Source organism: Citrobacter sp. Cs237 (assembly GCF_030332325.1).
GTDB classification, from domain to species: Bacteria; Pseudomonadota; Gammaproteobacteria; order Enterobacterales; family Enterobacteriaceae; genus Citrobacter_A; species Citrobacter_A sedlakii.
The window spans coordinates 170,682-228,352 of the sequence record NZ_JAOWIB010000106.1 but is presented as its reverse complement, the minus strand read 5'-3'; the positions used below and the strand labels follow the sequence as shown (position 1 = coordinate 228,352).

Sequence of the window (57,671 nt, the reverse complement as noted above, 5' to 3'; positions counted from 1 at the left end):
GCGGCTGAAGGCGCTGGTCGACGAACTGGAGCTGGCGCAGCTTTCCGCCAATAACCGTCAGGAGCTGGCGCGGTTGCGCGCGGAACTGGCGCAAAAGCAGAGCCAGCAGCTTGATGCTTATCTGCAGGCATTACGAAATCAACTTAACAGCCAGCGCCAGCGTGAAGCAGAACGCGCGCTGGAGAGCACCGAACTGCTGGCGGAAAACAGCGCGGATCTGCCGCCGGATATCGTTGCGCAATTTAAGGTGAACCGTGAGCTGTCTGCGGCGCTGAACCAGCAGGCGCAGCGGATGGATCTGGTCGCCTCTCAGCAGCGTCAGGCCGCCAGTCAGACTCAACAGGTTCGCCAGGCGTTGACGACGCTACGGGAACAGTCGCAGTGGCTCGGCTCTTCCAACCTGCTGGGCGAAGCCCTGCGCGCGCAGGTGGCGCGGCTGCCGGAGATGCCAAAGCCGCAGCAGTTGGATACCGAAATGGCGCAGCTGCGCGTTCAGCGTCTGCGCTACGAAGATCAGCTCAATAAACAGCCCCAGCTTCGCCAACTGCATCAGGCAGACGGACAGCCGCTTACCGCCGAACAAAATCGCATTCTGGAAGCCCAACTGCGAACCCAGCGCGAGCTGCTGAATTCGCTGCTCCAGGGCGGCGACACGCTGATACTCGAACTGACCAAGCTGAAGGTGTCCAATAGCCAGCTTGAAGACGCCCTGAAAGAGGTCAACGAGGCGACCCACCGCTATCTTTTCTGGACCTCCGACGTGCGCCCTCTGTCGTTCTCCTGGCCAATCGATATTGTCCAGGATCTGCGCCGTCTGATATCGCTCGACACCGTCAGCCAACTGGGCAAAGCCAGCCTGATGATGTTAACCAGCCGGGAAACGCTGTTACCGCTGTTCGGCGCGCTGATTCTGGTGGGCTTTAGCATTTATTCTCGTCGCCACTTTACCCGGTTTCTCGAACGTTCCGCCGCCAAAGTCGGCAAAGTGACCCAGGACCACTTCTGGCTGACGCTGCGCACCGTGTTCTGGTCGATCCTGGTGGCCTCGCCGTTGCCGGTGCTGTGGATGACGCTAGGCTACGGTCTGCGCGAAGCCTGGCCGTATCCGCTGGCGGTCGCGATAGGCGACGGCGTCACGGCGACGGTGCCGCTGCTGTGGGTCGTGATGATCTGCGCGACCTTTGCCCGCCCGAATGGTCTGTTTATCGCCCACTTTGGCTGGCCACGCCAGCGCGTCACGCGGGCGATGCGGTATTACCTGATGAGTATCGGTCTGATTGTGCCGCTGATTATGGCGCTGATCATGTTTGATAACCTGAATGACCGGGAATTTTCCGGCTCGTTGGGGCGCCTGTGCTTTATATTGATTTGCGGCGCGCTGGCGCTGGTGACGTTAAGTCTGAAAAAGGCCGGGATCCCGCTTTATCTCGATAAAGAAGGCAACGGCGACAATATGGTTAACAGTATGCTGTGGAACATGATGATCGGCGCGCCGCTGCTGGCGATTCTGGCGGCGGCGGTGGGCTATCTCGCCACCGCACAGGCGCTGCTGGCGCGGCTGGAAACCTCCGTCGCTATCTGGTTCCTGCTGCTGGTGATTTATCACGTCATTCGCCGCTGGATGCTGATCCAGCGGCGGAGGCTGGCCTTTGACCGCGCGAAGCACCGTCGGGCGGAAATGCTGGCGCAGCGTGCCCGTGGCGAAGAAGAACCGGCCCATTCCACCAGCCTTGAAGGCACCGTTGACATCGATGAAAGCGAAGTCGATCTCGATGCCATCAGTACCCAGTCATTACGTCTTGTGCGTTCTATCCTGATGCTGATCGCCCTGCTGTCGGTGATTGTATTGTGGTCGGAGATCCATTCCGCGTTCGGTTTCCTGGAAAATATCTCGCTCTGGGATGTCACCTCCACGGTGCAGGGCGTCGAAAGCCTCGAGCCGATCACGCTGGGCGCGGTGCTGATTGCGATTCTGGTGTTTATCATCACCACGCAGCTGGTGCGTAATCTTCCCGCACTGCTGGAGCTGGCGCTGTTACAGCATCTCGATCTGACGCCAGGCACCGGCTACGCCATTACCACCATAACCAAATACCTGCTGATGCTGATCGGCGGGTTGGTTGGCTTCTCGATGATTGGTATCGAATGGTCAAAACTGCAATGGCTGGTCGCGGCGCTCGGTGTGGGTCTTGGCTTTGGTTTGCAGGAGATCTTCGCAAACTTTATCTCGGGTCTGATTATCCTGTTTGAAAAGCCGATTCGTATTGGCGATACGGTGACGATCCGCGATCTGACCGGCAGCGTGACGAAGATTAACACCCGCGCGACCACCATCAGCGACTGGGATCGTAAAGAGATTATCGTGCCGAACAAAGCGTTTATTACTGAGCAGTTTATCAACTGGTCGCTGTCCGACTCGGTAACCCGCGTGGTGCTCACCGTTCCGGCGCCCTCTGACGCTAACAGCGAAGAGGTCACCCAGATCCTCTACACGGCGGCGGAGCGTTGTTCGCTGGTGATTGATAACCCGCCGCCGGAAGTCTTTCTGGTTGACCTGCAACAGGGGATTCAGATCTTTGAATTGCGCATCTATGCTGCGGAAATGGGACACCGAATGCCGCTACGCCATGAAATCCACCAGTTGATTCTGGCGGGCTTCCAGGAGCACGGTATAGATTTGCCGTTCCCACCGTTCCAGATGCGTCTGGAAAGTCTTAACGGCAAGAAAACGGCCAGAACGTTAACCTCAGCCGGACGCGGTAGCCGCCCGGCAGGAAGTTTGTAAAGCAGGTGTAGGCCTGATAAGGCGAAGCCGCCATCAGGTCTACAGCCGTTCTGTTTATTCCAACGCCCACTGCGGCTGATTTGCCATCCGGCGGCTATAGTTCTGATAAATCGTTATTGCCAGCAGTGAAAAGAATACCGGGCCGCCGGTCATCCACAGCGCGCTGTTCCAGTCTCCGGCCTCGATCACTGGCTGGACGATCGTGAAAACGTTGGCAAACGTCACCACCAGCACCACCACACCCGTCGCGGCCAGCGTCGATGCTCTGGTTTTGAAAATCACAAACGGTCTTTCCAGCTCAGTTCGCGCCTTAAAGAACGGGAACGCCAGCGCGAGGAACAGGTACGGCAGGGTCATTGAGACATTCGCCATTAGCGTCAGCTTGTTATAAAACGCCGAGGCGGTGTCGCCGCCAAACGAGACCAACAGAATAAACAGGCACACCAGCAGACACTGCATCCACATCGCCGTTGCCGGCATCCCGACGGCGTTGAGTCTTGTCATTGGCGCAGGCCATAACGCTTTCGGCGTTCCCTGAATGATCGCTTTCAACGGTGAATAACTCAGCGTGAAGAACGCGCCGGTGTAGGCGAGGAACATCGACAGACCGGTAATGCGCGCAAACCAGACGCCCAGGGTTATCGCTGCTTCCGGCGACAGATGTAACGCATTGCCCAGCGTCATCCCAAGGCTTTTCATCAGGATATAGGTAATATTTCCGAGGTTCACGGCGCTATTACTGAGTACCTGCTGCCAGTTGGCGCTAACACCCCATAAAAATATCGCCAGCGAATAGCCGACGGAAATAACCATCGCCGCAAATACGATGCCTTTCGCAAAGTTCTTTTCCGGTTTTTCGGTTTTATCCACCAGCCCGCCGACCGCTTCAATACCGCCATAGGCAAATATCGCGAACACCACAAATGACAGCATTGCCAGGCCAGACTGATAGCCCGTGTTCGGCGAGGCGGTGAAATTAATCTCCTCGGCGAAATGTCCGCCGTTTAATAACAGAATGGCGATGCTCACCAGCAGCAGGACCGCATTCAGGCACATCACCGCAATGCCGCCAACCGCCGTAACGCGAGCAATTTTATTAATCCCCCGCGCGGCCACGCCGGTGACCATAATCATCCACGCCACGGCAAGCAGCCCTACGACCTGCGTGGGTTCAAGCCCGCCGATGCGCCAGTGTTGGGTCATATCCGCGCCGAACACAAAGGTGGAAAATGGCACCCACACCTTCGCCGCAGTACTCACCATCCAGATGACGTAAGATGAAAACCACATGAACGTGCCAATAAAAGCATAGCGCGGTCCAACGCTGTTATTCATCCAGGAATAGATTCCGCCCTCCTCTTTTCGGTAAGCGGAACCCATTTCAGCCATCATTAATGCAAATGGAATAAAGAATAATAATGCAGAAAATATATACCATGGGATTGCGCTATAACCCATTAAGTAAAAAGCGGAAGGGCTATTTGCAAATCCAAAAACGGAAGTAAAAATCATCAGGATGAGACCTGTCAGGCTCATCTTTTTTATTGTCTGGCTCATGAAACCATCCCTCACTCTGAGCGCGTTGAGTAAACCGCGCTCACTGAATCGTACCGCTCTCTATTGCGGAGAGCGGCAAGTGAAATCAACACAGGATTGATACCTGAATGGTAACAAATTACCAGCATTTAAATGTGGCTTTTAGAGGGAAATTGAAAATTTGTGCTACAAAATGGCGCGCATAACACCATTTTGTAGGGAAAACGAGAACACTATGCGCGGTCGACGGTAAAGGCAATCACTTCTGCAAGGCTTTCTGCCCCCAGCGCCAGCATCACCAGGCGATCCACACCCAACGCGACGCCGGAACAGTCCGGCATCCCAACTTTGAGCGCGTCGAGCAGGTTATTGTCGATCGGCTGCTGGGGTAAGCCACGGGCGGCACGCTTACGGTTATCCTGTTCAAAACGCTGCTGCTGTTCGCGCGCGTCCGTCAGTTCGTGGAAACCATTCGCCAGTTCAATACCTTTGTAGTAGACCTCAAAGCGTTCCGCCACGCGGTGATCTTCCGTGCTGATTTGCGCCAGCGATGCCTGGCTTGCCGGAAAATGGTACACAAACGTCGGCTTTTCCTTACCGATGTGCGGCTCGACGCCCATTGTGAACAACAGTTGCAACAGCGTATCGCGATCCTCTTCGGTATCGGCAATATTGCTCAGGTCCAGCTTCGCTGCGACTTCTCGCAGTTGCGTCTTATCCGCGGAGAGCGGATCGATCTCCAGATGACGCAGGAATGCCTGCTGATAAGAAAGGCTCTCCGCCGCCGGGCATTCCAGCACCTGTTGCAGCAGATCGTCCACTTCGTTCATCAGCCGGTACATGTCGTAATGGGGACGGTACCACTCCAGCATGGTGAATTCCGGGTTGTGATGGCGCCCCATCTCTTCATTACGGAAGCTACGACAAAGCTGGAAGACCGGACCACAACCTGCCACCAGCAGACGTTTCATGTGGTATTCCGGACTGGTCATTAAATAGAGGTTCATCCCCTGGGAGTGACCGGGGCCGACGAAACGCGTCTCGAACGGGAACAGATGAATGTCTGTGACCGTCGCCTGGCTCATGCAGGGCGTCTCTACCTCCAGCACGCCGCGATCGGCGAAAAAACGACGAATTTCCGTCATAATTGCCGCGCGTTTTAACAGGTTAGGTATGGACGCGCTCGGCTGCCAGGTTGCCGTTTCGCTCATGGTTCTTTCTCCAGTTTAAGACAAGGGCACGAAGTCTACTCGTAACGCGCCAATGAAACAAATTTTGCGCAGGAATAATAAAGCGGGGCTACCGGGTTAAAAAAGCGTACAACGATGGTTTAGTAATTAAATTAATCAAATTCAATGATAATTCCCCCCTCTGACGCGCTAAAAAAATCGAACACGTCAAATTTCGTGCACATCGCAATGACTATACTGTTGTACCTATAAAGGAGCAGTGGAAACGCATTCACGTCCCGTATGATTCAGGGTCTTTATCTGAAAATGCGAGGTCGTGAAATTACAACAATCTGGAGGAATGTCGTGCAAACCTTTCAAGCCGATCTTGCCATTATAGGCGCCGGTGGCGCGGGATTACGTGCTGCAATTGCTGCCGCGCAGGCAAATCCTAACGCAAAAATCGCACTGATCTCAAAAGTGTACCCCATGCGCAGCCACACCGTTGCTGCCGAAGGGGGCTCAGCCGCAGTCGCCCAGGATCATGACAGCTTCGACTATCATTTTCATGATACCGTAGCGGGCGGAGACTGGCTGTGTGAACAGGATGTCGTGGACTACTTTGTCCATCACTGTCCGACCGAAATGACCCAACTGGAGCAATGGGGCTGCCCATGGAGCCGTCGTCCGGACGGTAGCGTCAACGTCCGTCGCTTTGGCGGGATGAAAATCGAGCGTACCTGGTTTGCCGCGGATAAAACCGGCTTCCATATGCTGCACACCCTGTTCCAGACCTCCCTGCAGTTCCCACAAATCCAACGTTTTGACGAACATTTTGTTCTGGATATCCTGGTTGATGAGGGACACGCTCGCGGCCTGGTCGCGATGAACATGATGGAAGGCACATTAGTGCAGATCCGCGCAAACGCGGTGGTGATGGCGACCGGCGGCGCAGGCCGTGTGTATCGTTACAACACCAACGGCGGCATCGTGACCGGCGACGGCATGGGCATGGCGCTGAGCCACGGCGTTCCGCTGCGTGATATGGAATTCGTTCAGTATCACCCGACCGGTCTGCCAGGTTCCGGTATTCTGATGACCGAAGGTTGCCGTGGTGAAGGCGGTATCCTGGTCAACAAAAACGGCTACCGCTATCTGCAGGACTACGGTATGGGTCCGGAAACCCCGCTGGGCGAGCCGAAAAACAAATACATGGAACTGGGCCCGCGCGACAAAGTTTCTCAGGCCTTCTGGCACGAATGGCGTAAAGGCAACACCATTTCAACCCCGCGCGGCGATGTGGTTCACCTCGACCTGCGTCATCTGGGCGAGAAGAAACTGCTCGAACGTCTGCCGTTTATCTGCGAACTGGCGAAAGCCTACGTGGGCGTCGATCCAGTGAAAGAGCCGATTCCGGTTCGTCCAACCGCGCACTACACCATGGGCGGTATCGAAACCGATCAGAACTGCGAAACCCGCATTAAAGGTCTGTTTGCCGTCGGCGAATGTTCTTCCGTTGGTCTGCACGGCGCTAACCGCCTGGGCTCTAACTCGCTGGCTGAGCTGGTGGTCTTTGGTCGTCTGGCGGGCGAGCAGGCGATGGAGCGCGCGTCGACCGCAGACACCGCTAATGACGCCGCGCTGAACGCACAGGTTGCGGACGTTGAAAAACGCCTGAAAGACCTGGTTAACCAGGAAGGCAATGAAAACTGGGCGAAGATCCGCGACGAAATGGGTCTGTCTATGGAAGAAGGTTGCGGCATCTACCGTACGCCGGAACTGATGCAGAAAACCGTGGACAAGCTGGCCGAGTTGCAGGAACGCTTCAAACGCGTGCGCATTACCGACAACTCCAGCGTGTTCAACACCGACCTGCTTTACACGATCGAACTGGGTCACGGTCTGAACGTGGCAGAATGTATGGCGCACTCCGCGCTGGCACGTAAGGAATCACGCGGCGCGCACCAGCGTCTGGATGAAGGCTGCACCGAGCGTGACGACGTCAACTTCCTCAAACATACTCTCGCCTTCCGCGATGCTGATGGCACGACTCGCCTTGATTATAGCGACGTGAAAATCACCACGCTGCCGCCTGCGAAACGCGTTTACGGTGCGGAAGCGGAAGCAGCCGATAAGAAGGAGAAGGCGTAATGGCTGAGATGAAAAACCTGAAAGTTGAGGTGGTGCGCTACAACCCTGAAACCGACACCGCGCCGCACAGTGCTTTCTACGAAGTGCCCTATGATGAAACCACCTCACTGCTGGATGCGCTGGGCTATATCAAAGATAACCTGGCGCCGGACCTGAGCTACCGCTGGTCCTGCCGTATGGCGATCTGCGGTTCCTGCGGCATGATGGTGAACAACGTACCGAAACTGGCGTGCAAAACCTTCCTGCGTGATTACACCAACGGCATCAAGGTGGAAGCGCTGGGCAACTTCCCGATCGAACGCGATCTGGTCGTCGACATGACGCACTTTATTGAAAGTCTGGAGGCGATCAAGCCGTACATCATCGGCAATCCGCGCACCACGGATCAAGGACCGAACGTCCAGACCCCGGCACAGATGGCGAAGTATCACCAGTTCTCTGGTTGCATCAACTGTGGTCTGTGCTATGCCGCCTGCCCGCAGTTCGGCCTGAACCCTGAGTTCATCGGTCCGGCGGCGATTACGCTGGCGCATCGTTACAACGAAGACAGCCGCGACCACGGTAAGAAGGAGCGTATGGCGCAGTTGAACAGTCAGAATGGCGTATGGAGCTGTACTTTTGTGGGCTATTGCTCTGAAGTCTGCCCGAAACACGTCGATCCGGCTGCGGCCATTCAGCAGGGTAAAGTGGAAAGCTCGAAAGACTTTCTTATCGCCACCCTGAAACCACGCTAAGGAGTGCAACATGACGACTAAACGCAAACCCTATGTGCGGCCGATGACGTCCACCTGGTGGAAAAAACTGCCGTTTTATCGCTTTTACATGCTGCGCGAAGGCACCGCCGTTCCGGCAGTGTGGTTCAGTATTGAGCTGATTTTCGGTCTGTTCGCGCTCAAGCATGGCGTGGAATCCTGGGCAGGCTTCGTAGGCTTCCTGCAAAACCCGGTGGTGGTGATCCTCAACCTGATCGCCCTGGCGGCAGCGCTGCTGCACACCAAAACCTGGTTTGAGCTGGCGCCGAAAGCCGCCAACATTATCGTAAAAGATGAAAAAATGGGGCCAGAGCCGATCATTAAAGGTCTCTGGGTGGTTACTGCGGTCGTGACCGTAGTCATACTGTTTGTTGCCCTGTTCTGGTAAGGAGTCCGGGATGATTAATCCAAACCCAAAACGTTCTGACGAACCGGTATTCTGGGGTCTGTTTGGCGCAGGCGGTATGTGGAGCGCGATCATCGCGCCGGTAATGGTTCTGCTGGTGGGTATTTTGCTGCCGCTGGGTCTGTTCCCGGGCGATGCCCTGAGCTTTGAGCGCGTACTGGCGTTTGCCCAGAGCTTCATTGGTCGTGCGTTTCTGTTCCTGATGATCGTCCTGCCGCTGTGGTGTGGTTTACACCGCATGCACCATGCAATGCATGATCTGAAAATCCACGTGCCGGCTGGCAAGTGGGTCTTCTACGGTCTGGCGGCTATTCTGACGGTTGTCACCGCTATCGGGATTGTCAGCATCTAAATCCTCTGCCCTCTTGTCAGCCTGATAAGAGGGCAATTTTTTCTCCCTTCTGCCGCTATTTTCCCGCCAGGTTCTACACTTAAGTAAAAACCGCTTAAGGAAGACCTATGCGCCTGCTCCCCGTCGTTGCCGCTGTCACCGCGGCTTTCCTGGTCGTCTCCTGCAGTAATCCAACACCACCACGCGGCGTCACGGTGGTCACAAACTTCGACGCGAAACGTTACCTCGGCAGTTGGTATGAGATAGCTCGTTTCGATCACCGCTTTGAACGTGGGCTGGAAAAAGTGACGGCAACCTACAGTCAGCGCGACGACGGCGGTCTTAATGTCGTCAATAAAGGCTATAACCCGGACAGAGGCCGATGGCAGCAGACGGAAGGAAAAGCCTATTTTACTGGCGATCCCAGCCGTGCGGCGCTGAAAGTCTCTTTCTTCGGACCGTTCTACGGCGGGTATAACGTTATCGCGCTCGACAGAGAGTATCGCCACGCGCTGGTTTGCGGTCCGGATCGCGACTACCTGTGGATACTCTCACGCACCCCGACCATTTCCGATGAAATGAAGCAGCAGATGCTGGCCGTCGCGACCCGGCAAGGTTTTGATGTCAGTAAATTAATTTGGGTGAAGCAACCCGGCGCTTAATGGGTGCTCAGCTTCAGGCCAATAATCCCAACGACTATCAGCGCCAGGCTGGCGAGACGCATCGGGTTGGCTGACTCTCCCAGCAGCACAATACCGGTAATGGCGGCCCCGACGGCGCCGATTCCGGTCCACACGGCATAGGCGGTACCGACGGGCAGCGTTTTCATCGCCCAGGCGAGAAGCGCCATACTGACAATCATCGCGGCGATGGTGATGACGCTCGGCGTCAGGCGACTAAATCCGTGAGTGTATTTCAGGCCAACCGCCCAAACCACTTCAAGCAGACCCGCTATTAACAAGATTATCCAGGACATATCAGGCTCCGTAGAAATGGGGCCGTCCCCGATGAAAGACGCGTTTGCAGGTCGTCCTGCAACGCGATGAGTAGAAAAATAATTCTGCCTGAGCGGGGATAAATTTCAACTTTTTTCTCTTTTGCCCGCTAAAGCGTCGAATTAGGCGCATTTCGAAGCGCATTTTACGCATTCAGCACTGATCGGACTTCTCTATGATGGGACGCTTTCTGAAGTCAGGAAGCCACTAGCCTTACTTCTGAATGCGAAAACGTTATGTTGAAAATACTCGTGATTGACCGTTGCCACTTTACCCGTTCCGGGATCGAGGCGTGGCTTAATCGTTCTGAACTCTTTAATCATTCATTTCTGGTCTCCGGGCTTAACAACCTGCTGTTGGTGAAGGAGCATATCCAGCAGTGGAAACCGCACCTGGTGATCGCCGATCTTTATGGCTTTCTGAATGATGCGCGTTCTGTTCAGTACATTGCGCCGTTTGTTCTCGCCTGCGGTAGCAGCCCACTCATTTTGCTGGAGTCTGGCGGTCTGGCGGAAACCCAGCGCTACCCGGTTTATGCCGCGTTGTCGAAGCAGGTTGCTCTGCCGGAACTGGCGGAAAATATTCACAATGCGTTGCTCAGCGGTTCCGTCGCAGAAGCGCCTGGCAATGCTTCGCCCTTGCTGACGCCGCAGGAAGAAAAGGTACTGACGATGTGGATGGAAGGGGCAAGTAATAACGCCATCGCCTGTGCGCTCAGCATTCACGCAAAGACGGTCTATACCTATAAGCGCAATATCCGTATGAAGCTACACATGGACAATCGCTTTTCACCTTTTCTGGCGCTTTCCGAAATGAAAAGTTAACGGCACGACAGGGTTGCCGTACCGTTTATGCTGTTACTGCTGAGCTCTTGTCGCCGCGCCGGAAATAGCATCGCCGCCGTCAGAAATATCCTGACCAACGCCTCGCGTGGTATTACAGGCAGTCAACACGGAGGAAAGCACTAACACTGAAAAGATCGCTGCAATTGTTTTCTTAACCATAACGTCTTCCTTTTCTAGCCAATGTTATTTGAGTATTGCTACTTAATCATAGACAAGATCCGGAAAAATGACGGAACAGAGACAATTTTTAGGAAGACGAGAAAAAATTAGCTGGCGGCGTTCGAAATGGAGTTGCCGAGATGTTTCATGTCCTCACCAAAGCCCCGTGCGGTATTGCAGCCCGCCAGCAACGATGTGGTGAGAAGAATCAGTGTTACAAGACCGAGAAGACGTTTCATCATTCCTGCCCTGGAAAAACAGTGGTGCAGCGAAAGGGCTGCACCAAATTTATGCTGATCCACACCATCCGTCAGGATGAGATGGATTATTTAACGCGGGAAACGTATTCGCCTGAACGCGTATCCACTTTGATCACTTCGCCAATCTGAACGAACAGCGGAACTTTAACCACTGCGCCAGTGGACAGCGTTGCCGGCTTGCCGCCAGTCCCTGCGGTATCGCCTTTCAGACCCGGGTCGGTATCAACGATTTCCAGCTCAACGAAGTTCGGCGGCGTGACGGAGATCGGCTGGCCGTTCCACAGGGTTACGATGCACTCAGCCTGGTCCAGCAGCCATTTCGCGTTGTCGCCGATCGCTTTCGCATCAGCAGACAGTTGCTCAAAGGTTTCGTTGTTCATGAAGTGCCAGAACTCACCGTCGGTGTACAGGTAAGTCAGGTTCATATCGACTACGTCAGCGCCTTCTGCGGAGTCAGTAGATTTGAAGGTTTTCTCTACGCGAGTACCGGTCAGCAGGCGGCGCAGCTTAACGCGAGCAAAAGCCTGACCTTTACCTGGTTTAACGAATTCGCTGGCTTCAACCGCATAAGGTTCGCCGTCCAACATGATTTTAAGACCAGCGCGAAAATCGTTGCTATAGTACGTTGCCATAAGGCCCTCTGAAAATTGTTAACTGGTAGCTAAGCCACAAAATGGCGCATATTGTAACCCTAAATACCCCATCCAGAGAAGATTGGTTATCGCAACTTGCCGATGTTGTGACCGATCCCGATGAGCTCCTGCGTCTTTTAAACATAGAGGCAGACGAAAACCTGTTAGCCGGGCGTGACGCCAGACGTCTGTTCGCCCTGCGCGTGCCGCGGGCGTTTATCGCGCGCATGGAGAAAGGTAACCCTGACGATCCGCTTTTACGTCAGGTACTTACTTCGCAAGAGGAGTTTATCGCCGCGCCCGGTTTTTCCACCGATCCGCTCGATGAGCAGCACAGCGTGGTGCCCGGACTGCTGCATAAATACCACAACCGGGCGCTGCTTTTAGTGAAAGGCGGCTGCGCGGTAAATTGTCGTTATTGCTTCCGCCGTCACTTTCCTTATGCGGAAAATCAGGGCAATAAACGCAACTGGCAGGCCGCGCTGGACTATATCAGCGCCCATCCGGAGCTGGATGAGATCATTTTTTCCGGCGGCGATCCGCTGATGGCAAAAGACCACGAGCTGGACTGGCTGCTCACCCAACTGGAGGCCATCCGACACGTAAAGCGTCTGCGCATACACAGTCGCTTGCCGATTGTTATTCCAGCGCGCATCACGGAGGGATTGGTGGCCCGCTTCGCGCACTCTTCTCTCCAGATCCTGCTGGTGAACCATATCAACCACGCCAATGAAATCGACGCCAGTTTTCGGGACGCTATGGCGAAATTGCGCACGGCTGGCGTCACGCTGCTTAACCAGAGCGTCCTGCTGCGCGGCGTAAATGACAACGCCCGGACGCTTGCCGCTCTCAGCAACGCCCTGTTCGACGCGGGCGTGATGCCCTATTACCTGCACGTACTGGATAAAGTGCAGGGCGCAGCGCATTTCATGGTCACCGATGACGAAGCGCGCCAGATTATGCGCGAACTGTTAACGCTGGTGTCGGGTTATCTGGTGCCTAAACTGGCGCGGGAAATTGGCGGCGAGCCCAGTAAAACACCGCTCGACTTACAGCTACGTCAGCAATAAGCCACAAAAGGTGTCCGGTTCCGGACACCTCCATTTAAATTACCCGCTTTCCCGCTCTACATTATGTTACTTTAACGATAACTGTCGCATTATATATTTAAAAAACATATATATAGCTCGTAACTAATGATTTAATTAATAATTGGTTAGGGAGAACCTTGATGGCTATGAGTATCAAAGGCATTAATACAGGTGTTATTCGCAAATCGAATGAATTTATGGCGCTGGCGCTGAAAATAAAAGAGCCAAGAAATAAAGAATCACTGTTCTTTTTGACTGCGCTGGAGTTAAGGGATCTGCTGATCGCGCTGGAAAGCCGCCTCCATGAAAAGCAGCAATTAAATGCGGAACAGCGGCAGTACTATGAGAAAGCGCGCGATAAGGTCAGTAAAAAGCTGTTGGATAACACCCCGTCCATGGTGGAAGACGAACTTAAACACGCCGATGTCAACCGGCGCATTGTTTCTGTCACCTTATCCGAGGCAAATAGCGAGGACTTACTGTTCGTCTGCCAACTTCACGACGGCAGTCGCTGTGAATTGATAATTAACGAGCTGCAGATTGAAATGCTGGTCCAGGCGATAGTTCGGGCGTTGAGTAATGCCGGTATGCGTGAACTGGCGCTGCGGATTTCTTCTCTTCTCGACTTCCTGCCGTTATATGACGCCGACTGCAAGAGCAATGATAATCTGGAATATGACGCCTACGCGCAACCGGACTGGAAACACGCGCTTTTCAGCCACTATGTCGCGGTGCTTTACCGTTATACCGATGAAACCGGAAAAGAGCAGCACAGCGGCGTTGTGGTAAAAACCCGCTCGCCTTCCGGTAATAAAGAGGTGGAGTCGATTTCACGTCGGCTGCTCGAATTTAGTCCGAGACTGAAAAAGCTGGCAGGAAAGCCGTGTCAGGTATTCGCCAGAACGCTGGCCGCAGGGAAAACGCAGAAGCTCACTCAGGAACAGTGCCTGCGCGCGTTGCACCACTTACGCGTGCAGGCGGTTAAGGCCCCGCGGAATGCCTGATGGCGCTGCGTTTATCAGGCCTACAGGAGCCGTAGGCCGGATAAGTCGCGTCACGTCGCCATCCGGCAAGGAGAGTGCGATTAATTAGGGCACTTATAAACTTGTCCCGTCATTTCACTGGCGGTCGGGACAAAACTGGATAACATCCCCTGTGATGGGCTGCTTACGCCGTAAAGCACATTGCCGCCCATTGCCGCAGCCTGGTTACGCAGATCGTTTGCCGCGCCGCGCATAGAACCGCCTTCCTCGCCATGCTGACCAGAAAGCCAGTTGCTTTGCTTACCGGTTGCCGTACCAATCAGTTGGCACTCCGCGCCTGGCTTTTCTTCCATGAAGCGAACGCTTTGACCGGCAGCGCTCAGTTCGTTGCTGGAGCTACAACCCGCCATCAGTAGCGCGGCACCGACGATCCCTGCTAAATATTTCACGTGCATGTTATTCCCCATAATCAATGAGCTGGACTCGTTGTCCGTAGTTGAATCTTATACTAAAAAGATGACTAAAAGAAAAACCCCCGGACATTTCTGCCCGGGGGTTTCTCATTTTTCGCAATATGTTCGTTATGTGTATTTAATCGATATTTCACGTCGCAGGCAGGCGGCAAGTTCTTTTATCCCCAGAAGCTTACATCAGTAAGCTCCTGGGCAGAGAAACGCTACCAACGTACCTGCGGCGGGAAGTATGAGGATTAAATTACATCATGCCGCCCATACCACCCATGCCGCCCATGCCGCCAGCAGCACCTAAGTCAGGCGCATCGCTTTTCGGCAGGTCAGTCACCATGCACTCGGTGGTGATCATCAGGCCAGCCACAGAAGCCGCGTACTGCAGTGCAGAACGGGTTACTTTGGTCGGATCCAGGATACCCATGTCGATCATGTTGCCGTATTCTTCAGTTGCCGCGTTGTAACCGTAGTTGCCGTCGCCGCTCTTCACGGTGTTAGCCACAACAGACGGTTCTTCGCCGCAGTTCAGCACGATCTGACGCAGAGGCGCTTCCATTGCGCGCAGCGCAACTTTAATACCGACGTTCTGATCTTCGTTCTGACCTTTCAGCTCGGCGATTTTGCTTGCCACGCGAATCAGCGCAACACCACCACCGGCAACCACGCCTTCTTCTACCGCAGCACGGGTCGCGTGCAGGGCATCTTCAACGCGCGCTTTTTTCTCTTTCATTTCAACTTCGGTCGCCGCGCCAACTTTGATCACTGCCACGCCGCCTGCCAGTTTCGCTACGCGCTCCTGCAGTTTTTCACGATCGTAGTCAGAAGTGGCTTCTTCGATCTGCTGACGAATCTGCGTCACACGACCCTGAATTGCCGCTTCTTCACCCACGCCATCGATGATGGTGGTGGTGTCTTTATTGATCACAACGCGTTTTGCCTGGCCCAGGTCTTCCAGGGTGGCTTTTTCCAGTTCCATACCGATCTCTTCAGAGATAACGGTACCGCCGGTCAGGGTTGCGATATCCTGCAGCATCGCTTTACGACGGTCGCCGAAGCCAGGCGCTTTAACCGCAGCCACTTTCACGATGCCGCGCATGGTGTTAACCACCAGGGTCGCCAGCGCTTCGCCTTCCACATCTTCCGCAATGATCAGCAGCGGTTTGCCTGCTTTCGCAACGGCTTCCAGAACCGGCAGCATTTCACGGATGTTGGAGATTTTCTTGTCAGCCAGCAGGATGAACGGGCTTTCCAGTTCTACTGCGCCAGTTTCCGGCTTGTTGATGAAGTATGGAGACAGGTAGCCGCGGTCGAACTGCATACCTTCAACCACATCCAGTTCGTCCTGCAGACCGGTACCGTCTTCAACGGTGATCACGCCTTCTTTGCCGACTTTGTCCATCGCTTCCGCGATCAGTTTACCCACGGTTTCGTCGGAGTTCGCGGAGATGGTCCCTACCTGAGCAATCGCTTTGGAGTCAGAGCACGGTACGGACAGCGCTTTCAGTTCTTCAACCGCCGCAGCGACAGCTTTGTCGATACCACGTTTCAGATCCATCGGGTTCATGCCCGCAGCAACGGCTTTCAGACCTTCAGTAATGATGGACTGAGCCAGTACGGTTGCAGTGGTCGTACCGTCGCCCGCAGCGTCGTTCGCTTTAGAGGCCACTTCTTTTACCATCTGCGCGCCCATGTTTTCGAACTTGTCTTCCAGTTCGATTTCACGTGCTACGGATACGCCATCTTTAGTGATGGTCGGGGCACCGAAGGATTTGTCCAGGACAACGTTGCGGCCTTTCGGTCCGAGGGTCACTTTCACTGCGTCTGCCAGTACGTTTACGCCGCGCAGCATTTTCACACGAGCGTCGTTACCGAATTTTACGTCTTTAGCTGCCATGTTCTTATTTCCTCAAATTCGTACAGTTTCGTGCGTTAATTACGCTTCAACAATTGCCAGAATGTCGCTTTCAGACATGATCAACACTTCTTCATTGTCGATCTTCTCAGACTTCACACCGTAACCATCGTTGAAAATCACGATGTCGCCGACTTTCACGTCCAGCGGTTGAACGGTACCGTTATCCAGGATGCGGCCCTTACCGACAGCGATGATCTCGCCACGTGTTGATTTACCCGCTGCAGAACCGGTAAGTACGATGCCGCCAGCTGATTTGGATTCAACTTCTTTACGCTTGACGATCACACGATCATGTAACGGACGAATACTCATTGATAGCTCTCCTTTGAGAAGGTCTTTATCAGTTATGGGTGACGCCGGCCCGTAAAGGTTCCCCGGCTAGTGACCAGAGAGATGGGGATGGGGTTTTACCCCTTCAAGGGGTAACGCAAAAAAAAATTATCTTCAGCGAAAAATCCTGTAAAAACACGGCTTACCTCACATTTCTCGTCTATTTAATCGCCTGCGTCATAAGCAAATCCGATTGTGATACCATCGAAAATCTGCGCAGTTGCCTGACACCAGGCGCAACCGGATAACTTCTCATGAGTGGACTGAAACAAGAGCTGGGACTGGCTCAGGGCATCGGCCTGTTGTCGACATCGTTATTAGGCACCGGCGTCTTCGCCGTTCCGGCGCTGGCGGCGCTGGTTGCAGGCAACAATAGCCTGTGGGCCTGGCCAATTTTGATCGTTTTAGTGTTTCCCATCGCGATTGTCTTTGCACTGTTGGGCCGTCACTACCCCAGCGCGGGCGGCGTCGCTCATTTCGTCGGCATGGCGTTTGGTCCACATCTGGAACGCGTCACCGGTTGGCTGTTTTTATCCGTGATCCCCGTGGGGCTCCCCGCCGCCCTGCATATCGCCGCCGGATTTGGCCAGGCGATGTTTGGCTGGCACGGCTGGCAGCTTTTGCTCGCGGAACTGGGCACGCTGGCGCTGGTGTGGTACATCGGTTCGCGCGGCGCCAGCTCCAGCGCCAATCTGCAATCGGTAATTGCCGGGCTTATCGTCGCGCTGATTGTCGCTATCTGGTGGGCAGGCGACCTGAAACCGGCGGAAATCCCCTTCCCTGCCCCTGGCGAAATAGAGATGTCAGGATTGTTTTCCGCGCTGTCGGTGATGTTCTGGTGTTTTGTGGGTCTGGAAGCGTTCGCTCATCTCGCCTCTGAATTTAAAAAACCGGAACGCGATTTCCCCCGCGCGCTGATGATTGGCCTGCTGCTGGCGGGCTCCGTCTACTGGGGCTGCACCGTTGTGGTACTGCATTTTGGCGCCTATGGCGAGACGATGGCGGCCGCAGCATCGCTGCCTGACATCGTGGTGCGGCTGTTTGGCGTGCAGGCGCTGTGGGTGGCTTGCGTCATTGGATATCTGGCCTGCTTTGCCAGCCTCAATATTTATATCCAGAGCTTTGCCCGCCTGGTGTGGTCCCAGGCGCAATATAAACCCGATCATTATCTGGCCCGCCTCTCGCCACGCCATATTCCGCGTAATGCATTGAATGCCGTGTTGGGTTGTTGTGTAGTCAGCACACTGTGTATTTACGCGCTGGAGATCAATCTTGATGCGCTGATCGTCTACGCCAACGGCATCTTTATCATGATTTATCTGCTGTGCATGCTGGCCGGATGCCGTCTGCTGAAAGGTCGCTACCGCGCGCTGGCGGTGGTTGGCGGGGCATTGTGTTTGCTGTTGCTGGCGATGGTGGGCTGGAAAAGCCTGTACGCGCTGGTGATGCTGGCCGGACTATGGCTGTTTTTGCCGAAACGGAAAAAAGTGGAAAGTCGGTTGTAGTTCGAGTGGCCCGGCCGACGCGCAGCGTTCCGGGCCTGCGCAGTCACAAAGCAATCAATCGCGGCGATCGTCTTTATGTTCGATACGGTCACGCTCTTCATCTTTACGCTGAAACTCGCCGTCAAACGTCTCGCCGCCGCCCGTTCCGGCGCTAAATCCACCGCCCGGCATTCGGGAAAAACGCAAATGCGGCAGCAGCTTCATCGTCAGATGCTTTTGCACAGGGGGTAATAAAAGAAGCAGGCCGAGGAAGTCGGTAAAAAAGCCAGGCAACAACAGCAGCAGACCGGCAATGATCAGCGACACGCTCTTGATCATCTCCGCCGCCGGGCTCTCACCCGCCGCCATTTTCTGCTGCATCAGCATAAAATTCTTAAATCCCTGGTTACGCACCAGCGACATCCCAATCACCGACGTGAAGATGACGAGGATCAGGGTCATCAGCACGCCCAAAACATGGGCGACCTGAATAAAGATAGAAATCTCAATATAAACATAGAGAAAGACAGCAAGTAACGGTATCCAGCGCAAGGGGTTCTCCTGTGGCAGACCGCCGTTTCACCCACGTCGGCCTGAAATTGGTTGCGATTCGCATTAGTCAGTTGTTGGGGTAGTTCGCAAAATTTCAAGCTGTTTGTACACTTATTTTTGGAGTTAATCCTGAAGCGGTGACATATTTCACAAAATAATAATTAAGGGGTAATTAGTACCACTTAAAGTGATCCAGATTACGGCACAATTCCTGCAGCAGCATATGATCTCGTATACCAGACTGACGGAGGGGATAATCGTCGGTCAAGAAACAATCGAAACCACATATGTTCTGTGTGTTTAGTGCATTCATTGGCAGCTTTAAAAAAGAAGGTTCACATGTTAAACAACATTCGTATCGAAGAAGATCTGTTGGGTACCAGGGAAGTTCCAGCTGAAGCCTACTATGGTGTTCACACTCTGAGAGCGATTGAAAACTTCTACATTAGCAACAGCAAAATCAGCGATATCCCTGAGTTTGTGCGCGGAATGGTAATGGTGAAGAAGGCCGCGGCTCTGGCGAACAAAGAGCTGCAAACCATTCCTAAGAGTGTGGCGAATGCAATCATCGCCGCATGTGATGAAGTCCTGAATAACGGCAAATGCATGGACCAGTTCCCGGTAGATGTCTACCAGGGCGGTGCGGGCACTTCCGTTAACATGAACACCAACGAAGTGCTGGCCAATATCGGGCTGGAGCTGATGGGTCACCAGAAAGGTGAATATCAGTACCTGAACCCGAACGACCACGTGAACAAATGTCAGTCTACTAACGACGCCTACCCAACCGGTTTCCGCATCGCGGTTTACGCCTCTATCGTTAAACTGATCGACGCCATTAACCAGCTGCGTGAAGGCTTTGAACGTAAAGCTGTCGAATTCCAGGACATCCTGAAAATGGGTCGTACCCAGTTGCAGGATGCGGTGCCAATGACGCTGGGTCAGGAATTCCGCGCGTTCAGCGTCCTGCTGAAAGAAGAAGTGAAAAACATCGAGCGTACCGCCGAGCTGCTGCTGGAAGTTAACCTTGGCGCAACGGCTATCGGTACCGGTCTGAATACCCCGAAAGAATACTCCCCGCTGGCTGTCCAGAAACTGGCGGAAGTAACAGGTTTCGCCTGCGTTCCGGCTGAAGACCTGATCGAAGCGACCTCTGACTGCGGCGCTTATGTCATGGTGCACAGCGCGCTGAAACGCCTTGCCGTGAAGATGTCCAAAATCTGTAACGACCTGCGTCTGCTCTCCTCTGGCCCACGTGCCGGCCTGAACGAGATCAACCTGCCGGAACTGCAAGCGGGCTCTTCCATCATGCCAGCCAAAGTGAACCCGGTTGTGCCAGAAGTCGTAAACCAGGTGTGCTTCAAAGTTATTGGTAACGACACCACTGTTACCATGGCGTCTGAAGCGGGTCAGTTGCAGCTGAACGTGATGGAGCCCGTTATTGGTCAGGCGATGTTCGAATCTATCCACATTCTGAGCAACGCTTGCTATAACCTGCTGGAAAAATGCGTTAACGGTATCACCGCTAACAAAGACGTGTGCGAAGGGTACGTCTTCAACTCTATCGGTATCGTCACCTACCTCAACCCGTTCATCGGCCACCACAACGGCGACATCGTTGGTAAGATTTGCGCCGAAACCGGTAAGAGCGTCCGTGAAGTGGTGCTGGAGCGTGGTCTGTTGACTGAAGCAGAGCTAGACGATATTTTCTCCGCACAAAACCTGATGCACCCTGCTTACAAAGCAAAACGCTATACTGATGAAAGCGAACAGTAATCATACAGGGTAGTACCAAAGAGGGCACGTCAGATGACGTGCCCTTTTTCATATAAGAAGTTACCAAATAACAACAATTTAATATCAACTTGTTAAACAACAAGGAAGGCTAATATGATAGTTGTCGAACTTATCATTGTTTTGCTGGCAATCTTTTTGGGCGCCAGACTAGGGGGCATCGGTATTGGATTTGCAGGTGGGCTGGGTGTTCTGGTTCTTGCCGCTATCGGCGTGAAACCCGGTAATATCCCGTTCGATGTCATTTCCATCATCATGGCGGTTATCGCTGCCATCTCCGCAATGCAGGTCGCGGGCGGTCTTGACTATCTGGTTAACCAGACGGAAAAGCTGCTGCGCCGTAATCCAAAATACATCACGATCCTCGCACCGATCGTCACTTACTTTTTGACTATTTTCGCAGGCACCGGGAACATCTCTCTGGCAACGCTGCCGGTTATCGCTGAAGTGGCTAAGGAACAAGGCATCAAGCCTTGTCGTCCTCTGTCCACCGCAGTGGTTTCCGCACAGATTGCGATTACCGCATCGCCCATCTCAGCAGCGGTGGTGTATATGTCTTCTGTGATGGAAGGTCATGGCATTAGCTACATCCACCTGCTGTCCGTGGTCATTCCGTCCACGCTGCTGGCGGTTCTGGTGATGTCCTTCCTGGTCACCATGCTGTTCAACTCAAAACTCTCTGACGATCCGGTATACCGTAAACGTCTGGAAGAAGGTCTGATTGAACTGCGCGGTGAGAAGCAGATTGACATCAAACCAATGGCGAAAAGCTCCGTCTGGCTGTTCCTGCTGGGCGTGGTGTGCGTGGTGGTTTACGCGATTATCAACAGCCCAAGCCTCGGTCTGGTTGAGAAGCCGCTGATGAACACCACTAATGCTATCCTGATCATCATGCTGAGCGTCGCGACGCTGACCACCATTCTGTGCAAAGTGGAAACTGACGCTATCCTCAACTCCAGTACTTTCAAAGCCGGTATGAGCGCCTGTATTTGTATCCTGGGCGTGGCATGGCTGGGTGACACTTTCGTGTCTCACAACATCGACTGGATCAAAGATACTGCGGGTGAAGTGATTCAGGGCCATCCGTGGCTGCTGGCGGTGATCTTCTTCTTTGCTTCTGCGCTGCTTTACTCTCAGGCGGCAACCGCAAAAGCACTGATGCCGATGGCGCTGGCGCTGAACGTTTCTCCGCTGACGGCGGTCGCATCGTTTGCCGCGGTTTCTGGTCTGTTCATTCTGCCGACCTATCCGACGCTGGTCGCGGCGGTACAAATGGACGACACCGGCACCACGCGTATCGGTAAGTTTGTCTTCAACCACCCGTTCTTCATCCCTGGTACGCTGGGTGTGGTTCTGGCGGTCTGCTTCGGCTTCCTGCTGGGCAGCTTCATGCTGTAAGTATGACCCACGGGGCGTATTCACGCCCCGTTTTTCCCCTCCCTTTGTCTAACATCCTTCCGCCGTCCATTGTATAGTGACCCCTTCGTTGCAGGTCTTTCTCTCATTCGAGGTGTTTATGCTTGATGTTAGCCGTCAGGACGAGTCCATCCCCGATGCCGTTGTCGTGCTTTGCACCGCACCGGATGAAGCCACTGCTCAGGATCTGGCCGCTAAAGCGCTGGCTGAAAAGCTGGCCGCCTGCGCCACGCTGATCCCCGGCGCGACCTCTCTGTACTACTGGGAAGGGAAGCTGGAGCAGGAATATGAGGTGCAAATGATCCTGAAAACGTCGGTGGCGCGCCAGCAAGCCTTACTCGATTGCCTGAAGTCGCATCATCCTTATCAAACGCCCGAACTTCTGGTTTTACCCGTTACTCACGGAGACAGTGATTACCTCTCATGGCTCAACGCATCCTTACGCTGATCCTGCTACTTTGCAGCACATCGTCTTTCGCGGGACTGTTCGACGCGCCGGGACGCTCGAATTTTGTTCCTGCTGACCAGGCCTTTGCCTTTGACTTTCAGCAAAACCAGCACGACCTGAACCTCACCTGGCAGGTGAAAGACGGTTATTATCTGTACCGCAAGCAGATTAACATCACGTCTGCTCAGGCGAAGATTACCGACGTCACGCTCCCGGCGGGGGTCTGGCATGAAGATGAGTTCTACGGTAAAAGTGAAATCTACCGCAAGCGACTGACTGTTCCGGTCAATGTTCTACAGGCTGCGGCTGGCGCGACGCTGACGGTCACCTACCAGGGGTGCGCTGATGCTGGTTTCTGCTATCCGCCGGAAACAAAAACCGTCCCTCTAAGCGAAGTGGTTGCCAGCACAGCGCCCCAGCCTGCCGCGACGCCAGCCCCGCCGCAATCTGCTCAACCGCCAGAACCGCCGCCTGCGCAGCTTCCCTTCACGGCGCTGTGGGCGTTGCTGATTGGCATTGGCATCGCCTTTACGCCCTGCGTACTGCCGATGTATCCACTCATTTCCGGGATTGTGCTGGGCGGTAAACAACGTCTCTCTACCGGACGGGCGCTGCTGCTGACCTTTATCTACGTGCAGGGGATGGCGCTGACCTACACCGCGCTGGGCCTGGTGGTCGCTGCGGCAGGTTTGCAGTTCCAGGCCGCGCTTCAGCATCCCTACGTATTGGTGGGTCTCGCGATAGTCTTCACCCTTCTTGCGTTGTCGATGTTCGGTTTGTTTACGCTGCAATTACCGTCGTCACTGCAAACTCGCCTGACGCTGATGAGCAACCGCCAGCAGGGCGGCTCTGCGGGTGGCGTATTTGCAATGGGCGCTATCGCCGGGCTGATTTGCTCGCCATGTACCACCGCGCCGCTCAGCGCCATTCTGCTGTATATCGCGCAAAGCGGAAATATGTGGCTTGGCGGCGGCACGCTTTACCTGTACGCGCTCGGGATGGGGCTACCGCTGATGCTGGTCACCGTCTTCGGCAATCGCCTGCTGCCAAAAAGCGGACCGTGGATGGAGCAGGTCAAAACCGCGTTTGGCTTTGTGATCCTCGCGCTACCGGTCTTTTTGCTGGAGCGGATCGTTGGCGATACGTGGGGCTTACGCCTGTGGTCGCTGCTGGGCGTCGCCTTCTTTGGCTGGGCGTTTATCACCAGTTTGCAGGCAACGCGCGGCTGGATACGTCTCGTCCAGATAATGTTGCTGGCGGCCGCGCTGGTCAGCGTGCGTCCGTTACAGGACTGGGCGTTTGGCGCGTCCCCTGTGCAGACGCAATCGCATCTGAGCTTTAAACAGGTATCCAATATCGACGAACTTAATCAGGCGCTGGCGCAGGCCAAAGGCAAACCGGTGATGCTCGACCTGTACGCCGACTGGTGTGTCGCCTGTAAAGAGTTCGAGAAATACACCTTCAGCGCGCCGCAGGTGAAACAGGCGTTGGGCGACACGGTGCTGTTACAGGCTGACGTCACGGGCAATAACGCCCAGGACGTGGCGCTGTTGAAGCATTTACAGGTACTTGGGCTGCCGACCATTCTGTTCTTTGACGCAGAAGGTCAGGAGCACCCGCAGGCGCGAGTAACAGGCTTTATGGACGCCGCAACGTTTAGCGCGCATTTGCGCGATCGCCAACCGTGAGCGACACTTGCAACAGCAAAGTGGGAGGAATATACCGTGCAACGTGAAGATGTTCTGGCAGAAGCCCTAAAGTTATTAGAGATCCATGGGATTGCCAATACCACGCTGGAGATGGTGGCCGAGCGCGTTGATTATCCGCTCGAAGAGATGCTGCGTTTCTGGCCCGACGACGAGGCCCTGCTGTATGACGCCCTGCGTTATCTGAGTCAGCAGGTAGACATCTGGCGCCGCCAACTGATGCTGGACGACACTCAAACCGCTGAACAAAAGCTACTGGCGCGCTACGCGGCGCTAACCGAATGTGTCAGCAATAACCGTTATCCCGGCTGCCTGTTTATCGCCGCCTGCACCTTTTACCCCGATCCCGCGCATCCCATTCATCAACTTGCGGATCAACAAAAACGCGCAGCGCATGACTTTACCCACGAACTGCTCACCACGCTGGAAGTTGACGACCCGGCAATGGTTGCAAAACAGATGGAACTGGTGCTGGAAGGCTGCCTGAGTCGCATGCTGGTTAACCGCAGTCAGGCCGACGTGGAGACGGCGCACCGTCTGGCGGAGGACATTCTGCGCTTCGCCCAGTGCCGTCAGGGCGGCGCGCTGACCTGATTCTCATTTCGTTACCTCGTTGAATCGCATATAATTTCGCCAGCACCGACCCAATAAAAGGAATTATATGCGTCTCTTGTCCTGCGCCCTTCTGACGGGCCTTCTCTCTTCGTCCTTCTTCGCCGCACCGCTAAACGGCGTTGCATTTGCTCATAAAGACCGGGAAGTCGCCTGTAATAACACGGGTGCCTGCCGGGCGGCCGGGTATAGCGATAATGTCGCCCTGAAAACACTTCATCAGGCCTTAATTGATCAACAAAAAACCGATCCTGAACTCGATCTCAGCAACATCGCCAAACGGTTCCCGCTGACGGGCCAGCTCACCAGATTCACCCTTTCATACACGGAAGATTCATCGCAGCCGACGACAAAACCTTCACCGGAAATCTGTGACGATGAATGGCGGGCATTTTTGCATTCCAACATTCGCGCTTATGCAGAAAATGGTCAGGTGAATTTTACGCTGGTTGATCTGGACGGCGATGGCAAGCGCGATCTCATTATCGACAGTTATATTGGCGGGACGGGCCTCTTCAGCTATACCGGCGTGCTTAAACGGGGTGATAGCGCATTCTTTACCGTGAATGAAAACGCTAACGACGATGACTTTGGGGTACCCGGCGCGTTATTTTCGGAAAATGGCCGCGGTGCTAACCAGTGGAGCCAATGGGTACGTATCAACGGCCAGGTGTACGCGCTTTGGTTCAACGGCGTCTTTGGCGAAGATAACATTTATCTGCTGCGCCCGTTCAGCACAGACAATAAGGTGCCGGTAGTGACCCTCCGCTATCGCTATACGCTCAATGTCATCGACTCAGCAGAAGAAGGCCGCCCTTTGACCCCTGCGCTGAGCGACAAGGACAAGGCGGGGCTAGTCAGGACGCTGGATATCATGCAGGACCATCTGCTTAAAGACCTCCCGTCAGACCAGCCTGACACCGCTATCTGCCCGGTTCCTGAAGGCATCTCAGCAGAAGACGCGGAATGGTACAGCAGCGGCGTGGCTGGCCATTACACCATAGAAACCGTCGCCCTGATTCCCGTGTGGGTAAACGAGAAATGTTATATCGGCACCGTCTTCAGCCATCACGGATTTTATAACCATGGTGTGGATGCCGAGGTTGTCCTTAGCTCGCCCGCTGGGAAAGGTGATATTGTGGGCGGCTATGCGATCTCCGGCCTGCGCCAGGCAACGTCGATAAAAAGCGACTGGCAGTTTCGGGAAGGCGATAACGGCGCACTGTGATGGTGGGTTAACATCGCTGTATTGTCCCCGAATCGCCGCAAAGTTAAGCAGTTGAACTGCTTTTAAGGAAATTTGGTTGACTGGCGGGCGTGATTACGGTTTAATGCGCCCCGTTGCCCGGATAGCTCAGTCGGTAGAGCAGGGGATTGAAAATCCCCGTGTCCTTGGTTCGATTCCGAGTCCGGGCACCACTATTCAAAGAACCCGCCTAAAAGGCGGGTTTTTGCTTTTAGGGATTCAAGTAGATTTTTGGTTACTTTGACTGCTGATATCGCTGTCCTGCTTCTTCTTTCCAGTCAGAACAGATCGCTTAGACAGGAGCGACTAACCTCTCTGGACGCATTGGGTTGTCATTTAGTCGTCAATTTGTCAATAAATACTATCTTATCATGTAAAACTTGAGAACATTTTTCCAAACACCATTCACAGGACAGTAAACTGCTTAGTTAAATCAAAAAATTTTCGCCACCGAGATTACAAACATGGTAAACCGCTATCAGTAAATAATACTTTCATTTCATCTGCCGCCAATAATTTATGGCGACAGCCAGCGATACGAAAAACCCTGTCCTCTGAATCATATTTTCTTCCGAACCAGAAGCCATGCCAGTGTCCGCGCCGTAAATGGAAACGAACCTTTAAGCCATTCACAAAACTGCCCTCAGCGTCATCTAATAACGTTGCAAGCATGCCTCCGTATCCACTCCGATAATCCCGTACCGAAGACCTTATCCGTTCTGAATCCTTTTTTGGTTTTTACGGGTTTGGGCGAGCGGGTATGCAACAGGTTGACGCTCACTGTCAATTTCTTTAAAAACTCACTGCATCTTAAAGAATCCTAATTCATCCTCTTTTTCACCAGGGTCCTGAAGTCGTTGCAATATTCCTTCAACTTTTTCATCAACAAGTTCAAGATTTTGGCATAATGAAGATGAATAATTCTTACAGTCAGCCATATACCGGGTAACTTTTGCCAGTATTCTGGGTTGCATTTTATTATTATATCTTTGAAGAACGTAGATAATACACAAATACAACATATCAAAGATAGCATCTGTACGTTTCATTAATTCAATGATACGTATTATCATTCGTTGATCATAATAACGTAACGCACTACAGGTTTGCTTCTCTTCCAGAAACAGACAGACGCCCTTCGCTATCACCTATTTGCGTCAGCGTATCCATTAATTTTTCACCGAATCGGTCGCTGAAAGCACTAACCCCTTTCACTAGTGACAGGGCTAAAGCTTTGCTACATTGTACCTGTTAAAAATATGCCTTTACGTACAATGGTTGATTCACATACGGCTGACCGCTCATTTCCCTCTCCTTCAGAAAAGCCGTGCTTCCCACAGACTGTACGCACTCGTTCCGGCGATACAATGCTCCTGGGTGATACTTTCATAAGTCAGTGACACCGACTCTTCCGGCTGTCCCTGGCTGTTATTGATTGTATGCGGTACAACATGCTTAACGCTGGCGATACGGGCATTAATAAGTTTGACTTTATAATACAACTCATTAATGCCAAAACGGTTGGTGCGGTAATATTCAAAATCGCAGGTCAGGCATTCATTTTCGCTGATGGCTTTAGTCAGCAACGGGGAGGATTTATCCACCGGCTTCTGGATAACCAGCGTCTGATGATTAACATTTTGTGAGCGGGTCAGCCCGTGGGACAGCCCCAGCACCATTATCTGATCCATATGCGTAATCTGCGCTTTGTTGCCAATAGAGGCCATAGAAGCACAGCCTGCAGAAATCAGTCCCTGCAGATCACCGTTCAGTGTAAGATAAACCAGATTTGCCATAATAAACTCCTTCAATTTCGTTGTTATTTTCCGGATTTGGTTTCCGTTTTCGTCATTCCGCCGTTTTTCAGCAGCAACCAGCGGCTTAACACGCCGTCCAGCCGTTCATTGATTTTTTTTTCCAGCGCGTCGGTATTCTGTCGCTGATCGCGAGCGTCCTGGTACTGCGTCAATAGGGACTCCAGCGGCGTTTCCTGTCCCAGCCCCCGCTCTGCTTGCCAGATAACATTCTTAATATAAGAAAGCGTTAGTCCCTCTTTCTCGCGTTGCATCACCAGGTCAGCAAAGGCATGTAAATCCTGACGGGTCTGGAGCCAACCTCGAAGTTGCGGGCTGCCCTGTGCGCGGGTTTTCAGTGTTTCAATCCATTTGGCACTCGCCTGCTGCTGTAGCTGGCTCTCAGGCCAGCGGCTGTCGGCGGTACGGGTCATCTGCATACCTGTCTCCAGCAGTTGCAGTGGCGGGGTATCAGGAAGCTGTTGCAGTCGTTGTCCGTAGCTGTCCAGGTCAGGCGATGCCAGCCAGACCATCGCCGCACCCTGTGCCGTATCCCTGACCTGTGCCAGTTGCCGCTGTATCGGGTACACCTGCCACCACCAGAGCGCGACAGCGATAACCGCAGTCGCGACAACGCCTGCCATAAAACCTTTCACCTGGCTGCCCTGCCCGGCGATACCGTCATTATCAGCCAGACCACGGACTTCCACCCGCATCTCCGGCAGGTCGGGGAGCGGAGCGATAATCTCAGTGGCCGTGGGCGCGGTACTTTCCGGGGCATAGACCAGTGTTCTGACGGTGGTCTGGGTGACAGCATCTGCATTATTCCGGGGTCGCGGCTCCAGGCGTTTGCGCGTGTTCTGCACAAAATACAGCAGGTTCTCCACGCGCGGCTGGCGCTTCAGTTCCACCTGCTGGAGTTTGTCGCAGATAAGCTGTAAGGCCCGCTCGGTACGGTACAACAGCGGCAGGTCGTTTTCCGCAAAGGATGTCTGCTGGCGCAGGATATTTCCGGTACGGGTGTTGAGCCAGTCCAGCATCTCGGTGCGTGCAGATCCACCCTGCGGCCAGAATTTGTCCCATTCACGGGTAATCATTGCCGCCAGCAGCTCGGCTCCTTCACAAAAACCGGCCAGCCCCTGCGTGCGGGTACGCGCCAGGGTGTAGTAGGTGGCTGTATGCAGGTCCACACCATTGGCCTTAAAAATCGCCAGCGCCAGCGATTCCACCAGCCTCCAGTTCATTTCCGGCTGCGACGGATGGCTGGCCTTATTGATTTCTTCGCGGATAGCGACGAACTCCGGCAGATTGCGCGGATCGCTGCCGGTCACGATAGTTTGTGTCAGTACATCGTTGTTCATCCTGCCTCCTCAGTACAGCGTATCCGGCAGCCGGAAATGGCTGAACAGCCCGCCACTGAACGGATTGTCTTCGGTATCCGCGTGTATCCGGTAGACCATCGCGCCACCGTCCACGTTAAAGCGCACACTGAATGACCCCTCTTTCACGCTGGTTAGCTGTCCAGCCCCGAACAGGCGGAACTGCGCCCACGGCCCACTGAAGCTGATGCTGCGCGGTGCACCACCACTGACGCTAACCAGCGTCAGCTTGCTTTCATTGCCTTCGCGCATGTTATTCGGCCAGACCAGATGAGCGGTGTAGTTACGCCCTTGACTGTAATCGACTAACTGGCCGTCAAGGTTCAGCACGCTACGGCGCTTGTTACCGGAAAGCGAAACGGTCTCTACCGCGAACTGCGTTCCCAGGCCATTTTGTTTACTGAAGAAGATGTCGCGGATTTTCTGTGCGGTATCCAGTTGCCGGATGACATCCTCACGGATAATCACACCGTCATCCCCATCACGGCTCAGGTCATTTTCAATAAACAGTTTCAGGTTCTGCTGATAAAAGGTGTCCAGCACGCCATCCTGTTTAAAGAAACGTTCAAATGCATCCAGTGACGCATCCTGCGATGAACGCCGGTTGAATGGGTAGTTATTTGCCAGTTGCTCGTTAAACGGTTTCACTACGTTGTCGCGCCAGTCAATTTCCATATAGTGAACGGCTTCCACCATCACCACATGCCAGGCCTGATCTGCCAGTTTTCCCACCCAGCGATTAAGCGGCGCTGGCAGTGTTTTCGCCATCTGACGGGTAGTAAATATCGGGTCGCTGCTGTTCTGATCAAGACGTAACTGGACGGCTTTCAGGGCCGATTTTCCCGGCACCGGCGCATTCTGGATAGCCAGCAGGTAACGGTGCAGTTCGGTCAACTGTTGATACACCGCCTGTAGGGTATTTTCTTTATTATTCTGCACTGCCAGTACGCTGTTTTCTGATGCGAACTCGTGTCCGAGGCGCGTCAGCAAACGGTAATCCGGCTCTTCCTGTGCCTCTTCACGCTCTTTATCAGAGAGTTTTTCCGGGAGAACCGCGGGCCGCGTGTTGTCCCGCAACGCCGTCAGCGCCCGCTGTAAGGGCTGGTCGCCACTGATAATCTGCTCGAGTGCACGGGTCAATTGGACTATGGATTCATAGTCGCGCACGTTGAGATTATCCATCCCCGCCCGCCAAGTGGCGGTGTAGTCACTGATATACTGCTCTGTCAGTTGGCGCTGGATTTCAGCACGATCAGCCTCGCTGTATTTCACACTGTGAGTAACGTTCAGTACCCAAGAGTCCATTGCCGTCAGCGTAATCAACGCATCACGCTGTCTGACGAAATAGCTTTGCAGGCCATAGCGGGTAAGAAACTGTGGAACAATCAGTTTATTATCATCTGAGGAAATAAAGACCTGATCGAATGTCGGACCCACCTGATCGCGCAGGTTCAGATCGGCGGGCAGAACGCCCAGCGCCCGTGTTTTCAGACTCTGGTAGACGCGCTGGTAAACCGGCAACTTGCTTAACTCTTTCTGCGCTACCGCCACCGGACTGTCATACGGCGTCCAGCGGCTGATGGCGTCACCATCGCCTGCTGCCCGCTCTGCGTGCCAGTCGGTATGCTTCAGGGCATAGTCGAGGTGCGACATCAGCTGCGTCTGGATATCCCGCTGGCCGTGAAATTTTTCACTCCAGCGCTTTGCCATATACTGCTTTACTACCTCATTACTACGCCCGCTCTTATCTTCCAACATTCTCATGACACGCAACACGGCGAGTTTTTCTTCGCTCTCCGGCGGGGCGGCATTCATTTCTTTCACCAAACCGTTAAAAAGCGCCGGAAGGTAACGCTGTTCAAGCAGTTGCAGATAAGTTTTTTCCACATACGGTCCGATACGCCTGCCCTGATACAGCCCCATATCGGCCAGGCGACTGCGGTCATCCCAGTCGCCGTAGGCCAGCGTTGCGTCGCGCACCGGGTTAAGCAACGGCAATTGCAGATTACCGTATTCATCCATCCCCTGTGGCGGTTGTATAGACATAAAGGCTTCAGCCTGTTTCAGCACCTGGACGCCGGAGGCGTAGTTAACCCCGTAGTAATGATGCCAGCCGGTGATTAACAGTAATGCGGTCACCCCACCCACGGCGGAAAAGGCCGTCAGACGGCGGCGGCTGCTTATCAGCCAGGCACGGCTTTCTCCGGCCAGATTCGGCTCGGCCAGCAGTGCCTGTGGAAACAGATTGCGGGTAAAGTAAGATGCGGTGTCCACCAGCGGCCAGGCGCTCAGCGGACTGCCGTCCAGCCGGTACTGCCGGGCGGCAGACTGCGTAAAAAGATCATCCATCTGCCCCCGTTGCAGCGACGAAGTAAGGTATACGCCGCGCAGCATCACATACATATTTTCACCATCCAGCAGGCTGTCAAGCAGGGCCACCAGGAAGTCCCGGCTCCCCTGTATCTGGCGGGAAAAACTGAACAGGGAACTTCGCATATGCGTCTGTGTGAGCATCAGATCCAGCATGGCATGGTTCATTCGATCACACCATGTCAGCCAGAAAGCATCCAGCTCTGCGCGCCAGTCCTCGTTTTCATGGGCGCGGCGGGTGAAGGTCACGCCTAAAATCGTATCGCGATCTTTTTTATCCAGTGACTGAAACAGGGCGGCAAAGCCGTGTAATAAATCCAGTCGGGTCAGTACCACATAAACCGGCAACTGGCAGTGAAGGTGCTGGCGCACATCCTGTAAACGGCTGCGCAGCGTCTGCAACAGATGTTCGCGGCGGCGTTTGTCAGCCGTCAACAGGTCGGGTAAGTCAAGTGTGATAATGATCCCGTTCAGTGGCTGGCGGGCGCGTTTTTCCACCAGCCAGTCCAGAACGTGCTCCCATAACCGGCGGTGCAGGACATCAGCATCAGGCTGTTCACAGAGTACGCCGTCAATATCAAAAATCACCGCCTGTTTGCCAACATGCGGCGTCAGGTACACACGTTGTTCTGCGCCGCGCGCAGTTTCCGGCGTATAAATAACATCGGATGGAAAACCTTCCCGTAACAGTGCGGTTTTACCGCTTCCGGCAGGGCCGATGACCATATACCACGGCAGTTGCCACAGGTAACGACGGTTATCGAGATGGCGTTGCAGTCGCAGCAGCCACCGGTCGAGGTAACGCTGTTGCGCATTCAGCTCGACGCTCAGCGGGTCCTGCGCTTCCTCTCGCTGCTGTTTTTGTTGTTTCTCAAGCTGTTGCAGGCGTTTCATCACCCGGACGGTCAGCCATCCCAGGGCGATAATCCCCCAGGCCGCCGTCGCCAGCCAGCGGTTCGCCAGCGGTTTAAGCCACTGTTCGCCGTACAGCGACCATGACGGACCTTTCCACCAGATCCATACCAGCAGCACAATCCATGCCAGCATCATCAGCCAGAACGCAGAGACCTTAAACCGTGGCATCGCGGGTCGCAGGACAGATCTCATGCCACTAAACAGTCGGGGGGTCGGTAATCTCACAAAAACTCCTGTTATCTCTTACTGTTCTGCCGTGAACTTCTGTTCAAGCTGCTCAAGTAGCGATGGCTCCCAGTCTGCCAGCGCCATTCGCAAGCCAGTTTTGAACAGCATCCGGTACTGCTGCTGTGCCATTTTTGCCATTCCGGCATCGTCCATCAGTTGTGCGCCAAAATACTGGCGGTAGAACTGGTCACGGGGGGAGCCTTCGGGCAGCGTATCCAGATACCGTAATGCGGCCTCCAGCCCCTGTTCAGTAAAACAGGCTCTGGCGTTCTGCCATTCCTCGCCGGATTGCTGTGCTGATGCGGGCTGGCCGGTGGAAGGTGTGCCAGTAAGCCACTGTTTTGTCTGACTGCTCATAAAGGGCGTATGGTCGTTAAACAGCAGGGTGGAAAGCTGCGGCAAACGGGTGAGAAAACCCGCAGCCTCTTCACGAATAGCCTCTGCCACGGCGGTGTAGCCAAGTCGTTGCGCTGCCTGTGCTGAAAGGTAATGGCCGTCAAACCAGTAGGGCGCCAGGAGGACGCTTTTCTCTATCTGTTGCCATAGCGTCATATCAGCATTGTTCAGGCGCGCCTGGTAATCATCCATCATGTCGGCAGGGAACGCAGCCAGCGGTGTACGTCCGTTACTTTCAGCCTGCGGCGCGGAGGTAATTGCCAGCCACAGCGCATGGCGACGCAGACGGTAGCCCAGCGGCGCGTCCGGCTGGCGCTCGCATAAAATAGTGGCGACTTTCAACAATGTATCGCGCCAGGCTTTGTCGTCATGGCTGTCGATATTCACCACTGGCGCGGGCGCTACCGGAGACGACGCAGAGGCAGACGCGACCGGCGCGGCAGAAAGCGGTACAGACGTGACAGTAGCTTGTGCAGAAACGGGCGTCGTGGCAGGTTCGCTGTCGCGAAACGCCCGCTGGTACAGCGCAGCAACATCGTCCGTTGCCTGCGCCAGTTCTGTGGCGTTGCTGCCCTGCCACAGTAGCGCCAGTTTTGCCAGATCCCCCAACAGGGCATCGCGCTGCATCGCGGCGGCATTTTCTGCAAAAACGGGGATACCTGCCTCAAAACGCTTTATGACCTGGGCGGCAAAACGTTTTTTATGCGCCATTCCCGGTGCCGCCACCGTCCAGTAATGCTCCACATACAGCGCCAGCAAACGCAGCGCCAGCAGCGGATCACCGGCGTGTTGCAGGGTACGTAACAGATGAGCCAGCAGGCGAAAATCCTTGCTTTCCGATGCCAGGAGCGTCACCCCCCGGCGCTGAATTTCCGGGATATCTAACTGGCTGTGTGCCAGCGAGCCGAGTTTAAGCATTTCACCGTCGATATATTCCCAGTCAGGGTTATCGTCTTTCAGTGCGCAGGCCAGTTTGTCTTCCGGCAGATTTTCCAGCAGGTGCGAAATCCAGGTATCCGGGTTGCGTAAGTCCATTGCCATTTTATTATTCTCCCGCCCAGTGACAGGCATCGCGCAGCGGCGCAATGATTTTTGCCAGCCCGTCAATGTTAAATGTCAGTTTCCCGGCAGCACCGTCTGTACCGGTGTCGATGGTCAGGGTCTTTGCGCCGAAAAGCTGTTTAATTTCGTCGATGCCGGACAGCCCCCGGCTGGATTCCAGCAGCGTACCGTTCTCGCGGATAAACCAGTGAGACTGAAAGCGTCCGTGGTCAGTGGTCAGCGTCACGGCGATATCACTGGGCGTCATGGCGTGCGTCAGCGCCACCTGCATCCGGGTGATGTTGTCCACGCAACTGAACATCAGCACCGGACGCGGCGGCACGTTACCGATAGAAGGTGTGGTAATAATTACCGTGGGGCGTTCCCCATCGCTCTGCGTTATCAGCAGTGTGGTGGAATTGTCCAGGCGCTGCTTTTCCTGGGCGAAAGCCCGTTTCCAGGCTTCGCCTTCATAACGGGATTTCACTACCGCACCGTCAAAACCGGGCTGAACGGGTGCCAGAATGCGGTCATAGCAGTCCAGCCGCTCCAGCGCTGCAGGCTCCCGGCGACAGGCCATCATGGCGCTGAGCGTTGTCTGTGCGTTGGTTTCCGGCACGGCAACTAGCGACTGCGGCACAGTAATCCCCGGCAATACGACTGCCGCCAGTTTTGCAGGCGTCTCCGCCTGTACCAGGCTGGCGAATAGCATCATCAACGGTAGCCCGGTTTTCCGGAAAACCTGCATTTTGCTCATAACGCGGCGATATCCTCTGCTTCCTGCTCCGGCTGCATGTCGTCCGCCGCAGCGTCATCCGGCGCATCTTCGACGTCAGCGATAAACGCGCCGTCCGCCACGCCCAGTACGATGCGGGCAACCGCCATGTTCGCCGCCATTTTCTGCAACAGCAGCAGCGACAGCGGCGGCAACATCTCGCCGTCAATCACCGATTCCAGCATTCGCGCGCCGTTTTCGGCGCGGGTGACGCGCTGCATGATTTCGTCGGTCACGGCAGGTTCAATCACCACTTCCGCGTTAAAGCGGGTACGGAGCACGTTGTCCAGCCGGGCCAGTTTTCCGGCGATAATAACGGACAGGGTTTCACGCGACAGCGGCAGATACGGCACCACTTCCATCCGCGCCAGCAGCGCCGGTTTGAAGAAATCCGCCAGTACTGGGTACAGCGCCTCGTGCATGGTTTCCGGGCTGTCGGCATGTTCGACGATCACTTGGTAGCCGAGATTGGATGTGAGGAAAAAGACGATGTTTTTACAGTCGATCAGACGACCTTCGCCATCGGCCATTTCGCCTTTATCAAACGCCTGGTAGAACAGGTTAAGCACGTCGGGGTGGGCTTTTTCCACTTCATCGAGCAGCACCACAGAATACGGTTTCTGGCGAATTGCTTCGGTCAGCACACCACCTTCCCCGTAGCCAACATAGCCCGGAGGGGAACCAATCAGGCGCGAAACGGTATGTTTCTCCTGGAACTCCGACATATTGATGGTGGTGAGATACTGGCGACCGCCGTAAAGCAGATCTGCCAGTTGCAGTACGGTTTCGGTTTTGCCCACACCGCTGGGGCCAGCCAGAAGGAACGCGCCGAGCGGTCGACCGGGGCGGCGCAGGTCGGCACGCGCGGTGAGCAGATGTTTGTGCAGGTGCTGAATTGCCAGGTCCTGGCCCTTGATGGTGTCGCCCAGCCACTGCGGCAGATCGGTGATCACCGACATTTCGTTCTGCGACAGGCGATTAAGCGGCACGCCGGTCCATTCGGCAATCACGGCGGCGATTTGCTTTTTATCGACGTGCGGGGAAACCAGTAACTGCGTGCGGTGCAGGGCGTTCAGTTCGGCGGTTAACTGCGCCAGGCGCTCTGTCGGGATGATGGCAGGCTCAGAATACCCTTGTTCTGCTTCATCCGCCGTTACCGACTCAATGTTCGTCACCTCTGTTACCGGATCGTCCACCGTTGTGGCATCACTGTCCGTTATCTCTGCTTCAGGCGTAGCTGTTTTGTCGTTGTCGGTGGCATCCTGCTCGTCCAGCAACCCCTTACGCAGTGCAATGATTTCCTGCACCAGCGTCTGCTGCAGATGCCACGCGGCCTCCAGTTCATCAAGTTCAGTCAGGGTTTCGTCATACTGCACGATCGCTTCCGTCAGTCGTGAGTTATCAGTCCGCAGTCCGATGCGGATCTCGCGCTCAAGCTGGCGGATCTCCGCTTCACACTGATGACTCAGCGTGGTCAGCGCCGAAATTTGCTTCGGTGGCGAAGAGAGGTTGAGCGCCACGCGGGCGCAGGCGGTATCCAGCACATCAATGGCTTTATCCGGCAACTGACGGCCAGAAAGATAGCGTTCACTTAACGTTGCCGCAGCTTGTAACGCCTCATCATCAATCAGTACGCCGTGGGACTGCTCATACACCGCCGACAGCCCGCGCAGGATAACGGTGGCTTCCGCCGCCGTGGGTTCGCTGACCTTCACCAACTGGAAACGGCGCGACAGGGCGGCGTCTTTCTCGAAATATTTCTTGTATTCACTCCAGGTGGTGGCGGCGATGGTTTTCAGCTCGCCCCGCGCCAGTACCGGTTTGAGCAGGTTGGAGATATCCAGCCCACCCTGCTGGTTGCCCGCGCCAATCAGCATATGGGCTTCGTCGATAAACAGAATGACGGGTCTGGGCGACTGAATGACTTCCGCCATCAATCCTTTAAAGCGCTTCTCAAACTCGCCTTTCACCGATGCGCCTGCCTGCAATGCGCCAAGATCCAGTGTCATAATGTCGGTGTCGCGCAGTTTGTCTGGCACCTGACCTGCGACAATGCGCAGCGCCAGCCCTTCGATCAGCGCACTTTTACCGACACCGGCCTCACCGACCACTACCGGATTGTTTTTACGGCGGCGGCAGAGGATGTCGATCATCAGGTCGATTTCATTGTCGCGGCACAGGACCGGATCGAGTTTGCCATTACGGGCGTCTGCGGTCATATTTTTGGCATAACGGCCGAGCAGAGTGTCACCGGTATCTGTTGTGACTCCAACGGCCTGTCTACCAGCATCCGACACAACTGACTCCGCCGACTCCCGCGTCCACTCGGCGAAGTCCTGTTGCAGTCGATCGCGGTTAATACCGGTGAGCAACCGTGCGGCAGCAGACGGGACATAGCGCAACGGTGAATGCAGCAGGGCCAGCAACAGTGCGCCACCGCGCAGCTCGCGGTGGCGCATCTCGGCAGAGGCCAGCAGCCAGCCCTCTTTAAGCCACTCGACCAGCATCGGCGAAAATGCCGGGTAGCTGTCTGTCGAACGCGCCGTCGTGTAATTTTCCACCGTCAGCGCCCGGCGAAGCGCATGCGTATCGATTTCAGCCTGGTCAGCAATCACTCTCACGTCGCTGCGCACCGCTGCCAGCATCTGCAACAGCACATGCGCCACAGTGATTTCTGTTGCCTGCTGACTCATGCATTCTGCCGCAGCAGCTTCCAGCGCCTGCCGGGAAAATGGGTTAAGATGCTTAACCAGAGAGGCCAGATTAATCTGGATCATATGTTGTGTCCTTACCTGGCAAGCAGCCGGTTCAGTTGATGCAAAATATCCTGCGTCTGGCTATCCAGGCGCAGCATCCAGAACAAATAAAACAGCGCCAGTACGACAACCCCACCCAGGAAGATGTGTTTAATGGTCAGGCGCGTCATGAGCTGATAGCGTCCGCCCTGCGTTTTCTTATCCTGGTGCAGCAGTGGAAACGGCGCATCGCCGCGAAGCTGGTGCAGGACATGGTGCAGGCGGCGGTATATCTGTTCAAACTCGCCCTGCTCCTGTGCGGCCACCTTATAGCGCCCGCGAAATCCCAGCGAAAAACACAGAAACAAAAACTCAAGCAAATCCTGGTAGCGTTTGGGTTCACGGATCAGACGTTCAAGCAGGATAAACACCTTTTCGCCGCCCCAGGCTTCATTGTGAAAATGCACCAGCAGCGACTGTTTGACCCATTCGTTTTTGTTCGACCAGCCATTGCCCAGCGCAGCCTCATCAATAAAGGTGCAGAGAACATAGCGGAACGAGATAATCACACCCGGCTCGTAGCCCTGTTCCTGAAGCAGTTGCTCCACGGCCTGAACGTCCGTCACCACCTGAGCAAAAAGGTGTTCCGGCATACTCTGGCTGTTCATCCCGTCCACACGCATCACCATCCCCAGCAGTGGCGTGGCGGCGTCAATCATCGGGTTTATGCTGTTGCCGCGCAGGGACAACCGATACTGGCGACCAGAGATTTCATTGCCCGCATCCTGTGCCGCAACACTCACATTATCCTGCGTATTCCCTGTGGCCTGAGGGGCATTCTGACCGGCAAACGGGACGAACTGCTCGCTCATGGCTTAACCTCTTATCGCCCACAGTTGTATGCCCAACTCAGGGAAAGTACCGGAGATATGCAGCGCCAGCGCACCGGCCTTTACCACGTCCTGCCAGGCGGCAGCGCCTTTGTCCAGTTCAAAGTAAACAAAGCCGTCGTGGTACGGTAACTGGCGCGGCGCGGCGGTCCGTGGCGTCAGCGGTACGCCCGGTACCTGCACGCTGACCATATCGCGGATTTTGTTGGTGGCCGCGATTTTTGACTGCTGGGTGAACTGATGGATAAGCTGGCTGTGCGGCATCCGCGCGCGCACCGCCAGAATGAAACTGCCGGAGCGCAGCAGGGTCGGATCGTTAACCGTGGCGACATAAAACCCGTCAGAGAGGACAAGCGGCAGATTCTGCGCACGCGGCATCAGCACAGTGTTAAGCGCCCGGCGCAGCTCCGGGATCACGGTATTAAACGACTGCGTAAGGTTGCGGTGGTCGTAATGCTCTACCGGACAGGGCAGACGGCTGTCTTCCGTAAAAGTCATCAATTCACCCAACAGCCGAACCAGATCCAGATAAAACATCTCCGGATGCAGGGTGTGCAGGTGAGTACGGTGAGTGAAGTGCATCTGGCTGCGGTTAAGCATCTGTAACATCATAAACTCGGCCACATCCGCAATACCGCTCTGCTCCGGCGAACCGATACGTTTTGCCAGCTCGCTGGCGCGGTTGCTGAGAAGTCCCTGTACATCACCGGCAAATCCGTTCAGCACCGGGCTGACGCGAATGGCCTGACAGGTCGGGATAAAGCTGTCATCCAGTACCAGCGCACCACCAGACTGCTGGCTGCGGATACGGCACAGCGGCAGCGTGACCATCGCGCTGAGGTCGTCCGCGCCGCTGACGATTTTGGGGGCCAGTTGTCCCAGCACGATGGGCTGTACGTCGCCGTCATCAGAATGTAAATCGCGAATGTCAGCCTGCGCCAGGCGATAACGCTCCGTTCCCTGCCCTGCGCTCCGGCGTCCTTCGATTTCACAGGTGATATCGCTGATAACAGGCAACGCAAGGTAAATGTCGTTGCTGCCAGGCCGGGAAAGATCAATCGGCTGATATGGCAGAGGAAGTTGATCCTGCTCAGGGATGCTGAACACCGTGCCATCCGGCATACAGCCTGCTGCGTAGTCCAGCATCAGTTTTCCCTGAGCAAGCAGTTCGGTATTGATCGACAGCGAGGTGAATCCCCAGGCAAAATCATCCTGCGCACTCATACGCTGGTTCAACAAATATTCCTGATTACGCTGCTGTTGCTGGAAGTGCTGCGGCAGGGCAAACAGACCTTCCTGCCAGATCACCCTGTTTTTCATGGTCGCCATTGTCAGTTGTCCTCTTTCTTCATTTCGATACTGCCCTGTCGTACATGCACCAGCAGGCGGTAGTGATGACCCGTTCCTTCCACCGGTTCGGTTTGTTTCCACTCGGTGGCCAGGTCATCGGAGAAATACGCCACAACACCAATAAACTGCGTTTTTTCATCCAGCTTTATCGGCGGCAACGTCTTCATCGTGTCCGGCAGCAGGTTAAAATCCTGGTGGTCAATATAGTTTTTGCCCAGCACATCCGGCAGCGGCGTGCTGGCAACCGTGTCGTAGTCTGCGGCCTGTAATTTCGAGTCATCGCTCATATAAATAAGCTGCACATCGACCGCTGCCGCCTCACCGTCCGCATTAATATTCGTGTCAGGCTCGGTCAGTAACGTGACCGTCACCTCCGATGACTGATCCGCCAGTTTCCCGACCTGAATATCCGGGTTCTTAATCACCTGGCCGAGCTTTTTCACCGTTTCGCAGCCTGTCAGGGTGAGGCTGAAAAGCAACATCACCATGCAGGCACGAAAAAAGCGCCCGGTCATGCTTCCGGCTCCCGCTGTTTCTCGCGCAGTACCCGGTCATACACCTGGGCATAGACCTCGTTAAACAGCATTTCGAATCCTTGCTGGCGGCTGGAGGCCAGTTCGTCGTAGTAATCACAGTACATTTTCCAGGCACCGGCATCATCAAGCGGCTTTCGCAGGTCATGGCTGCGCCGGTACTGGACAAAACGGCGCATCAGGCTTTGCGGCGAGAACGCATCCAGCAACACGCGCAGTGATTCAACAATCGCGGCGCGGTTAGCGTCTTCGTGATGACGGATATTACGAAGACTCTCGCCAACGGCGGCGGGTGCCGCCAGATGCACCGGACTTTTGCCGTCAGCAAACATCACGTCCAGCGCGGTGGGGTAATCCATATTCAGGCGCAGCGGGTTATCTTCCAACGGTCGTAAATGCTTGTCCGACAGGCTGTTACGACGCTGTTGCAGCTCAAGCAGCCCTTTTATCGCCGCCTGCAACGTCCGCCCCGCTTCCTCAAGAAAATCATCGGCATCCTGTGAGTTACGCACGGCAAGCGAGCCGCCCAGCCCGCGCAACAGCGGGGTCACCGCAAGATGAAGTTGCGCACTGTCTGCCGGGGACGCCGCATCATCCTGTCTGGCCTGTTGATCGGAATACAGCGGCGGCAGATCCATAAACGGGGTGTCGATCACGCCATCCTGAACAGGAGCCGATGAGCGTGAAGGTACGATCCCCGAAAGCGGATCACCTGCCATCGTCAGACTTTCCGTCCGCAGTGCCTGGAGCGGATCGGCTGAAAAGCTGTTGACCACGGTATCCGCAAGCTGGTGCATTCGGGGCATTCCCGGATACGCAGGCTGGCCGTCCGTCGTCAGCAGCGCGTCCGCCAGACGGTCACGGTTGGTGACGATGGTTTCCGGTGCCGCCATCTGCTCGCCGTAGCTGACCAGCTTTCCATTGTGAATAAACACCTTCAGCGCCAGCGCCCCCAGAACAATTTCATCGCCCTGGCGCAGACGTACCAGCCCGGCGTCCGTGGACACCGGCGCCAGATTAATCATCAGTCCCGGCGCCAGGCTTTTCAGACAGAATGTGCCGTCGTGCATCACCACCTGGCAGGCGCGACCGGCAACGGAACCCGCCCTGTCCTGCACTGACCAGTGACAGGCAGGCGCGTGGCCGATATCCCCGCCATCGGCGGTAAACAGACATTTTGCGGCGCGTCCGCTCTCCAGTTCATTGCCGTTCATCACCTGTAGCGTCAGCGAAAGTACGGGAGCGTGTATTTTTTCCTCAGCCATTTGCGGTTCCATAAAATTAATCCCTGATGTGGAGAGTGACGGATGGCGGCATTTTCGGCTGGCCGATAAACGCCGTGCGTCCGATACAGGATCGGGAACGATCACCCAGCCGCATTCCCTTCGCCTGATCCGGCGCGAGATCGAGTCGCAGATCCCAGGCAAACTGATCGCGCAACAGGAAGGAAATAAACATGGTCAACGCCTGATGGTTTTCACCCTCCGGTAAAAAGGAGAGGTAACGGACCATAGAAAGATTGCCGAGTCGCAGCAGAAATTTTCCGCTGCGATCCGGTACTCTGGCGCCAAGTGTAAAATTAACGCCAATCACCGAGCGGCCCGGCACATACCCGGCGGTCTTCCGTTTCGGATTACGTACGCCCAGCCGGTTCTGCTGTGCAGGATCAATCGCCACCTTACGTAACTGCCAGCTCTCAATGCTGACATCCGACAAATCGAAGCAGTGACTGACCAGATTGCATACCACATCCGGTGAGCGTCCGGGGGTCGCCAGTATTCCGGCGTAAGCCAGCATCTTGCTGTGATTGATGGCAAGTCTGTCACGCACGCTCTGGTTGCCTAAGCCCACCAGCGCATACATCCGCTGAGAAAACGCATCGGTTCCGCCATTTCGAAAACAGATGTAATAGCGGTACTTGCGCCAGGCATGGTAGGCAAACTGCGTCCAGCGGTGACTGAACAAATCGAGGAACGCTTTCAGTCCCTCTTCATTCTGCGCGGATTCCCGTGCCATCCGGTCCAGATAGTAGCCAGGCAATGGCGACTGACTGCCGGAGAAGCCCAGAAATTTAGTGGTCAGAATAAACTGCCCGGTATCGTTGCGCTCAAGCGTACTCAGATCACTGCCCGGAAAAGCAATGCTGGCATCAGATTTGAACAGCGCCACTTCCTGCTCTGGCTCAGTGCGCAGGGACGGCTCACGGTCTGCTCCACCATACCGGCGGTACAGTAACTCCATCAGCACATAAAAATTCATCCCGCGCACATCCGGGAGCGATGACGTTTCCCCTACATCAGGGCGTGCTGGCCTGTGTGTTGCCATTCCCAGGACTCCTGACTTTCCGTGTTAATAATTCTGAGGCAGTGGAAGGAATTAATGCTGGCGTACAACGCGAAAAAGTACGACAGCACGGTACCCAGCAGGTAAATTTCACCTTCACAGACAAAGGGGGCGGGGTTGATCCACAGCGTGGTGGACAGACCGCGAACCGGCACGCCCTTAAACAGGCGGTCCACCGGGTGGGATTCCATTTTTTCGATGGCGTCGAGCTTCTGCGAGGAGAGCCGTGCCTGCTGCGGATGGTGGATGCCCGGCATATCGAAGGTGCGCAGCACCTGAATCAGCGCCTCCCTATCCAGCAGCGAGAGATAGTTCAGATTCATGCTGGAAATCAGCGACCAGTGCATATCGCCGTCCGTTACCGGATACAACGGACGGGTCGGGCGCGTGACGTTACTAAACGATGCCACCGCCGGATTTTTATTGACAGGCACGCAAATATCGCCGGTATGCAGTGACGCAGGTAACATCCGGTTGGTGCAGACCAGCGAGGCGGTGAATACTTCGCCGCTCAGCCGGGAAGAATCGGGCAGACTGCCATCGGCGTGAACAAAGGCAATAGCGTGATCCAGACCACGATGGAACAGGGAGGTTCTGGTGCGGTGATGCCAGTAGACGACTTCACGCTGACGGCTGTATTCGATCTGATGCTGAAACCCTTCAAACTCAGGCCAGATATGTATTGCTTCATCAGGACCAGGAGTTTTATCTGATGCTGCAACCTTACTGGAAACCGTCTTCACCTGGAAAACATCATAGTGTTCCGGGTTCTGTTGACTGGCCCGTAACGCATATTGTGGTGAACTGTCGTCCGGCCTGACAGGCTCAGAATGGTGGGTGAACAAATTCACCACCGGCGTACAGTACAGGCGCAGTGAATCTTTGCGAAGCTTGATATCCACAGGCAATGGCAGATTAAAATGCAGACGCAGTGTAAACGCGCCGATCGGGAAATCTGCCGGTAGCGACGTGGCCCCCTGCAAATGAAAGAAGAAAAAACTCTCCGGGTAGCAAAAATACTCCTGAAGCACCCGGTAGCCGCTATGGACGTTTTTCGGCCACGGCAGCAACGCATCTTCCCGTTCAAACCCGGCAGCATCCAGCCATAAATCCGGTAGTGGAATGCGCCGCTCTCCGGCCACCAGTTCCGCATCCATTAACCGCTCACTGAACCATAAATAAAGCTGCTGGCGGGTATAGTCATCTCCGTTTCCCAGCCAGAAAGTGAGCTTGTTCAGATCCAGTGTGTCGGGAGAAACGCTACCTTCGGTGAAAAAATCAATGTCAATGTACCCTTTTTTCAGCGTGCTGGTGTTACGTACATCGCGGATATGTAACGGTTGCAGCCAGACATTACGTGCCAGGGTAAAATGGCAGGCAGGAGACGGGGTAACATCATCCCCGGCCAGGATCTTACGTCCCGATGACGTCACACGAACCGGGCCTGAGCAAATCAGTTCATCACGACAAACCTGAACAGGCGCAGAAAACTGTGTCGCAACAGGGCTGTATTCAACCACGGCCATTGACGGCACAGGACGCAAATAATTGGGCCACAGCATATTAATCAGGCTGTGCGTAAACTCCGGGAACTCATCCTCCAGCTTTTGCCGCAGCCCGCCGGAAAGGAAAGCAAACGCCTCCATCAGGCGTTCAACATCAGGATCGCCCTCTTTCTCGGCCACAAAACGGGCTAGATGGGGTTTTTCACGACCAAGAAGTTTGCCCAGTTGACGCAGATAGTCCAGTTCTTCGCGGTAATAACGCTCTTCGAAGGCCATCAGTTTTACTCCACGCACCAGTGCTGGTGGTTATCCAGCAGAATGTCAAACTCCAGAACATCCTGCCTGTCGCTGAAATCCAGATATGCCATAATATGAAAACGCAGTTCCAGTGGCGCATGGCTATCCTCTGTGGCAGCAGTCACCGCCACATCCGATATCCGGGGTTCGTAACGCAGAATACAGTTCTGAATTGCCTGAACCGTCCATTCCCGGATGTTCTGGCGATCAGGTGACCTGTCGTTAAAATCAGCGATCCCCAGCTCCGGTGAGCCATAACAGCTACCAGAACGGGTGTTGAGGATATTGCGCAGGTTATCGCGTACAGAATGCAGCAGCGCCGCCTTTGGGCGCTGGCGTGAAGGCGGTTTTGCCGCCTCCCCGATACGTTCAAACAAGCTGTTCCCAGACTCCCGCTCCGTTATCATAGTGACTACTCTTTATCCAGACGTCCGACCAGTGATAACTCAAACGATGCCCCCATATACTTGAAGTGAGGTCTGACGCTCAAAGCCACCTGATACCAGCCTGGTTCACCTTCCACATCAGAGACTTCAATCTTCGCCTGACGCAACGGTTTACGGCTGCGCACGTCAGAAGGCGGGTTTTCCTGGTCGGCTACGTACTGGCGAATCCAGCCATTCAGCTCACGCTCCAGATCGCCCCTTTCTTTCCATGAGCCAAGCTGCTCGCGTTGCAGCACTTTGATGTAATGCGCCAGCCTGTTAATGATGAAAAGATAGGGAAGCTGCGTACCGAGTTTGTAGTTGGTTTCGGCCTCTTTCCCTTCCACAGTGTTAGGGAAAACTTTTGGTTTCTGAACCGAGTTGGCGGAGAAAAACGCTGCATTATCAGAGCCTTTTCGCATTGTCAGGGTAATAAAGCCCTGCTCTGCCAGCTCATATTCACGCCTGTCGGTAATGAGAATTTCAGTCGGAACTTTGGCCTGAAGCTGACCCATTGCTTCATATAAATGCACCGGCAAATCTTTTACCGCGCCACCGCTTTGCGGACCGACGATATTTGGGCACCATCTGGTGGACATGAAACTTTCGGCCATGTTCGCCGCCAGAAGAAACGCCGTATTCCCCCACAGATAATGCTCGTGATTTTTGCTGACATCCTCATGATAGTTAAAGCTCTTGACCGGATTTTCATCCGGCGCATAAGGATGACGCAGCAGGAAACGCGGTGCCGTCAGACCCAGATTGCGGGAATCTTCAGACTCGCGCAGCGAACGCCATTTGGTGTAAGCCGGGCCTTCAAAAATGGCGGAGACATCCTTAATGCCGGGAAGTTCGGTAAACGAATCCAGACCAAAGAACTCCGGCGATACGGAAGACAGGAACGGGCAATGCGCCATTGCGCTGACGGCGCTGATGTATTTCAGCAACTTCATGTCAGCAGCGGTATTCTCGAATGCGTAGTTACCAACCACTGCGGCAAACGGCTCACCGCCAAACTGGCCAAAACCGCTGGAATAGACGTGCTGGTAGAACCCTGACTGGGTGATTTCTGGTGAAAATTCAAAATCATCCAGCAACTCTTCCTTAGTGGCGTGCATGATGTGAATTTTGATATTTTCACGCGGATCGGCATGATCAACCAGCAGTTTCAGTGAACGCAGGAACGACTCCAGTTCCTGAAATTCCGGGGCATGGAGGATCAGATCCATCTGGCGTCCCATGCGCGCATCAATATCGGCAATCATGCCGTTGACAGCCAGGATATCGACAGACTCTGCCTCATCATCCTGCAACAATGCGGTGATAAAGGCAGTCACGCCCTGACGGGCGATATCGTAGCTTTCTGACGCAGGTTTAAAACGCGTCTGCGCCATAATCTCATCCAGCAGGCTGGGCGTGGCGACCGGTGCAGTGGAAGCGAGCGCTTCCGGTAAGGTAGTTTCTGACATACTGAAATCCTTGTACAAGTTATTTCCGGCCCACGAGGCCCAGCTCTGCAATCAGTTGCTCGCGGCTCTTTTCGTCAGCAAGCAGTGCCTGAAGTTGCGCACGGAAGGCTGGCATATTGCCCATTGGCCCCCGCAGAGCCACCAGCGCTTCGCGCAGCTCCAGCATTTTGCGCATCTCCGGCACCTGGGCAGCCACATTGTCCGGTAACAGATCGGCCAGCGATTTTACTTTCAGGTTGACGTTCATGCGCGCATCAGGGGTTTCGCTAAGCGCAGAGGGCACCGTAAAATCACGCCCGATACCCGCCTGATCCAGCACGGCGTTAAAATTGTTACGATTAATGGCAACCGGCTGGCGTTCATCCAGCGGTGTGTCGTCTGTACCCCCCGTCAGATTGCCGGTTACTAATAAATTAAGTGGCAATTCCACTTCTGCTATCTGATTTCCCGTTTTCGGCTGAAACCTTATATTTACACGTTCTTTCGGGGCAATACTGCCACTGCTGTCATTTTTTCTGCTGCTCATAAAAATAGTCCATCAGGTTATTGTTCGCGCCATGAACACAGCATGCTCGTTACTGTAAAAGAATTACTGGTAATGCCGTTACCGTGGCAGTAAAAGATGAATTTCACACCCTTCCCAATTCTGCATTTTACGCTGAGCGATAAAATTTAAAAGATCTTTTTCTTCTAATGAAACAGGGGTATGATTTTGCCACCCAGTACGATGGCATAAGGCTGAATGCACGTCATCGGCGGAAAATGGAAGGTGAACCGCATTCACAAAAAACTCAATAACGCACTGATTTTAAAGCATTTGACAAATATCCACGAGTAATAATTATAACGGAATCCTATATATCAATTTTATAAATGAGAAAAACGAAATAATTTAAGGAATATCTAACAGATTTTTCTCAAGAAAAATAACAAATGAGATGGATATAATATTATTCATGATAAAAGGACATCTTCAAAATAGATAAAAAACACATGCGAGATAAATCTATCTGGTTGTCTGCCAATATATTAAGTTTAAATTAAAAAGACATTCAGAGATTTTAAACCGTTATGTTTGGGGTGCCACATATCAGGTTTATCCGTAAACCGGATACCGAAGCATGATGCGACTCCCGGAGTGAGCCGCATTATTATCGGCCTGTCGGGAGTTGACGGCAGACCACTGGAAATAGTTGTTAATAACACTCACAAGGAGCACTATAAATGCCAACTCCATGTTACATTTCAATAACAGGCCAAACCCAGGGCAATATCACCGCAGGCGCATTCACTGCCGATTCTGTCGGTAACATCTATGTGCAGGGCCACGAAGACGAAATGCTGGTGCAGGAGTTTTTGCACAACGTCACCGTGCCTACCGACCCACAGTCTGGTCAGCCAGCCGGTCAGCGTGCGCACAAACCGTTCATTTTTACCGTGGCGCTGAACAAAGCCGTTCCGCTGCTGTACAACGCGCTGGCGTCCGGTGAAATGCTGCCGAAAGTTGAACTGCACTGGTGGCGTACGTCTGTGGAAGGTAAACAGGAGCACTACTTCACCACCCGTCTGACAGACGCGACGATTGTGGATATGAACCTGCATATGCCGCACTGCCAGGATCCGACACAGCGTGAATTCACCCAGTTGCTCGCCGTCTCGCTGGCGTACCGTAAAGTTGAGTGGGAGCACATCAAGTCCGGCACCTCTGGCGCTGACGACTGGCGTGCGCCGCTGGAAGCGTAAATGTGGTTTATGTGAATTAACAGCATTCTGTCCTGACGGGCAGGGTGCTGTTTTTGTTTTGAGCCGTTGTAAAAGGGCTGTCAGTAAGGGGTTACATTTTTCATGGGAGATGGCGGACGCCGGAAACTTCGGCGGTAGCGTGCCTGAACACAAGCGTAACACTGTACTGTCACAGCCGCTGAACCGCTGGCTGTCTTTTTTCCTGTCACCATCAGGGAGGTTATATGTACTAAAAAGAACTGAGCTCTACACCTGAAGTGGGATAAATAGCTGTGCCGAATAATTGGGCAGTTAAAGGAAAACCAGCCAGGGTTTATGCGTACCAGGCAATCGCTAAATAAAACGAATCATCAATCGGACTGAACAATACTTCTCATAACATCACTATATCTTACCAAACAACGTTCTATACAGAAAACCGTTTAGACCACACAAGATAAAAATCACACCCGCAAACTTATGTCCGTGCTGATGTTGCAGGGTGAGTATTAAAAGCATACTTCTTGCACAGCGACATTTTGAGATAGTTTACAAGAAAATCAATGCGTTAATTAGAGTTATAATAATATTCCCATGTATTTTTAGTTATCAATAACATACAAACGGTCTAACTATGGAAAACGATTATTATAAAGTAACTGAAGAGTTAATTCATGCAGGGCTTGATGCAATATCAAAGTCCATAAAAGAACGTGAAAACAAAGCCAGGGTAAGAGAATCCATATTTTCTGACTTGCAGGAAGCTGGAATAACTGTCAGAAAACGAAGTGACTGGAAGGCAAAAAATGCCCCAGGAACAGATGGCGAAGACTGGAACTATCCCGCAATTGTGATACATCATGCTGGAAATAGTTATTCCTGTGATAAGGATGGGGACGTTAAAATGCGTCAGGCAGAAAAAACCGACATTAAAAATTTTAATCACTTAAGTTATCATTATGCGATAGATTGCACAGGTGTAATTTATGAAGCTCTGGATATAAGAGAAAAGGGTGCTCATCTAAAAGGCGCAAATACAGGAAAAATTGGTATAGTTTTTTTATCAGACTTTAGCTTACCAGGTGAAGCTTCACAATATGGCCCCTCCCGATGGGGCTCATTAAGTGAGTTTACCGGGCAAATAAAGGATGACTGGGATTCATCCTTTGACATACCAACCACTAAACAGAAAGCATCTATTGATGTTTTAGTTAAAACTCTTATAAAATTTTTCCCGATCACGCAATTAGGAGGACATAGGGAATTTGCTTCTTTGAATGACTTAGGTCGATCTTGTCCGGGAACTTATGGACTGCAGATTGCGGCTAATCTCAGAGCAAAGTTTAAGCTAACCGCCCCATAAAATAGCTAGTTAAATGTAAAACAAATATACTTAAGGAAAATATCACATGCGTATTTCTTCATTGTGTGGTTTCATTATTTTACCTGTTCTTTTATATTTCCTAATTGGAGTAGATAAGCAACCATACTATGAAGAAGGCGATACGCCTTGGGTTCCAGTCTTTTTCATTAAACATACTATATCATCAAAATTAATTTTTGAAATACCTGTTTCTCCTGCCGTTATATTGAGGGACACCTCATTAACTCAGATTGAATATAATGAATTTTATAATTACTGTCAGGTGAGATATGGAACCAAAATTCCCAAATGTAGAAAACAAATAAAGAAAAAACTTCTTATCAATGGATTCTACATCCCTGAGTGAATGACACTGATATTTATTCCAAACCCGAACGGAGTCCATAAAGTATATACCAACCAAAAGCGAACCGATTAAAATATAAAGATTAATATAAATTGCAGTATAATCATTGATAAAATTGATTAATTTTACAGAACATACATCATCAGATTTTTCATTCATCTATTCAATAATAAAACAAAAAGCATAGGGAGAAGAACCATATAGAACGATTAATATATTAGATCATATTATTCTTCTTAATTTTCAAGAGGATTCCAAGTAAATCCGGTGCCAACGACTGGTTTCACACTTTTGAGATATAAGTCAAATCAACGACAGACAGCCCTTACGGGTATTGTGGACTGCGCGCAACCGTAACACTGTACTGTCACAGCCGCTGAACAGCGAGCAGTCATTTTTCCTGTCACCATCAGGGAGGTAATATGCCGATAAAAGGACTACGTTTCACTCTGGCAGTGGACGGACTGCCGGAAATGACCACCGCGGTGGTCAGTTTTCGACTAACTCAACATTACTCAAAACCTTTCCAGCTAAAAGTGGATATTGCCAGCGGTCTTTCTGATCTGACAGCAATCGATTTTCTTGAAAAAAAAGCGGTGCTGACAATCTGGCAGGGAATGGAGCCACAACGCTATATCAGCGGTATTGTTTCTGCCGTAACCCTCAGTGAAAACAATCACTGGCAGATGGGGTACCATATAATTATCTCACCACCACTCTGGAGAAGCGGTTTACGCCAGAACTTCCGTATCTTCCAGCAGCAGGATATCAAGGCCATCTCCTCCACCCTGCTCACTGAAAATGGCATCACTGAGTGGACCCCGGTTTTTTATGAATCACATCCGGCGCGCGAGTTCTGCGTTCAGTACGGCGAAACCGACCTCGCCTTCCTGACCCGCCTGTGGTCAGAGGAAGGTATCTTTTACTTTGACTGGAACGCCCCGCAAGGGCCGGAGCAAAAGCTGGTACTGTGTGATGATGTGGCGGGAGTGTCGTCATTGGGAGGCATGCCATTTAATCCGAATACAACGGCAGAGGCATCCACCGAGCATATCAGCCAGTTCAGGTATCATGCGCAGATACGGCCTTCATCCGTCGAAATTCAGGATTACACCTTCAAAATGCCCGCCTGGCCTGGCTATTACAGCCGTGCCGGAGAGAATCTGAACGGCCAGCTCACACAGTATGAAATCTTCGATTATCCGGGACGTTTCAAGGACGAATCCCACGGACAGAACTTTGCCCGCTACCAGATTGAGGGCCGGAGACATAATGCAGAGACAGCAACAGGTTACAGTAACTCACCAAAAATGTGGCCAGGGAAGCGCTTTACACTGACAGGACATCCATCAGTATCGCTGAACAGAGAGTGGCAGATTGTGAGTAGCGTACTGGCAGGAGACCAGCCGCAGGCACTGCACGGCAGTCAGGGAACAGGAACCACTCTCAGCAATCGTTTCGAGGTTATCCCTGCCGACAGAACATGGCGTGTTCCTCCCCTGCCGAAGCCCTCCGTAGACGGCCCCCAGAGCGCCATCGTCACCGGCCCGGCCGGGGAGGAAATCTTCTGCGATGAACATGGACGAGTGCGGGTACGCTTTCACTGGGACCGTTACTGTCCGGGGAATGAGGACAGCTCGTGCTGGGTACGGGTGTCGCAGGCATGGGCGGGTACGGGATTTGGCAACCTCGCCATTCCGCGCGTGGGCCAGGAGGTTATTGTGGACTTCCTGAACGGCGACCCGGACCAGCCCATCATCATGGGAAGAACCTACCACCAGGACAACCGCTCGCCGGGCAGTCTGCCGGGCACGAAGACACAGATGACCATCCGCTCGAAAACCTATAAAGGCAGTGGTTTTAACGAACTGCGCTTCGACGATGCAACAAACAATGAAGAAATTTTTTTGCATGCGCAGAAAAATATGCAGGTGAAAGTACTGAATAGTAAGGATGTACGGGTTAATTATGACCGCACTGTCAGTATTGGTCATGATGAATCACTGGTCGTGGCGAATGACAGAAAGGTTACTGTAGAAGGGAAACAGGATCATAAAACAACAAAGGATCATATCACTCTGGTTGAGGGTAATTATGGTCTGGAAGTCAAAGGCGACCTGGCACAGAAAATAAGCGGTGCGCTGGGTATCAGCGTACAGGGTGATATTGTTTTGCAGAGCGACAGCAAAATCAGCCTGCGGGTGGGCAGTTCGTTTGTAGTGATACATGCGGGAGGTGTGGATGTCATGGGAACGAAAATTAATCTTAACGGTGGCGGAACCCCGGGCGAAGTTATCCTGCCAATGCGCCCAATGATTCTTAAGGCCGCGGCGGGAAATGGTACCGTATTTGTTTCACATTGCCCGAAGGAAGATTCAAACTAATGGAAATTATTCCTGTACAATATGCTATTGTAGATGGCGCAGTGGAAGAAGATTTGCTGGATTTTTTGCAGCAAAATAATCCGCCACACTGTTGCCTGTTTCCGCCGCCAGTCCAGTCAGACCTGGCCGCGATATTACCTTACTTGCTGGAGGTCACACCGAAAGTAGCCAGTTGGCTGGATACAAAAGAAACGCCCTGGGGGATATATTTTTATTCATATAACAAAATTCATTTGTTAGTACAACATTTCCGTCGTTATCTGTGGGCAAGCATACCAGAACAGAGTAAGCCAGTGTTATTTCGGTTTTATGACCCCCGTAATATCTGGGCACTGGTTAATGTAATGACGCCTTTTGAACTCTACAAATTCATTGAACCTGTCAGCAAAATAATTACACAATATCCAGAAGAAAGGCGGGAAGAGGATTTTTTTAAACTCCGTCAATCAGGAAAAAGAAATATTACGGGTAAAAACAATGCGATACTGACCTTCACCCAGCGACAATATGACCTGCTGAACAGACAGGCACAAAAAAATTATATAAAAACACTAGAATTATATATACACAATTATTATATAAAAAAATCCTCATTACCTCCTGAGAAGTTGGATCAAATCTGTCATTGTGCTGAGAATTATTTCTATTTCTGTCAGTCACTAAATATAACTGACGATAGATCTATCAGAGGCTTAATATATTTACTTCTGGAAAATGAAATTTATGATAATGCAGATATTCCAGATAAGTGGATTAATATATTAAATAATAATGAAACGGCAATACATCGTCAGGTTGAATCATTGCTTCTACAGGAACTGGGATTTATCCCTCAGTAAGGAAATATTATGTCAAAACCATCATCGACTGCCGGCAACGCCTGCGTGGAATGCGGTATTCCTGATCCATGCCTGATGGATGTGATTACTGATTTTCCTGAAAATAAAGAACATCATGTCTGGTCCAGAGAGGGCGCAGTCCACTTTGACCTGCTGGATGAAGGCGAAGGATGTGATGGAACCATAACTATTAAGAGTAAATGCGATAAAAGCGGGTGCCCGGAGGCGTGGCTGGAAGAGCATAAGGATGGAACGTCTCACTCATTAACCTCTGATGGAAAGCCAAATAAAGTAAAACTTTACCACGGTGGTGAAAAAAATGGGTTAAGTATATTAGAGGCATTCGGCAGCCCATGGGAATATCTCAGCTCAATTACTCAGCCAGGAGACGTTTTTGATGAACCGGCTCATTATACGGTTGTGGCAAATGGATGCTACGAATGCGGAAGGTATGTTGAAATTGATGTCTACCCTACCATAGAAATACGTTTTACTGTCGGATTAAGCTACGATCTTATTTCATCGAAAAGAGAACGAACGATCAAAGAACGGCGTGATGAGCAGATAAAATCCCGGCAAGCCATGGATAATACTCAGCCCAAAAATAAAAATAAATTACGTGACGGATGGACATATAAAACAGATCAGTTTGAGTTCATGAACAAAAGTGCGCTGAATGTAGATTTCGGATTAAAAATTTGCAATGTGGAATATTCACATAAGTATGCGGAAGAAATCAAAAAACTGCGCAAAACCAAAGCACTTGAGCAATTAAACAGGGCCGATCGGTTAGTTGATAATCTTAATACCTATTTTGCCCCTGATCCAGAAAGCAGAAACAAGACGCGAGAATACTCTGTATTTTCATTTAATGCAGAACCGCTAAAAATCGGCGTGTCTTATGCTTACCAGTATACCGATGTAAAAGAAGGCCCATGCCATTATTTTGGATTGTATGGGAAGCCCTTTCTGGAAGCAAAGCTAAAATTTGATATTATTCAGTTTATCTGCGCCTATTGTAAAATCGATAGTTTAGTTGGGCGATGCCGAGCCTATCTCAAAAAACACGGCACCAGTGTAGAGTGTTATATAGAAGTAGCTCCTGGAGTTAATTTAAATATCGGGGCAGCATACAGCAAAAAAGATGATAAATGGACATTCAAAGTTCTTAAGGAAAATCAGTTATATTTAGGTGTAAAAGGTGTGGTAAGTGCCACCTTTGAAGCCGAAGTTTTTGTGGTGGAGCTAAAAGCAGAGGCGGAAGGTACTATCGGTGCAACGGCAGGTTTTGCTCTGGACGAACATGATAATGGTATGGATCTGGTTCTGTATCATGACGGAATTAAGGGAACGTTTAAATTTACTGCTGATGTAGGATATAAAGTAGGTAACAAAAAGGAAAGCAAACTGCTATCTAAAAAAAATAATAACATTGAAGAAGAGTGGCAATTATCTTCCCCTTTAAAAACTGAAGACTCGCCTTTACGTATTAATTTATATGGTAAAGAACGTGTTATCTCTCATCCTGTGATTACTCCTCCTGTCTATTTTGAACCGTGGGCGATGGGTTCCAACCCGAACTGGAATAAAAACGATGAAGATAAAACTGGATATAACGGAATTCCACAAAACTGAGGAAGAAACATGAAAATGAAATATATCATTCCGGCAATCATATTAACAGGAGGTATTATGTCATTAACAGTCTTCGCCGGTAGTCAGCCGCAGAAACTGCGTAGCCTGTTTAATATCCAGCAGGCTTACTGCGCCATTAAGACTAATGGCGTTACCGGATTCAGCAACCGTGATTCCGCCTGGCGCGGACGTGGCGGCGGAATTTCCAGCACCAACGCCTTAATGCTGATGGAAAACGGCGAAAATGAAATCAGCCTGGAGATTGGCGCGCTGGGCTGGTTTTCTGATAAGCCCCTCTCCCCGGAAGAAAGGGGGCACTTTGCTCCACAATCCGCTTGCAGTCTGGAGCTGGTGCGGTTTAACGGAGAGGAAAAACAGACGCTTTCATCAATAAAAGTGTCCATCAGTCCACAGGGTTTACCTGAAGCACAGCCTGACAGTTCACATCCCGTCACCCGAACCAGAATTCTGGCGGAGCAGGTCACCTCCGGGCATATCGATCCCGATTATTTTGATAGCACCTATTTTCCACAGGGGATGGAACTCTACCGGTTTACACAGAAAGTAACGGTAAGCGGTATTCCGGACTGGGCATGGGTAAAAGCTGAACCTTTTACTGGCAGCAGCGAGCAGATGCAAAAATTGCGGGCAGCCTACAGCAAGATGGCGGAAATTATCAACAGCCGGGATCGAAACCGCCTGAAGGCCTATGACAAGACAGCGCTGAAAGCCTGGTCTGCGACAACCGGCGACAGCGAAGATGAAATACTATTATCACAATATACTAAAGATAAGCTCGAAGGTGGAAAAGCCTGGATACTCCCCATTCGATGGGAAGATTATGATGTGCGAATCATGAACAAAGGACGTATGGTGCAGTTCTATAATAAATCAGAGCCCACCTACTCCCCATTAACTTATAAATATACTGATAAAGATGGCGAGGAGTTTATGGGATTTTATGCTCCCGTTTTCTCGCTTATTAATGGGAGGTTTGTTCCGGTTACTTAACATCACTCATACAGATTAATTTTTATATCAACAACTTGATAAAAAACCTATAAACAGGCTTCATATCAGTATTAAACCTATATTCCTTTCGACTGAAATGAAAACTAATTATCACCAGTTAATAAAATCACCGGAAAACATTATGCCGCCAGCCGCTAAACTATCAGATAAGGGAACTCAGCATGATGGTTATCACGAAACCGTTATTACAGCAGGTTCCCCCACGGTATTTATCGACGGACTCCCCGCTGCCCGTATGGGTGATCCGCTGACGCCTCACGACAAACCCAAACATCCTCCTCATCCACGAAAAATAGCCAGTGGTTCAGGCACCGTATTTATTGACGGCCTGCCTGCCGCCAGAACCGGTGATGCCATTGACTGCGGTGGCCTGATTATTGGTACTGGCACAGTTAATATTGGCTGAGATATCAGGGAGGTTATATGTCATCAAAAGGACTGCGCTTTACGCTGGAAGTGGACGGGCTGATGGCGACAGCCACAGCAGTGGTGGGCTTCAGCCTTTACCAGTGCCATTCCACTCCCTTTGTTCTGGAAGTGGATATCGCCAGCGGTCTTCCTGACCTCGTGGCAACCGATTTTCTGGAAAAAAACGCCGTACTGACCATCTGGCAGGGCATGCTGGCCCAGCGTTATGTCAGCGGCATCATCAATGAGGTCACCCTGGGGGAAAACAACCATTGGCAGATGCGTTATCACCTGGTCATCGTCCCTCCCCTCTGGCGCTGTGGCCTGCGGCAGAACTTCCGTATCTTCCAGCAACAGGATATCCAGGCCATCTCCTCCACCTTATTGAATGAAAATGGTGTGACGGAGTGGACCCCGGTGTTTTATGAATCACATCCGGCGCGTGAGTTCTGCGTTCAGTACGGCGAAACCGACCTCGCCTTTCTGACCCGCCTGTGGTCGGAAGAGGGTATCTTTTACTTTGACTGGAACGCCCCGGAAGGGCCGGAGCAGAAGCTGGTACTGTGTGATGATGTGGCCGGGGTATCCTCTCTGGGGGAAATACCTTTCAACCCGAACACCAGTACGGAAGTCGCCACGGAATGCATCAGCAGCTTTCGTTACCGGGCGCGCACCGGTCCTTCCTCCGTCGAAACCCAGGACTACACCTTCAAAACACCCGGCTGGCCGGGCTACTACAACCGTGCGGCCGAGAACCTGAACGGCCAGCTCACGCAGTATGAAATCTTCGATTATCCGGGCCGCTTCAAGGACGAATCGCACGGACAGAACTTTGCCCGCTACCAGATTGAGGGCTGGCGGCACGATACGGAGACTGCGACTTGTATCAGCAACTCGCCGAAACTGTGGCCGGGGAAACGCTTCACGCTGACGGAACATCCTTCAGAGACGCTGAACCGGGAGTGGCAGGTGGTGAGCTGTATGCTGACCGGCAATCAGCCTCAGGCGCTGCACGGCAGCCAAGGCGAAGGCACCACGCTGGATAACCACTTTGAGGCTATCCCTGCCGACAGAACATGGCGTGTCCCTCCCCTGCCGAAGCCCTCCGTGGACGGCCCCCAGAGCGCCATCGTCACCGGCCCGGCCGGGGAGGAAATCTTCTGCGATGAACATGGCCGGGTGCGGGTACGCTTTCACTGGGACCGTTACTGTCCGGGAAACGAGGACAGCTCGTGCTGGGTGCGGGTGTCGCAGGCATGGGCGGGAACAGGGTTCGGCAACCTCGCCATTCCGCGCGTGGGCCAAGAGGTTATTGTGGACTTCCTGAACGGTGACCCGGACCAGCCCATCATCATGGGAAGAACCTACCACCAGGACAACCGCTCGCCGGGCAGTCTGCCGGGCACGAAGAC

The 57,671-nt window shown here is 53.0% G+C and carries 50 protein-coding genes, 1 tRNA gene and 2 pseudogenes (1 of these 53 only partly in view); 26 read left to right on the top strand and 27 right to left on the bottom strand.

All coding sequences use genetic code 11. The features are described 5' to 3' along the window. Positions 1-2,785: the 3' portion of a miniconductance mechanosensitive channel MscM gene (mscM, locus tag OGY07_RS14475; RefSeq protein WP_199956983.1), read on the top strand. The gene continues 542 nt to the left of window position 1, outside the view; 2,785 of the gene's 3,327 nt are visible here — the last part of the coding sequence; its start codon lies beyond the left edge, outside the window; it ends in the stop codon at positions 2,783-2,785. A gap of 54 nt (positions 2,786-2,839) precedes the next feature. On the opposite strand, the gene yjeM is transcribed toward mscM, so the two are convergent. Further along, complete coding sequence (gene yjeM, locus OGY07_RS14470; RefSeq protein WP_211934900.1) at positions 2,840-4,342, bottom strand: glutamate/gamma-aminobutyrate family transporter YjeM; 1,503 nt, start codon at positions 4,340-4,342, stop codon at positions 2,840-2,842. A gap of 212 nt (positions 4,343-4,554) precedes the next feature. After that, positions 4,555-5,532 carry an elongation factor P--(R)-beta-lysine ligase gene (epmA, locus tag OGY07_RS14465; protein WP_042289625.1) on the bottom strand — a complete coding sequence of 326 codons (978 nt, stop codon included), beginning with the start codon at positions 5,530-5,532 and terminating at the stop codon, positions 4,555-4,557. Positions 5,533-5,856: 324 nt separating this feature from the next. Between epmA and frdA the strand changes: the two genes are divergently transcribed. The 5 genes from frdA to OGY07_RS14440 all read left to right on the top strand — a co-directional run bounded on the left by frdA (position 5,857) and on the right by OGY07_RS14440 (position 9,792). Further along, a complete protein-coding gene (gene frdA / locus OGY07_RS14460; protein ID WP_042289775.1) occupies positions 5,857-7,641 on the top strand; it encodes a fumarate reductase (quinol) flavoprotein subunit in 1,785 nt (594 codons plus the stop codon). Beyond that, positions 7,641-8,375, top strand: coding sequence for a fumarate reductase iron-sulfur protein (gene frdB / locus OGY07_RS14455; RefSeq protein ID WP_042289627.1), 735 nt, complete (start codon positions 7,641-7,643; stop codon positions 8,373-8,375). The genes frdA and frdB overlap by 1 nt, the downstream gene beginning before the upstream one ends. 10 nt (positions 8,376-8,385) lie before the next feature. Further along, the gene (frdC, locus tag OGY07_RS14450) at positions 8,386-8,781 is read left to right on the top strand and encodes a fumarate reductase subunit FrdC (RefSeq protein WP_042289631.1); all 396 of its coding nucleotides are present in this window, start codon (positions 8,386-8,388) and stop codon (positions 8,779-8,781) included. A 10-nt stretch (positions 8,782-8,791) separates the two neighbouring features. Next, the gene (gene frdD, locus OGY07_RS14445; protein ID WP_042289633.1) at positions 8,792-9,151 is read left to right on the top strand and encodes a fumarate reductase subunit FrdD; all 360 of its coding nucleotides are present in this window, start codon (positions 8,792-8,794) and stop codon (positions 9,149-9,151) included. 107 nt (positions 9,152-9,258) lie between these two features. Then, positions 9,259-9,792 (top strand): lipocalin family protein, encoded by a 534-nt coding sequence (locus OGY07_RS14440; RefSeq protein WP_042289635.1) that lies wholly within the window; start codon positions 9,259-9,261, stop codon positions 9,790-9,792. On the opposite strand, the gene sugE is transcribed toward OGY07_RS14440, so the two are convergent. Further along, complete coding sequence (sugE, locus tag OGY07_RS14435; RefSeq protein ID WP_042289637.1) at positions 9,789-10,106, bottom strand: quaternary ammonium compound efflux SMR transporter SugE; 318 nt, start codon at positions 10,104-10,106, stop codon at positions 9,789-9,791. The two genes, OGY07_RS14440 and sugE, sit on opposite strands and share 4 nt — an antisense overlap. A 255-nt stretch (positions 10,107-10,361) precedes the next feature. Between sugE and OGY07_RS14430 the strand changes: the two genes are divergently transcribed. Beyond that, positions 10,362-10,949 carry a LuxR C-terminal-related transcriptional regulator gene (locus OGY07_RS14430; RefSeq protein ID WP_181822141.1) on the top strand — a complete coding sequence of 196 codons (588 nt, stop codon included), beginning with the start codon at positions 10,362-10,364 and terminating at the stop codon, positions 10,947-10,949. A gap of 33 nt (positions 10,950-10,982) precedes the next feature. On the opposite strand, the gene ecnB is transcribed toward OGY07_RS14430, so the two are convergent. The 3 genes from ecnB to efp all read right to left on the bottom strand — a co-directional run bounded on the left by ecnB (position 10,983) and on the right by efp (position 12,021). Continuing rightward, positions 10,983-11,129 (bottom strand): lipoprotein toxin entericidin B, encoded by a 147-nt coding sequence (gene ecnB / locus OGY07_RS14425; protein ID WP_042289642.1) that lies wholly within the window; start codon positions 11,127-11,129, stop codon positions 10,983-10,985. Between the two features lie 107 nt (positions 11,130-11,236). Further along, entirely contained in the window at positions 11,237-11,371 is a 135-nt protein-coding gene (locus OGY07_RS14420; protein WP_060570444.1) for an entericidin A/B family lipoprotein, read from the bottom strand. Positions 11,372-11,454: 83 nt separating this feature from the next. Beyond that, complete coding sequence (efp, locus tag OGY07_RS14415; RefSeq protein WP_042289645.1) at positions 11,455-12,021, bottom strand: elongation factor P; 567 nt, start codon at positions 12,019-12,021, stop codon at positions 11,455-11,457. Between the two features lie 41 nt (positions 12,022-12,062). On the opposite strand from efp, the gene epmB reads away from it, so the two are divergent. Both epmB and yjeJ read left to right on the top strand, forming a co-directional pair. Continuing rightward, positions 12,063-13,091 carry an EF-P beta-lysylation protein EpmB gene (epmB, locus tag OGY07_RS14410; RefSeq protein ID WP_042289648.1) on the top strand — a complete coding sequence of 343 codons (1,029 nt, stop codon included), beginning with the start codon at positions 12,063-12,065 and terminating at the stop codon, positions 13,089-13,091. Positions 13,092-13,252: 161 nt separating this feature from the next. Then, positions 13,253-14,116: a YjeJ family protein gene (gene yjeJ / locus OGY07_RS14405; protein ID WP_211934904.1), complete on the top strand. Its 864-nt coding sequence runs from the start codon at positions 13,253-13,255 to the stop codon at positions 14,114-14,116. An 80-nt stretch (positions 14,117-14,196) separates the two neighbouring features. On the opposite strand, the gene OGY07_RS14400 is transcribed toward yjeJ, so the two are convergent. From OGY07_RS14400 to OGY07_RS14390, 3 genes are all read right to left on the bottom strand, one after another. Then, positions 14,197-14,550, bottom strand: coding sequence for a DUF4156 domain-containing protein (locus OGY07_RS14400; RefSeq protein WP_042289653.1), 354 nt, complete (start codon positions 14,548-14,550; stop codon positions 14,197-14,199). 259 nt (positions 14,551-14,809) lie between these two features. Next, positions 14,810-16,456 carry a chaperonin GroEL gene (groL, locus tag OGY07_RS14395; protein ID WP_042289655.1) on the bottom strand — a complete coding sequence of 549 codons (1,647 nt, stop codon included), beginning with the start codon at positions 16,454-16,456 and terminating at the stop codon, positions 14,810-14,812. A gap of 39 nt (positions 16,457-16,495) precedes the next feature. After that, positions 16,496-16,789, bottom strand: coding sequence for a co-chaperone GroES (locus tag OGY07_RS14390; protein ID WP_000027827.1), 294 nt, complete (start codon positions 16,787-16,789; stop codon positions 16,496-16,498). A 272-nt stretch (positions 16,790-17,061) separates the two neighbouring features. Between OGY07_RS14390 and yjeH the strand changes: the two genes are divergently transcribed. Continuing rightward, positions 17,062-18,312 (top strand): L-methionine/branched-chain amino acid transporter, encoded by a 1,251-nt coding sequence (yjeH, locus tag OGY07_RS14385; protein WP_181822144.1) that lies wholly within the window; start codon positions 17,062-17,064, stop codon positions 18,310-18,312. A gap of 54 nt (positions 18,313-18,366) precedes the next feature. Here yjeH and OGY07_RS14380 read toward each other — a convergent pair whose 3' ends face one another. Continuing rightward, complete coding sequence (locus tag OGY07_RS14380; RefSeq protein WP_042289660.1) at positions 18,367-18,843, bottom strand: FxsA family protein; 477 nt, start codon at positions 18,841-18,843, stop codon at positions 18,367-18,369. Positions 18,844-19,182: 339 nt separating this feature from the next. Between OGY07_RS14380 and aspA the strand changes: the two genes are divergently transcribed. The 7 genes and pseudogenes from aspA to OGY07_RS14345 all read left to right on the top strand — a co-directional run bounded on the left by aspA (position 19,183) and on the right by OGY07_RS14345 (position 26,238). Continuing rightward, positions 19,183-20,619, top strand: coding sequence for an aspartate ammonia-lyase (gene aspA / locus OGY07_RS14375; RefSeq protein WP_042289667.1), 1,437 nt, complete (start codon positions 19,183-19,185; stop codon positions 20,617-20,619). A 114-nt stretch (positions 20,620-20,733) separates the two neighbouring features. Then, a complete protein-coding gene (gene dcuA, locus OGY07_RS14370; RefSeq protein WP_042289670.1) occupies positions 20,734-22,035 on the top strand; it encodes an anaerobic C4-dicarboxylate transporter DcuA in 1,302 nt (433 codons plus the stop codon). A gap of 118 nt (positions 22,036-22,153) precedes the next feature. After that, on the top strand, positions 22,154-22,501 hold the full coding sequence (cutA, locus tag OGY07_RS14365; RefSeq protein WP_200035724.1) for a divalent cation tolerance protein CutA: 348 nt from the start codon (positions 22,154-22,156) through the stop codon (positions 22,499-22,501). After that, entirely contained in the window at positions 22,477-24,189 is a 1,713-nt protein-coding gene (locus tag OGY07_RS14360; protein WP_286601354.1) for a protein-disulfide reductase DsbD, read from the top strand. The genes cutA and OGY07_RS14360 overlap by 25 nt, the downstream gene beginning before the upstream one ends. A 36-nt stretch (positions 24,190-24,225) precedes the next feature. Further along, positions 24,226-24,801: a transcriptional regulator gene (locus tag OGY07_RS14355; protein WP_042289679.1), complete on the top strand. Its 576-nt coding sequence runs from the start codon at positions 24,226-24,228 to the stop codon at positions 24,799-24,801. Positions 24,802-25,009: 208 nt separating this feature from the next. Next, a pseudogene (locus OGY07_RS14350) lies at positions 25,010-26,047 on the top strand (DUF1176 domain-containing protein); the annotation flags it as partial. 115 nt (positions 26,048-26,162) lie between these two features. After that, a tRNA-Phe gene (locus tag OGY07_RS14345) sits at positions 26,163-26,238 on the top strand. Between the two features lie 283 nt (positions 26,239-26,521). Here OGY07_RS14345 and OGY07_RS14340 read toward each other — a convergent pair. The 17 genes and pseudogenes from OGY07_RS14340 to tssB form a co-directional block, all read right to left on the bottom strand. Beyond that, positions 26,522-26,737 (bottom strand): AcrVA2 family anti-CRISPR protein, encoded by a 216-nt coding sequence (locus tag OGY07_RS14340; protein ID WP_148365413.1) that lies wholly within the window; start codon positions 26,735-26,737, stop codon positions 26,522-26,524. 128 nt (positions 26,738-26,865) lie between these two features. After that, positions 26,866-27,114, bottom strand: a complete 249-nt coding sequence (locus tag OGY07_RS14335; protein ID WP_286601353.1) for a hypothetical protein — start codon at positions 27,112-27,114, stop codon at positions 26,866-26,868. 267 nt (positions 27,115-27,381) lie between these two features. Continuing rightward, positions 27,382-27,861 (bottom strand): Hcp family type VI secretion system effector, encoded by a 480-nt coding sequence (locus OGY07_RS14330; protein WP_286601352.1) that lies wholly within the window; start codon positions 27,859-27,861, stop codon positions 27,382-27,384. Next, a pseudogene (locus tag OGY07_RS14325) lies at positions 27,827-29,219 on the bottom strand (VasL domain-containing protein). Before OGY07_RS14325 ends, OGY07_RS14330 begins: the two are co-directional and overlap by 35 nt. 9 nt (positions 29,220-29,228) lie before the next feature. Then, the gene (gene tssM, locus OGY07_RS14320; protein WP_455580438.1) at positions 29,229-32,714 is read right to left on the bottom strand and encodes a type VI secretion system membrane subunit TssM; all 3,486 of its coding nucleotides are present in this window, start codon (positions 32,712-32,714) and stop codon (positions 29,229-29,231) included. 51 nt (positions 32,715-32,765) lie between these two features. Continuing rightward, a complete protein-coding gene (gene tssA, locus OGY07_RS14315; protein WP_491624938.1) occupies positions 32,766-34,187 on the bottom strand; it encodes a type VI secretion system protein TssA in 1,422 nt (473 codons plus the stop codon). A 4-nt stretch (positions 34,188-34,191) separates the two neighbouring features. Continuing rightward, positions 34,192-34,944, bottom strand: coding sequence for a type VI secretion system-associated protein VasI (gene vasI / locus OGY07_RS14310; protein WP_286601348.1), 753 nt, complete (start codon positions 34,942-34,944; stop codon positions 34,192-34,194). Further along, positions 34,941-37,739, bottom strand: coding sequence for a type VI secretion system ATPase TssH (gene tssH, locus OGY07_RS14305; protein WP_286601346.1), 2,799 nt, complete (start codon positions 37,737-37,739; stop codon positions 34,941-34,943). The genes vasI and tssH overlap by 4 nt, the downstream gene beginning before the upstream one ends. 11 nt (positions 37,740-37,750) lie before the next feature. Continuing rightward, positions 37,751-38,569, bottom strand: a complete 819-nt coding sequence (gene icmH, locus OGY07_RS14300; RefSeq protein ID WP_286601344.1) for a type IVB secretion system protein IcmH/DotU — start codon at positions 38,567-38,569, stop codon at positions 37,751-37,753. Between the two features lie 3 nt (positions 38,570-38,572). Then, positions 38,573-39,916, bottom strand: a complete 1,344-nt coding sequence (gene tssK / locus OGY07_RS14295; protein WP_042289701.1) for a type VI secretion system baseplate subunit TssK — start codon at positions 39,914-39,916, stop codon at positions 38,573-38,575. Between the two features lie 2 nt (positions 39,917-39,918). Then, positions 39,919-40,425, bottom strand: a complete 507-nt coding sequence (gene tssJ, locus OGY07_RS14290; protein ID WP_374197234.1) for a type VI secretion system lipoprotein TssJ — start codon at positions 40,423-40,425, stop codon at positions 39,919-39,921. A 23-nt stretch (positions 40,426-40,448) separates the two neighbouring features. Next, positions 40,449-41,735: a type VI secretion system-associated FHA domain protein TagH gene (gene tagH / locus OGY07_RS14285; protein ID WP_286601338.1), complete on the bottom strand. Its 1,287-nt coding sequence runs from the start codon at positions 41,733-41,735 to the stop codon at positions 40,449-40,451. Positions 41,736-41,751: 16 nt separating this feature from the next. Then, on the bottom strand, positions 41,752-42,795 hold the full coding sequence (gene tssG, locus OGY07_RS14280; RefSeq protein WP_286601336.1) for a type VI secretion system baseplate subunit TssG: 1,044 nt from the start codon (positions 42,793-42,795) through the stop codon (positions 41,752-41,754). After that, positions 42,762-44,594, bottom strand: a complete 1,833-nt coding sequence (gene tssF, locus OGY07_RS14275) for a type VI secretion system baseplate subunit TssF (RefSeq protein WP_286601334.1) — start codon at positions 44,592-44,594, stop codon at positions 42,762-42,764. The genes tssG and tssF overlap by 34 nt, the downstream gene beginning before the upstream one ends. A 5-nt stretch (positions 44,595-44,599) precedes the next feature. After that, positions 44,600-45,019, bottom strand: coding sequence for a type VI secretion system baseplate subunit TssE (gene tssE / locus OGY07_RS14270; RefSeq protein ID WP_407208846.1), 420 nt, complete (start codon positions 45,017-45,019; stop codon positions 44,600-44,602). An 8-nt stretch (positions 45,020-45,027) separates the two neighbouring features. Then, entirely contained in the window at positions 45,028-46,509 is a 1,482-nt protein-coding gene (gene tssC, locus OGY07_RS14265; RefSeq protein WP_286601321.1) for a type VI secretion system contractile sheath large subunit, read from the bottom strand. Between the two features lie 19 nt (positions 46,510-46,528). Next, a complete protein-coding gene (gene tssB / locus OGY07_RS14260) occupies positions 46,529-47,035 on the bottom strand; it encodes a type VI secretion system contractile sheath small subunit (protein WP_211934918.1) in 507 nt (168 codons plus the stop codon). 698 nt (positions 47,036-47,733) lie between these two features. Between tssB and OGY07_RS14255 the strand changes: the two genes are divergently transcribed. The 9 genes from OGY07_RS14255 to tssI all read left to right on the top strand — a co-directional run. Next, positions 47,734-48,252, top strand: a complete 519-nt coding sequence (locus OGY07_RS14255; protein WP_042289720.1) for an Hcp family type VI secretion system effector — start codon at positions 47,734-47,736, stop codon at positions 48,250-48,252. 613 nt (positions 48,253-48,865) lie between these two features. After that, positions 48,866-49,594 carry a peptidoglycan recognition protein family protein gene (locus OGY07_RS14250; protein WP_211934919.1) on the top strand — a complete coding sequence of 243 codons (729 nt, stop codon included), beginning with the start codon at positions 48,866-48,868 and terminating at the stop codon, positions 49,592-49,594. Between the two features lie 46 nt (positions 49,595-49,640). Further along, positions 49,641-49,961: a hypothetical protein gene (locus OGY07_RS14245; RefSeq protein ID WP_200035737.1), complete on the top strand. Its 321-nt coding sequence runs from the start codon at positions 49,641-49,643 to the stop codon at positions 49,959-49,961. A gap of 422 nt (positions 49,962-50,383) precedes the next feature. After that, entirely contained in the window at positions 50,384-52,345 is a 1,962-nt protein-coding gene (locus tag OGY07_RS14240; protein WP_286601311.1) for a type VI secretion system Vgr family protein, read from the top strand. Then, complete coding sequence (locus tag OGY07_RS14235) at positions 52,345-53,184, top strand: DUF4123 domain-containing protein (RefSeq protein WP_286601308.1); 840 nt, start codon at positions 52,345-52,347, stop codon at positions 53,182-53,184. The genes OGY07_RS14240 and OGY07_RS14235 overlap by 1 nt, the downstream gene beginning before the upstream one ends. Positions 53,185-53,193: 9 nt before the next feature. Next, the gene (locus OGY07_RS14230) at positions 53,194-54,819 is read left to right on the top strand and encodes a hypothetical protein (RefSeq protein ID WP_286601305.1); all 1,626 of its coding nucleotides are present in this window, start codon (positions 53,194-53,196) and stop codon (positions 54,817-54,819) included. Positions 54,820-54,876: 57 nt separating this feature from the next. Then, complete coding sequence (locus tag OGY07_RS14225) at positions 54,877-55,830, top strand: hypothetical protein (RefSeq protein ID WP_286601872.1); 954 nt, start codon at positions 54,877-54,879, stop codon at positions 55,828-55,830. Between the two features lie 142 nt (positions 55,831-55,972). Then, complete coding sequence (locus OGY07_RS14220; protein ID WP_200036071.1) at positions 55,973-56,257, top strand: type VI secretion system PAAR protein; 285 nt, start codon at positions 55,973-55,975, stop codon at positions 56,255-56,257. A gap of 17 nt (positions 56,258-56,274) precedes the next feature. Next, on the top strand, positions 56,275-57,671 hold a 1,397-nt coding region (tssI, locus tag OGY07_RS14215; RefSeq protein WP_286601303.1), incomplete at its 3' end, for a type VI secretion system tip protein TssI/VgrG.

What these genes read in the sequence shown, in the direction of transcription:
- yjeM (WP_211934900.1), bottom strand. Translation starts at nt 4,342, where the DNA reads ATGAGCCAGACAATAAAAAAGATGAGCCTGACAGGTCTCATCCTGATG.
- epmA (WP_042289625.1), bottom strand. Translation starts at nt 5,532, where the DNA reads ATGAGCGAAACGGCAACCTGGCAGCCGAGCGCGTCCATACCTAACCTG.
- frdB (WP_042289627.1), top strand. Translation starts at nt 7,641, where the DNA reads ATGGCTGAGATGAAAAACCTGAAAGTTGAGGTGGTGCGCTACAACCCT.
- frdC (WP_042289631.1), top strand. Translation starts at nt 8,386, where the DNA reads ATGACGACTAAACGCAAACCCTATGTGCGGCCGATGACGTCCACCTGG.
- frdD (WP_042289633.1), top strand. Translation starts at nt 8,792, where the DNA reads ATGATTAATCCAAACCCAAAACGTTCTGACGAACCGGTATTCTGGGGT.
- OGY07_RS14440 (WP_042289635.1), top strand. Translation starts at nt 9,259, where the DNA reads ATGCGCCTGCTCCCCGTCGTTGCCGCTGTCACCGCGGCTTTCCTGGTC.
- sugE (WP_042289637.1), bottom strand. Translation starts at nt 10,106, where the DNA reads ATGTCCTGGATAATCTTGTTAATAGCGGGTCTGCTTGAAGTGGTTTGG.
- OGY07_RS14430 (WP_181822141.1), top strand. Translation starts at nt 10,362, where the DNA reads ATGTTGAAAATACTCGTGATTGACCGTTGCCACTTTACCCGTTCCGGG.
- ecnB (WP_042289642.1), bottom strand. Translation starts at nt 11,129, where the DNA reads ATGGTTAAGAAAACAATTGCAGCGATCTTTTCAGTGTTAGTGCTTTCC.
- OGY07_RS14420 (WP_060570444.1), bottom strand. Translation starts at nt 11,371, where the DNA reads ATGATGAAACGTCTTCTCGGTCTTGTAACACTGATTCTTCTCACCACA.
- efp (WP_042289645.1), bottom strand. Translation starts at nt 12,021, where the DNA reads ATGGCAACGTACTATAGCAACGATTTTCGCGCTGGTCTTAAAATCATG.
- epmB (WP_042289648.1), top strand. Translation starts at nt 12,063, where the DNA reads ATGGCGCATATTGTAACCCTAAATACCCCATCCAGAGAAGATTGGTTA.
- yjeJ (WP_211934904.1), top strand. Translation starts at nt 13,253, where the DNA reads ATGGCTATGAGTATCAAAGGCATTAATACAGGTGTTATTCGCAAATCG.
- OGY07_RS14400 (WP_042289653.1), bottom strand. Translation starts at nt 14,550, where the DNA reads ATGCACGTGAAATATTTAGCAGGGATCGTCGGTGCCGCGCTACTGATG.
- groL (WP_042289655.1), bottom strand. Translation starts at nt 16,456, where the DNA reads ATGGCAGCTAAAGACGTAAAATTCGGTAACGACGCTCGTGTGAAAATG.
- OGY07_RS14390 (WP_000027827.1), bottom strand. Translation starts at nt 16,789, where the DNA reads ATGAGTATTCGTCCGTTACATGATCGTGTGATCGTCAAGCGTAAAGAA.
- yjeH (WP_181822144.1), top strand. Translation starts at nt 17,062, where the DNA reads ATGAGTGGACTGAAACAAGAGCTGGGACTGGCTCAGGGCATCGGCCTG.
- aspA (WP_042289667.1), top strand. Translation starts at nt 19,183, where the DNA reads ATGTTAAACAACATTCGTATCGAAGAAGATCTGTTGGGTACCAGGGAA.
- dcuA (WP_042289670.1), top strand. Translation starts at nt 20,734, where the DNA reads ATGATAGTTGTCGAACTTATCATTGTTTTGCTGGCAATCTTTTTGGGC.
- cutA (WP_200035724.1), top strand. Translation starts at nt 22,154, where the DNA reads ATGCTTGATGTTAGCCGTCAGGACGAGTCCATCCCCGATGCCGTTGTC.
- OGY07_RS14360 (WP_286601354.1), top strand. Translation starts at nt 22,477, where the DNA reads ATGGCTCAACGCATCCTTACGCTGATCCTGCTACTTTGCAGCACATCG.
- OGY07_RS14340 (WP_148365413.1), bottom strand. Translation starts at nt 26,737, where the DNA reads ATGCTTGCAACGTTATTAGATGACGCTGAGGGCAGTTTTGTGAATGGC.
- OGY07_RS14335 (WP_286601353.1), bottom strand. Translation starts at nt 27,114, where the DNA reads ATGAAACGTACAGATGCTATCTTTGATATGTTGTATTTGTGTATTATC.
- OGY07_RS14330 (WP_286601352.1), bottom strand. Translation starts at nt 27,861, where the DNA reads ATGGCAAATCTGGTTTATCTTACACTGAACGGTGATCTGCAGGGACTG.
- tssM (WP_455580438.1), bottom strand. Translation starts at nt 32,714, where the DNA reads ATGAGATCTGTCCTGCGACCCGCGATGCCACGGTTTAAGGTCTCTGCG.
- tssA (WP_491624938.1), bottom strand. Translation starts at nt 34,187, where the DNA reads ATGGCAATGGACTTACGCAACCCGGATACCTGGATTTCGCACCTGCTG.
- vasI (WP_286601348.1), bottom strand. Translation starts at nt 34,944, where the DNA reads ATGAGCAAAATGCAGGTTTTCCGGAAAACCGGGCTACCGTTGATGATG.
- tssH (WP_286601346.1), bottom strand. Translation starts at nt 37,739, where the DNA reads ATGATCCAGATTAATCTGGCCTCTCTGGTTAAGCATCTTAACCCATTT.
- icmH (WP_286601344.1), bottom strand. Translation starts at nt 38,569, where the DNA reads ATGAGCGAGCAGTTCGTCCCGTTTGCCGGTCAGAATGCCCCTCAGGCC.
- tssK (WP_042289701.1), bottom strand. Translation starts at nt 39,916, where the DNA reads ATGGCGACCATGAAAAACAGGGTGATCTGGCAGGAAGGTCTGTTTGCC.
- tssJ (WP_374197234.1), bottom strand. Translation starts at nt 40,425, where the DNA reads ATGGTGATGTTGCTTTTCAGCCTCACCCTGACAGGCTGCGAAACGGTG.
- tagH (WP_286601338.1), bottom strand. Translation starts at nt 41,735, where the DNA reads ATGGCTGAGGAAAAAATACACGCTCCCGTACTTTCGCTGACGCTACAG.
- tssG (WP_286601336.1), bottom strand. Translation starts at nt 42,795, where the DNA reads ATGGCAACACACAGGCCAGCACGCCCTGATGTAGGGGAAACGTCATCG.
- tssF (WP_286601334.1), bottom strand. Translation starts at nt 44,594, where the DNA reads ATGGCCTTCGAAGAGCGTTATTACCGCGAAGAACTGGACTATCTGCGT.
- tssC (WP_286601321.1), bottom strand. Translation starts at nt 46,509, where the DNA reads ATGTCAGAAACTACCTTACCGGAAGCGCTCGCTTCCACTGCACCGGTC.
- tssB (WP_211934918.1), bottom strand. Translation starts at nt 47,035, where the DNA reads ATGAGCAGCAGAAAAAATGACAGCAGTGGCAGTATTGCCCCGAAAGAA.
- OGY07_RS14255 (WP_042289720.1), top strand. Translation starts at nt 47,734, where the DNA reads ATGCCAACTCCATGTTACATTTCAATAACAGGCCAAACCCAGGGCAAT.
- OGY07_RS14250 (WP_211934919.1), top strand. Translation starts at nt 48,866, where the DNA reads ATGGAAAACGATTATTATAAAGTAACTGAAGAGTTAATTCATGCAGGG.
- OGY07_RS14245 (WP_200035737.1), top strand. Translation starts at nt 49,641, where the DNA reads ATGCGTATTTCTTCATTGTGTGGTTTCATTATTTTACCTGTTCTTTTA.
- OGY07_RS14240 (WP_286601311.1), top strand. Translation starts at nt 50,384, where the DNA reads ATGCCGATAAAAGGACTACGTTTCACTCTGGCAGTGGACGGACTGCCG.
- OGY07_RS14235 (WP_286601308.1), top strand. Translation starts at nt 52,345, where the DNA reads ATGGAAATTATTCCTGTACAATATGCTATTGTAGATGGCGCAGTGGAA.
- OGY07_RS14230 (WP_286601305.1), top strand. Translation starts at nt 53,194, where the DNA reads ATGTCAAAACCATCATCGACTGCCGGCAACGCCTGCGTGGAATGCGGT.
- OGY07_RS14225 (WP_286601872.1), top strand. Translation starts at nt 54,877, where the DNA reads ATGTCATTAACAGTCTTCGCCGGTAGTCAGCCGCAGAAACTGCGTAGC.
- OGY07_RS14220 (WP_200036071.1), top strand. Translation starts at nt 55,973, where the DNA reads ATGCCGCCAGCCGCTAAACTATCAGATAAGGGAACTCAGCATGATGGT.